The organism is Anaeromyxobacter oryzisoli (assembly GCF_022690765.1).
Classification (GTDB): Bacteria; Myxococcota; Myxococcia; order Myxococcales; family Anaeromyxobacteraceae; genus Anaeromyxobacter; species Anaeromyxobacter oryzisoli.
Genome location: NZ_JALCZA010000003.1, coordinates 1 through 56,829, shown reverse-complemented (window position 1 = coordinate 56,829; position 56,829 = coordinate 1). Strand labels below are relative to the sequence as shown.

Genomic DNA, 56,829 nt, shown 5'->3' with positions numbered 1-56,829 from the left:
GGGCGCGCTCTGGATCATCTTCGGCTGCGTGCTGGGCGGCGCGGTGCACGACGTCATCGTGCTCTTCGCCTCGGTGCGTCACAAGGGCAAGAGCCTCTCGCTCATCGCCGAGTACGAGATCAACAAGCGCGCGGGCGCGGTGGCGTCGTTCGCCATCCTCTTCATCCTCGTCCTCACGCTCGCCGGCCTCTCCATCGCCGTGGTGAACGCGCTCTTCGAGAGCGCCTGGGGCACCTTCACGGTGCTCGCCACCATGCCCATCGCGCTCCTCATGGGCGTCTGGATGTACGTCTTCAGGAAGGGCGACGTGAAGGGGGCGAGCGTCATCGGCGTGGTCCTGCTGGCGCTCTCGCTGTGGGCCGGTCCGCACGTGGCCGCCGACCCGACGATGTCCCGCTGGCTCTCCCTCCCGAAGCACACCATCGCGCTCCTCATCCCCGCCTATGGCTTCGTCGCCTCGGTGCTGCCGGTGTGGCTGCTGCTCTGCCCGCGCGACTACCTCTCCACCTACCTGAAGCTCGGCACGGTCGCGGCGCTCGTGGCCGGCATCTTCTTCGTCCACCCCACCCTGCAGATGCCCGCCTTCACCCCGTGGGTGCACGGCGGCGGGCCGCTCATCCCCGGCTCGGTCTTCCCGTTCGTCTTCATCACCATCGCCTGCGGCGCGCTCTCCGGGTTCCACGCCATCATCGGCACCGGCACGACGCCCAAGATGATCGCGACGGAGGACGACGTGCTGTTCGTGGGCTACGGCGCGATGCTCTTCGAGGGCGTGGTCGCGATCATGGCGCTCGTCGCCGCGTGCGTGCTGGTCCCGGCGGACTACTTCGCGATCAACTCGAGCGCGGTCGCCTACTCGCACCTCGGCATGACCCCGGTCCACCTGCCCGCGCTCGCCGCGGAGGTCGGCGAGAAGCTCCAGGGTCGGCCGGGCGGCGCGGTCTCGCTCGCGGTGGGGATGGCCTACATCTTCTCGTCCATCCCGCTCATGCAGCACCTGGCGAGCTACTGGTACCACTTCGCCATCATGTTCGAGGCGGTGTTCATCCTCACCGCCGTGGACACCGGCACGCGCGTGGGCCGCTACATGCTGCAGGAGATGCTGGGCCGCGTGTGGCCGAAGCTGAACGAGAAGAAGTGGATGCCCGGGATCATCCTGACGAGCCTGATCTTCACCGGCGCCTGGGGCTACCTGGTCTACACCGGCGACATCATGACCATCTGGCCGCTGTTCGGGATGTCCAACCAGCTCCTCGCCACCTGCGCCCTCATCGTCGGGACCACCATGCTGATCCGCCTCGGGAAGGCGCGCTACGCCTGGGTCTCCGCCGTGCCCGGCATCTTCATGATCCCGGTGTGCATGAGCGCCGGCTACCACAACATCAAGGACAACTACCTGCCTCAGGGGAAGTACCTGAACGTCGGCATCTCCGTCCTGCTCATGCTCCTGATGGCCATCGTCTTCGTCGAGGCCTTCTTCAAGTGGTACGAGCTGGCGCGCGTGAAGGACAAGGTGCGCGACGCGCACGGCGACGTCGTGCTCGCCGAGGTCCCGGAGTAGCCCGGTCCCGGCGGCCGGCGGCGCGCGGGGGCGTCGCGTGCCTCACGGCGCTCGACGCGAGCGGGCGGCGCCAGCGGCGCCGTGCCGCGTCCAGGGGACGCGAGACCACATCGGCGCGTCGCGGGCGGCGTGGTAGCAATCGATCATGCCACGATCGCCCGCTCCCCACGCCGCGCCCGCCCGACGCGCCGCCGTCGCCCTCGCGCTCGCCCTCGCCGCCTGCTCCTCCGGATCCTCCGCGCCGGTCACGCCCCCGCCTCCGCCGCCGGTCCCCGCGGTCCCCGGCGTGCCGGCCCTGATCCAGGGCGTCATGATCCAGGGCGTCACGGCCTTCGGCCAGACCCTCCCGTCCGGCGACGGCTACGAGAGCTTCCCCGGCCAGGCGAACACCTGGGACCTCGATCGCGACTACTCCCTCCGCTCCGGCGGGCTGGCCGGGCCCTTCAGCGGCGCGCTCGTCCTCTACGCCGGCGTCCCCACCGTCACGCCGCCCACCTTCGAGTCCCTCGAGATGGACGTGCTCGCCACCCAGGCGCTCCCGGCGTTCCCCTACGACCAGACCTACGCCGAGGCGACCTTCCTGACCCCGCTCTTCGGCGCCGCCGACGGGGTGAGGACGGCGGAGCTCTCGGACGGCGCGACCGCCGGGGTCGCGCCGCTCGAGGGGAGCCGCTCGCTCCTCCTGAACGGGACGTCCTCCTCGCGCGTCACCCAGACCCTCGACGTGTCCGCCGTCACCGCGCCGCTCACGCTCTCCTGGAGCCACGTCTTCTTCGCGATCCCGGGCGCGCTCGTCGGGGCGCCGGCGCCCACGTTCACGGTGAGCTTCCACGGCACGGACGGGCAGCTCCTCGAGACCGTGTACACCGCGACGGCGAACGAGGACCGGGGCCCCGGCACCGGCGGGTCGCCGGGCGCGTCCTTCACGGTGGGTCCATGGCCGGGGCATGACCAGGTGGTCGTCTCGTTCGAGCTCGCCGGGCCGTCCCCGAGCCTGGTCCAGATCGACGGCGTCTCCCTGGCGGGCGGCCCCGCCACCATCCTGAACGGCGACTTCGAGGCCGGGACCCTCGCCGGCGGCGACGCGAGCTGGACGGCCGCGTCCCCCTCCGAGTCCCAGAACGTGGAGGGCGCGCCGCGGACCCTGTGCGTCGGGAGCGCGGGCGACTGCGGCGCCCAGCTCGCCGTGCGGCGGACGTTCTTCGCGCCGCCCAAGGCGCACTGGGCGCGCATCACCGACGTGTTCGAGAACGCCGGCGCCGCGGCCGTGAGCGCCGACGTCGTCTACCTCTCCTTCCTCGCCGCGGGCGCGAGCACGGCGCTCTACCAGCCCCGGGACGGCGCGCTGGTCGGGTACGATCTGTCCGGCGGCGGGACGCGCGACTTCGGGATCGTGTTCGGGAGCGGCTCGGCCTTCTTCCGCACGGCCTCGGCGGCGGCGGTCTCCGCGGGCGCGCCGGACGGCAACGGGACCATGTTCGTCGTGCACCCGCTCACCGTCCCGCCGGGCGGGCGGGTCGCGCTGGTGCACTTCGTCCTCCTCGCCGGCTCCAGCACCGGCCTCGCGGGCGGCGCGTCCAGCCCCGGCGTCGAGGCGGACGCGGCGGCGATCCTCTCCGGCTTCCGGTCCACGCTCGACCCCACCTACCGGAACGGGATGCGGGCGGGGGACGCCGACCTCGTGACGAACCTCTGATCAGGAGAGCCGACCACGTGACGCGCCGGACGGGTGCGGGCGGCGGGCCGCCCACGCGCGGGTGCCCCTCGACGCGTGCGCTCGCCGATCCGCCCTCCACAGGAGCGGGCGCGCGGCCGCGTTCCCCGCCATCTTGGAAGGGGGCGGGCGGTGCTCGCCCCGGAGGACGCGATGGAACGCTGGCTCGGACCTCACGCGGAGCGCATCTACGCGCTCACCCGCCTCGTGTTCGGGTTCCTGTTCGCCTGCCACGGCGCGCAGAAGCTGTTCGGTGCCTTCGGCGGGCCGGCGACGACCTCGAACCCGCTCCTGCTGACCGCCGCCGTCATCGAGTTCACGGCAGGGCTGCTCATCGCCGTCGGCCTGCTCGCGCGCTGGGCGGCCTTCTTCGCGAGCGGCGAGATGGCCGTCGCCTACTTCACGATGCACGCCCCGAAGAGCTTCTGGCCGATCGTCAACCAGGGCGAGCTCGCGATCCTGTTCGCCTTCGCCTTCCTCTACGTCGCCGCGCGCGGGGCCGGGCCGTACAGCGTGGACGGGCGGCGCGCCCGTCCGGCGGGGACCCGGGCTACCCCAGCGTCTTCCTGAACCGGAGCGCCGAGGCGACGAAGATGGCCGACCCGAGGACGGCGAGGGCGGCGAGCGGCCACGCGAGGTCCACGAGCCCGGCGCCGCGGAGGAGGCACCCGCGCATCACCGTGGCGTAGTGCCGGACGGGGTTGAGCTGGGTCACGAGCTGGAGCCAGCGCGGCATCGCCGCGATCGGCGTCATCACGCCGGAGAGGAGCATGGCCGGGAGGATGAACAGGAAGCCGCCGAGGAACGCCTGCTGCTGGGTCCTCGAGGCGCTCGAGATGAAGAGCCCCACGCCGAGGGTGGTGAGCAGGTAGAGCACCGTGCCGAGCGCCAGCACCGGGAGCGGGCCGCGGATCGGGACGTCGAAGACGAAGCTCCCCGCCGCGACGAGGAGCAGCACGTCCACGAAGCCGAAGACCACGTAGGGCGCCATCTTGCCGGCGAGCAGCCACACCGGCCGGATGGGCGTGACCAGCACCTGCTCGAGCGTCCCCATCTCGCGCTCGCGCGCGAGCCCCATGGCGGTGACGATCGTGGTGACGACGAGGAGGAGCATCGCCGCGATGCCGGGGATCATGTACGGCGGGGTGCGGAGCTCCGGGTTGTAGAAGAGCCGGGGCGCGACCTCGAGCTGGGCCGGCGCTCGGGCCCCGCGCGCGGCGAGGCCCTCGCGCGCGAGCCGTTCGCCGACCTCCCCGAAGTAGCGCGCCACCGCGCCGGCCGCGACGGTGGACCGGTTGGGATCCGTGCCGTCGATCACCACCTGGACCTCAGCGGGCCTGCCCGCGGCGAGATCGGCGGCGAGCCGCTCCGGGAGGATCACCGCCGCCGCCGCCGCGCCCTGGTGGACGGCCTGCTCCGCCTCGGCCGGGCCGGGCACGTCCCCGGCCCGGACCAGCGTGCGATCCGCGAGCAGCCTCCGGGCGTGCCCGCGGGACACGTCGGTGCGATCCCGGTCCAGCACCACGGTGCGCACCCGGTCCACGTCGAAGTTCATCGCGAACCCGAACACCATGGTCTGGATCACGGGGGCGGCGATCAGGATGAACATCATCCGGCGATCGCGGACCACCTGCCGGACCTCCTTCCGGAAGACCGCCGCGAGCTGGATCCGGGCGAGGGGGCGCGTCACGCGAGCCTCCGCTGGAAGCGAAGGGTCGAGAGCGCGATCACCGCCGCCGCGAACGCGATCACCGCGACGAGGTCGGGCCAGAGCACGGCGAGGCCGTTGCCCTTGAGCAGGATCTCGCGCAGCGCGTGGACCATGTACCGGGCCGGGATCACGCGCGACAGGAGCTGGAGCGGCACCGGCATGTTCTCGATGGGGAAGACCATCCCGGAGAGGAGCAGCGAGGGGAGGAGCGCGGAGAGCAGGCCGGCCTGCGTCGCGACGAGCTGGTTCTTCGTGATGACCGACACGAGCAGCCCCTGCCCGAGCATCCCCACCACGAAGAAGAACCCGACGAGCAGCACCAGGACCGGGGCCCCGCGCACCGGGACGTCGAACACGCTCGCGCCGAACGCGACGACGAGCAGCAGCTCGAGCAGCCCGAGCACCAGGTACGGGATCAGCTTCCCGAGCACGATCTCGAGCCGGCCCACGGGCGAGGCGAAGAGCTGCTCCATCGAGCCGCGCTCCCACTCCCCCGCCACCGTGAGCGTCGTGAGCAGCACCGCCGTGAGGGCGATGATGAACGCGGCGAGCCCGGGGACCATGAAGATCGCCGACCGGCCGGCGGGGTTGTAGCGCGTCCAGACCTTCACCGTGAGCGGGACCTGCGCCTGGGCGACCGACGCCCCCGCCAGCCGCCGCGTCTCGGCCCGGACCAGGGCGTCCACCTTCGAGAGCACCTGGTTCGCCGAGGTCACGTCCGAGCCGTCCACGAGGAGCTGCAGCGCGACCCGCTCCCGGCGCGCGAGGCGCTCGCCGTATTGCTGCGGGACGACGAGGACCGCGGCGGCGTCGCCCCGGCGGAAGAGCCGGTCCGCCCCCTCCGGCGTCGTGTCGGCGGCGACGGTGAGCTCGCCCGACTCCGTGAGGGTGTGCACGAGCGCCCGGGACGCCTCGGTGCGGTCCTGGTCGGCGACGCCGAGCGGGATCCGGTCCAGGTCGATGCTGATGCCGTACCCGAAGAGGAACAGCATCACGACCGGCATGACGAGCGCGAGGTAGAGCATGCGCGGGTCGCGCAGGACGTGAGTGGTCTCCTTCGACGCCATCGCGCCGACGCGGACGAGGGACCGCCGGAGACGCCGGATCACGACGCCGCCTCCGCTCCCCGCCCATTCGCGCCCACCACCGCGAGGAAGACGTCCTCGAGCGACGGCTCGGCGCCCTCGACCGCGACGTCGGACGCCCCGGCGGACCGGAGCGCCGCCGCGACCGCCTCCTCCGAGACGCCCCCCGGCGCCACCCGCACGTGGAGCGCGGCGCCGAACCGGACCACGTGCTGGACCCCGGGCAGCCCGCGTAGCCGCTCGCCCGCGCGCGCCAGGTCCCGACCGCGCGCCACGAGCAGCCGCTCCGGCACCCAGGTCGCCTTCAACGCCGCCGGCGTGTCGAGGGCCACCAGCCGGCCGTCCACCATGAGGCCGATCCGGCGGCAGTACTCCGCCTCGTCGAGGTAGTGGGTCGTCACGAAGACGGTGGTCCCCTCCCGCGCGAGCTCGCGGATGATCCGCCAGAACGTCCGGCGCGCGACCGGGTCCACGCCGGCGGTCGGCTCGTCGAGGAAGACGATCCTGGGGCGCTGGAGGATCGCGCAGGCGAGGGCGAGCCGCTGCCGGACGCCGCCGGGCAGGTCGCCGGTCGTGACGTCGCCGGCGTCGCGCAGGTCCGCGAGGGCGAGCACCTCGTCGGCGCGCCGCGCGAGGGCCTTGCCCCAGAGCCCGTACGCGCCGCCGAAGAAGACGAGGTTCTCGCGGACGGGCAGGTCGAGGTAGAGCGAGAACTTCTGGGACATGTAGCCGATCGAGGCCTTCACCGCCTCCGGTTCGGTCCTCACGTCGAAGCCGGCCACCCGGCCGGTCCCCGAGGTGGGCGCGAGCAGCCCGGTGAGCATGCGGATGGTGGTGGACTTCCCGGCGCCGTTCGCGCCGAGGTAGCCGAAGATCTCGCCGCGCTCCACCTCGAAGCTCACCCGGTCCACCGCGAGGAACGCCCCGAAGCGGCGCGAGAGCTCGCGCGCCTCGATGGCCGGGCCGTCACCGGCGGTCGGGGCCGGGCGGGGCGCCGTCACGACGCCCTCCGGATGCTGGAGAGGAACAGGTCCTCGAAGTCGGGGGCGGCCGGCGCGAGCGTGGCCCCGAGCGGCGCGAGCGCCGCGGCGACCTCGTCGCGCGCGCCGCGGGCGACCACCACCTTGAGCCGCGCCCCCGCCGGCGAGGCCTCGCGGACCGGGGGCAGCGCGGCGAGCCGGGCGTCGAGGAGGTCGCGATCGCCGCCGTGGACCTCGTACGCCTCGTCCTGGAACTGCGCGATGAGCGCGCTCGGCTCGCCCTGCAGGAGCGCCCGCCCGCGGTGCACGAGGGCGACCCGCGTGCAGCGCTCCGCCTCGTCCATGTAGGGCGTGGACACGAGGACGGTCATGCCGCCGTGCACGAACTCCCCCAGGAGCGCCCAGAGCTCCCGGCGCGACACCGGATCGACGCCGTTGGTGGGCTCGTCGAGGAGCAGCACCTCCGGCTCGTGGAGCAGCGCGCAGGCGAGGGCGAGCTTCTTGTACATGCCGCCGGAGAGCGCGTCGGCGCGGCGGTCCGTGAACCGCTCCAGCCTCGTGATGGCGAGGAGCCGCGCCACGCGCTCGCGGTAGACCGCGCGCGGGAGCACGTACAGGCGGGAGAAGAACCTCAGGTTCTCCTCGACCGTGAGGTCCCGGTAGAGCGAGTACTGCTGCGGCATGAGCCCGAGCCGCTCCCGGAGCTCCCGCGCCCCGGCCCGCACCCCGAGGACCCGCGCCTCGCCGCCGTCGAGCCGGACGAGGCCGGCGAGGGCGCGGATGGCGGTGGTCTTCCCGGCGCCGTCCGGGCCGACGAGGCCGAACAGCTCGCCGCGCGCGACCTCGAAGGAGAGGCCGTCCAGCGCGGTCACCGGGCCGAACCGTCGAGCCAGCCCGCGCGCGGCGACCGCGGCCGGGGCGGCGCCGCCGTCGGGGGTGGGGCCCGCCGCCATCAGCGCCCCGTCCCCGGCAGCGAGACCTGCACGGGCATGCCCGCGCGGAGCTTCCCGTCGCGGTTCGTCACCACGACCTCGATCGGGTAGACGAGCCGGTCGCGATCGGTGCGCGTCTGGATGTTCCGCGGGGTGAACTCCGCCTCGAGGGAGACGGTCCGGACCGTGCCCTCGAACACCTCGCCCGGCCAGGCGTCCGCGACGACCTCCGCCCGCGCGCCCGGCTTCACCGCCCCGATCTCCGCGTTCGGCAGGTAGAAGGTGGCCTTCACCTCCGAGAGATCCACGAGCCGCACCAGCACCGCCCCCGGCGCGACCAGCTCGCCCGCCTCGTGCGGCAGGGTCTGGATCTCGGCGTCGCGCGGCGCGCGGAGCTCGCACTCGCCGACGAGGAGGCGCGCGCGGGCCACCGCCGCCTCGCCCGCGCGCACCTGCGCGAGGGCCGCCCGCGCCTGCGAGGCCGCCGCGCCCGTGTTCACCGCCGCGGCCCGCGCCTGCTCGGCGCTCGCGGTGGCCTGCGCCTTCGCGGCGGCCGTCTGGTGGGTGAGCTGCGCCGCGCTCGCCTGCGTCAGGTCGATGCTCGAGGCGGCGACGTCCGCCGGCAGGTTCGCGAGGCGCTGCGCCTGACGCTCGGCGGCCTCCGCCTGCGCGGCGAGGGCCTGGGCCTGAGCACGGGCCGCCTCCTCGGCGGCGCCGGCGGCGACGCGGGAGCGCTCCGACGCCTTCACCTGCGCCATCGCCGCGGCCGCCTGGGCCTGGGCGGCCGCGAGGCGGGCCTCGGCCTCGGCCAGCGCGGCGGCGGGGTCCGCGCAATCGAGCCGGAGCAGCAGCCCTCCCGCCTTCACCGCCTGCCCCTCTCGCACCGGCTGCTCCACGATGCGGGCGCCGACCCGGGAGGACAGCTCCACGATGGTGCCCTCGATCTCGCCCGAGCCCCCGGCGGGCGCGGCCAAGGCGCGGGCCTGGCTCCGCAGCCGGTAGCCGATCAGCCCGCCGAGCACGAGGACGAAGACGACGAGCACGATGACGATCCGGCGCATGATGGCTCCCCTCCCGGGCTTCCGCGCGATCGCGCCCTGGGAGCGTCGACATCGAGAGCAAACCACGTGCCGCCGGCGGCAGGCTACTTGCCACGTCGGCGTGAGGCCGCCCGCCACGCCTGGGCGAAGGAGCCCGGAGACGGCGGCGCCGCCCGGTGTAAGCCGATCCGACACGTGGAAGAAAGATCGACGCACGCGTCGGCTGGAGAAGCGCGCGGAGGACGGGGCGTCACCCGCCCAGGCAGCGCGCCCGCTCGGCTCCCCGCGCAACACTCCGCCATCCGCTCTCCCGGGAGGACGCATGTCCGTTGCGATCGCGATGTCGCTCGTCATTTGCGCGGCGCCGGGAGCCCCTGCCGAAGCTCTCGCGCCGTCACGGTTCGTGAACCCGTCCCTGCGGCTCGCGCTGGCCGCCCCCGCACCGGCCCCAACGCCAGCCGACCTCGCCCTGCGCCGGGCGTCGTTCCTCGACGAGGAGCCCGCGCCCGACGACGCCGAGGCGAGCGGGCGGGACGAGTCGCGGCAGCGCACGCTCCGCACCTGGGAACGGCGGCTGAAGTGGGGCACCGCGGGTGCGCTCGTGCTCACCAGCACGCTCGGGACCCTCGCGGCCATCAACCAGCCGACGGCCTTCGGGGACGGACGCTGCCAGACCGGTCACCCCGTCTTCGGCGACTACGGCTGCAACCGCGGCCTCTCCACGCTCCACGGGGCGAGCGGGGTGCTGTCGGCGACGCTCTACACCGCCGACGCGGCCCTCGCCCTCGCGATCCGCGGCCCGGTGGGGCACGTCAGCCCCGCCGCCCGGCCGTGGCACCGCGCGCTCACGTACATCCACCTGGGCGGGATCGTGGTGCAGCCGATCCTCGGGCTCATCACCGTGTTCCCCCAGGTGATCGGCGTGAACAACACAGCGCCCGGAGACAGGTTCCCGCGGAACATGCGCACGGCGCACCTCACCATCGGTTACCTGACCGCCGCCGCCTTCCTCGCCACCCTCGCGCTCGAGCTCTGATCGACGAGCGCCGGCGTCGCGCGTCCGTCGTCGATGGGCGCGCAGCGGGGCACGCCGCGAAGGGCGCGCCGCCGCCTGGTTCCGACCGCGGAGGCGGTGCGGCGCCCGGGTGCGTACGCCGCGGCCCTCGCGCGGGCGGCGCGCCGCCGTCACGACCGGACCGGCAGCGCGATCGTCATGGTGGTCCCGGAGCCCGGCGCGCTCCGGGCCACCAGCGTGCCGCCGTGCGCCTCCACGATCCGGCGGGCGAGGGTGAGCCCGAGCCCCACGCCGCCCGTGGCGCGGGTCCGGCTCCGGTCGGCCCGGAAGAACGGCGCGAAGACGCGCTCCAGGTCGGCGGGGGCGATCCCCTCGCCGCGGTCGATCACCTCGATCGCGACCTGCCCGTCCCTTCGCGCCGCGGCGACCCGGATCCCGGCGTCCGGCGGCGAGTACTTCCTGGCGTTCTCGAGCAGGTTGTCCAGGGCGCGTCGGAGCAGCGACGCGTCCCCCTCGACGACCGGCAGCCCCGGCTCGAGCGCCACGTCCACCCGCCGCCCGGGGTGCCGGACGCGGAGCCGCTCCACGGCCTGCTCGACCACGGCGGCGACGTCGAGCGCGGCCCGGTGCAGCGGCAGCGCGCCACCCCCGGCGCCGTCCCCGGAGGCGAGCTCCATCCGCGCCGAGGAGAGGATGTCGCTCACCAGCCCCTCGAGCTCGGCGAGGTCCTCGCCGATCTCGGCGAGGGACTCGCGGGCGACCGCCGCGTCGCCGTCGGCCGCGAGATCGAGGGCCACGTGGATGCGGGCGAGGGGCGTCCGCAGCTCGTGCGCCACGTTCGCGATGAGCTCGGTCTGGGCGTGGAGCAGCCCCTGGAGCCGGTCGGCCATCTCGTCGAACGCGCGCGCGACGGCGCCCAGCTCGTCGCGGCGCGCCAGGCCCGTCCGCGCGCGGAGGTCGCCGGCGCCGAGCGCCTTCGCCGTCCGGGCGAGCCGGTCGAGCGGGCGCGCGATGGAGCCCCCCAGGACGACCGCGGCCACCCCGGTCCCCACCAGCACCAGCGCGAGCGAGATCAGCTCCGGCGGCAGCGGCGGGCCGTGGAACGGCCACGTCGCCTCGACGACGAGGTAGCCGACCGCGCCGGCGCCGGCGCGCACGGGCACGGCGACCGCCCGGGGCGAGCCGGCCGGCTCCCCGCGCTCGACGGTCCCGGCGCGGGCGAGGACCTCGCGCTCCGCCGCGGAGAGCGGCGCCGGCCCGGGCGACGGCGCCGCCGCCACGAGCGCGCCGTCCAACCGGTAGACCGCGGTCCGGACGTGCAGGCCGGACGCGAGCGCGGCGAGCTCCTCCCGAAGGCCGGCCTCGTCCGACCAGCGGGCCGACAGCCGCTCCGCGGCGTAGCCCGCGAGGTCCCGGACCAGCCCGTGCCGCGGGGGCTGGCGCCGCTCCCGCGCGAGCGCCAGCGCGAGGGCCAGCGCCGCCGCCGTGGCGAGCACCGCGACCACCGTCACGACGTAGATGCGGAGCGCGAGCCCGTACGGCCCGCGCCGGGTCGGCTCGGTCACGCGTCCTCCGGGCCCGCGACGAGCATGTACCCCGCGCCGCGGATGGTCTTGAGGAGCCGCGGCTGGCGCGGATCGTCCCCGAGCTTGTGGCGAAGGCGCGAGACGTGGGCGTCGATCGAGCGGTCGAACGCCTCGTCCGCGCTCCCCTTCGTGAGATCGAGGAGCTGCTCGCGCGTGAGCACCCGCCCCGCCCGCTCGGCGAGGACCCGCAGCAGGAGAAACTCGGAGGTGGTGAGCGGGAGCGGGACGCCCGCGCGCGTCGCGGTGTAGTCGCGCGGCGTGAGCTCCAGGTCCCCCACCCGGATCACGTCGCGCGGCGGGCCGAGCTCGCCGCGGCTGCGGCGCACCAGCGCCCGCAGGCGGGCCAGCAGCTCGCGCGAGGAGAACGGCTTCGGGAGGTAGTCGTCGGCGCCGGTCTCGAGGCCGAGCACCCGGTCGGCCTCCTCGCCGAGCGCGGTGAGGATGAGGATCGGCACCGAGAGGCGCGCGCGGATCTCGCGGCACACCTCGAGCCCCGACCGGCGCGGCAGCATCAGGTCGAGGATGACCACGTCGTGCTGCCCCTTGAGGGCCTCGGCGAGCCCCTGCTCGCCGTCGGGGACCCAGGTCACCGCGAGGCCGTGGCCCTCCAGGTACCGCGTGGTCAGCGCGGCGAGCCGCTCGTCGTCCTCGACGAACAGGACGCGGAAACGCTCGGGGGCCTCGGAGGTCACCGGAATCATTCTGACACCTCCGGGCCGCGGGGCGCGGCCCCGAACATATCGGCACACGGCCGGCGCGCGCCCGGACCGCCGCTCGCCCGCGCGCTCGTCTCATCCGCTCGCGCAGCAGCTCGATACGAGGTGGTGTCGCCGTCAGAACGTCACGAGCAGGCCGCCCGCCAGGGCCCACCCGACGGTCGAGAGGTCCCAGCTACGCGCCGACCCGAAGTCGTCCACGATCGCGCGGGTGACGTCGAACGTGAGGGCGGTGTGCTCGATGCCCGACTCGCGCCGGAGCTCCTGCGCGAGGACCGGGTCCACGCCGTCGAGGTAGAGCGCCACGCCCGCGGTCAGCGAGTACCCGTCGGTCGCGCCGAGCTTCGAGGCGTGGCTCGTGCCCGTCGCGATCCAGGCGTAGCGCTCGACCGCGACGCGCGCGTACGGCGCGAGCGGGACGTGCAGCCGCTCGGAGAGCAGATCGAGCCGGTACGTCGCGAACAGCGAGATGGGGATCACGTGGAGCGAGGTCGAGTCCCCGCTCTTCAGCAGCGCGCCGGTGGAGGTGTCCTGGTAGAGGCCGTGCCCGCTCGCCCCGAAGTAGCCGACCCCCAGCCCGAGCCCGGCCGTCCCGAGGGACGTGGCGAGCGTCTTCGCGAGCTCGAGCCGGCCGCCCCACCTCCGCCCGGATCCGAAGGCGAGCCCGAACGGCTGCGCCGCGCCGTCGAACTCCCTGTCGATCGCCGGTCGGTACGACTGGGCGCGCAGCGAGAGCTCGAGCCCCGTCGCCCGGCGCGTGGCGCCATCGGCCGCCTGCGCGAGCGGCGGGTCCTCGCGAGACGACGGGGGCACCGTCACCTCGGGCTCGCCCGCGGCGGGCTCGTCGGCGCGCGCCGCCGCGGCCAGGGCGAGCGCCGCCAGGACCAGCCCGGCGCGTCGGCGCAGCGCGCCCGCATGACTCCTCCTCATCGCAGCGCTTCGAGGAGGACGATGGGAGGCGGGCTCCGGGAGAGGGTCGGCGTGACGGTATCTCACGGCCGGTCCTCCTCCCGGTGCGGCTGCCCGGGCGCGCCGCCCCCCCCCCCGGCGCGCCGGCGCGCCCGGCGCACCACCCACCCCACCCCGAGCAGCGACAGGAGCCCGGCGCCGCCGCCGTGGCTGCATCCGCCCGCGTCCTTCCCACCGCTCTGCTCGTAGAGGTCCCAGAAGGTGAGGACGTCCTGCGGAGTCCCGGTCGTGTGCGTCGAGTCGTCGCTCGGGTTTCCCGCCGAGCTGTAGGCGACGACCCAGACGTCGTAGATCGTCCCGTCCTGGAGCCCCGAGATGTGCGCGCTCGTGCCGGTCGTCTCGGTCGAGGCGTAGGTCGCGCCGTTCGCCGACGCGAAGGCGCGGTACGTCTTGGACGAGGCGGGCGCATCCGTCGTCGCGGTCCCCTCGGCCCAGCTCACCCAGAGCCCCTGCTCGCCGACGGACACGGAGACGTCCACCGGCGAAGGCGGCTTCTCGAGCTGGAGCGTGAGCGAGGCGGAGCCGATCGCGACCTCGTTTCCGGAGCCGTCCAAGAGCCGGACGCACACGTACACCTTGGCGTCCGATCCCTGGCAGGTCTCGCTCGAGCGCCCCGCGGCCGAGAGCACCGCGGCGAGCGTGAGGATGGAGTCGCCGGTCTGCGGGTAGGACGTCTGGCTCGTGGAGAGGTTGTCCACCACCACCGCGGTGGTCGCGTCCGTCTCGGAGCAGCCCGACGCGTCCGACCCGAGGATCTCCACCGAGCTCCCGGAGGAGCTGCCGAGGTCCCAGCTCAGCTCCACCGAGTAGCTGGCGCGGGCCAGGCACTCCTCCTGCGACACCTCGGGCTCGTCGAGGGTGACGGTGGCCCCGCGCGCGAGCGCGGGCAGGCCGAGGACGACGGCCACGGCGAACGGCAGCGAGAGCGGGCGAGGAGGCATGCCGGCACCGTGAACGACCGATGCGCGCGCGCGGTGCGCGCCTCGTTCGCGAATGTTGCGGGCGCCGGGCGCGACCGCGAGCAGCGCCTCCGCCCGGACGCGGAGCGGCGTCGCGCCGTCTTGCGGGTCCGCCGTGCTCCACGGCGGCGACGTCGCCTCCGGGCGTGACCCACCCCGTCACACCGTGACCGCCCCCGCCCACGCGGAGGCCTCCACGCGCGATGTTTCGGGCCAGAGAGGGCCAGCGCATGCTGGCACGAAGGCTGCTTCCACGAGGGATCGCTTTCGAGACGCCCATGGCCAACACTCCATCTTCACGAAGCGTCAGCGCGCGACACTCCTCCTGCTTCCGCACGGTCGCCGCCCTGGCGCTCTGGCTCGCCGCCGTCGCCGCGCGAGCCGAGCAGGCGACGACGCCCTCTCCCCTCCCCCCGGATCCGGTGCTCGACCGGCTCGTCGCGGAGAGCCTCGCGGCGCGGCCCGAGGTCCGGCAGGCCGAGGCCTCCCTGAACGCCGAGCGCGAGCGGGTGCCGCAGGCCGGCGCGTTGCCGGATCCGGTGCTCTCCCTCGGGATCCAGAACGACGGCTTCGGCGGGATCCAGATCGGCAAGATGGAGACGAGCTTCTGGCAGGTGATGCTGAGCCAGGGCCTCCCCTGGCCCGGGAAGCGCGGCCTGCGGAGCGACGTCGCGCGGCTGGGCGCGAGCCAGGCCGAGGCGGCCGTCACCCGGCAGCGGCTCTCGACCGAGGCCGACGTCCGGCGCGCCTACCTCGACCTCGTGCTCGTGCGCGAGCGGCTCGAGCTGCTCGATCGGCTCGAGCAGATCTGGCAGACGTCGATCGGCACCGCGCGCGCCCGCTACGAGTCCGGCGAGGGAGCGCAGTCCGACGTGCTGCGGTCCCAGCTCGAGCTCAACCGGATCCGGCAGCGCCGCTGGACGCTGCGGGCGGAGGAGGCGGCGGCGCTGCAGGCGCTCAACCGGCTCCGCGCCCATCCGCTGGACGAGCCGATCGCGACGACCGTCCGCCTCCGTGACGCCGCCCTCCCGCCCGTCCCCTCGCTCGAGACGGCGACGAGCGACGCCGAGGCGCGCAGCCCGGAGCTCGCCCGCGCGCGGCTGACCGCCGATCAGGCGAACGCGCAGGTGCGCCTCTCCGAGCGCGAGCGGTTCCCCGACCTCTCCGTGAACGTCGGGATCATGCCGCGCGGCGGCCTCGATCCGATGTGGACCGCGGGGGTGTCCATCGGCCTCCCGATCTGGTCGGGGCGGAAGCAGAACCGCGCGGTGGCCGAGAGCGAGGCGCGCTCGACCGCCAGCGCGCGCAGCGCCGAGACGATCGATCAGGTCCTCCGGCTCCGGGTGGCGGAGCGGCGGTCCACCCTGACGGCGCTCGCGGACACGGTGAAGCTCTACCGCGAGGGGCTGCTGGTGCAGTCGCGGGCGACCGCGGAGAGCACGCTCTCGCAGTACCGCGTCGGCCGGGTGAGCTTCGCGTCGGTGCTCGACGCGAACGCCGGCTACATCAACGACGAGGACGGGCACCTCCTCGCCGTCGCCGACGCGCTGCGCGTCGCGATCGCCTCGGCCGAGGTGAGCCTCGAGCCCCCGAGCGCCGGCGGCGCGAGCGGGGGCATGGGCGGCGCGGCCGTCCCCGGCGCCGGCGCGACCGGCGGCGGGATGGGCGGCGGAGGCGGGGCCGCACCGGCGCTCGCCGCGCCCGCGGCGCCCACGGCCGCCCCGTCTTCCTCCTCGTCTGGCATGTGACGCAATGGTGACCGAGATGACCTCCGAGACCTCCACTCCTCCGCAGCCCTCCGGCCGCCGCTTCGGCGTCGGCGCCGTCCTCCTCGTCGCCGTCGCGACCGCCGCGGTGAGCGTCGGCGCCACCCTGCTCCTGCGCCACGCCGGCTCCGGCGCGGCGTCCGGGGCGACCGCGCCGGTCGCGAAGGACGCGAAGGACGCGAAGGGCGAGCAGAAGCCGCAGTACCAGTGCCCGATGCACCCGACCATCGTCCAGGACCACCCCGGCGACTGCCCGATCTGCGGGATGAAGCTCGTCGAGGTGAAGGCGGGCGGGACCGGCGGCGCCAAGGCGGAGCGGAAGATCCTCTTCTACCGCTCGCCGATGGATCCGAAGCAGACGTCGCCCACGCCGCGGAAGGACGAGATGGGGATGGACTACGTCCCGGTCTACTCGGACGAGGCGGGCGGCGGCGAGGCGTCGGTCGAGGGGCTCGCGACGGTGAACATCGACCCGGCCCGGCAGCAGCTCATCGGCCTCAAGACCGCGTCGGTGACGCGCGGGCCGGTCGGCGGCGCCTGGCGCACCGTGGGGCGGGTGGCGATCGACGAGACCCGCGTGAAGAACGTGAACATCAAGATCCCCGCCTACGTCGAGCGCATCTACGTGGACTTCGTCGGCAAGCCGGTGCGACGCGGCGAGCCGCTCTTCTCGGTCTACAGCCCGGAGCTCCTCGCGGCCCAGGACGAGCTCCTGCTCGCGCTCCGCACCCAGAAGACGCTCGGGGAGGCGAAGGGGCTCGGCGACGACGGGCAGGCGCTGGTGACGGCCGCGCGGCGCAGGCTCCAGCTCTGGGACGTGCCCGAGGCGGAGATCCGGCGCCTGGAGCGGACCGGCGAGCCGGTGAAGCGGCTGACCTTCTACTCGCCCATCTCGGGCGTCGTGACGAAGAAGAACGTGGTGGAGGGCGCGAAGCTCGACGCCGGCGCGATCCCGTACGAGCTCGTGGACCTCTCGGAGGTGTGGGTCCTCGCCGACGTGTACGAGAGCGAGCTCAGGCACGTGCGGCTCGGGATGCCGGCCACCCTCGCCCTCGACGCGTTCCCCGGCCGGACGTTCACGGGGAGGGTCTCCTTCGTCGACCCGCTCCTCGATCCGAAGACGCGCACGGTGAAGGTCCGCCTCGCCTTCCCGAACCGGACCGGCGAGCTCCGGCCGGAGATGTTCGCGGAGGTGGTGCTCCAAGGGGCGACGCGCCAGGGGCTCCGGGTGCCGGCGGACGCGGTGATCGACTCGGGCACCCAGGCCGTGGTCTTCGTCTCGCTCGGCGACGGCAAGTTCCAGCCGCGCGAGGTGAAGCTCGGCGACTCGAACGGCCAGGACGTCGAGGTCGTCTCGGGCCTCCGGGACGGCGAGCAGGTGGTCACCCGCGCGAACTTCCTCATCGACTCCGAGTCGCGCCTGCGCGCGTCGCTCGCCGCGATCGGCGCGGGCCCGGGGTCGGGACCGGCGCCTCGGCCCGCGCCCGCCGACTCGAAGGGCGGCGCCCAGTCCCCGGCGCCGGCCCAGGGCGCCGAGCACGCGGGCCACGGGGGGCGGTGAGCCACCATGATCAAGTCCGTCATCCGGTTCTCGGCCCACAACAAGTACCTCGTCATCGCCGCCACGCTCGTCGCCCTCGCCGGCGCGTGGTGGACGATGAGGAACATCCCCCTCGACGCGCTGCCGGACCAGTCCGACACGCAGGTGATCGTCTACTCCAGGTGGGACCGGAGCCCGGACATCATCGAGGACCAGGTCACCTACCCGATCACCACGGCGCTCCTCGGCGCGCCGAAGGTGAAGGCGATCCGCGGGTTCTCGGACTTCGGCTTCAGCTACGTGTACGTCATCTTCGAGGACGGCACGGACATCTACTGGGCCCGCAGCCGCGTCCTCGAGTACCTCTCGAAGATCCAGGCGCAGCTCCCGCAGGGGGTGCAGACCGAGCTCGGCCCCGACGCCACCAGCGTCGGCTGGATCTTCCAGTACGCCCTGGTGGACCGATCCGGCCAGCACGCGTCGGACGAGCTGCGGTCGTACCAGGACTGGTTCCTGCGGTACGCGATCCAGAGCGTGCCGGGCGTCTCGGAGGTCGCCACCGTCGGCGGGCAGGTCCGCCAGTACCAGGTGACGGTGAACCCCAACGCCCTCGCCGCCTACAAGCTGCCCCTCGACGCCGTGGTCCGCGCGGTCCGCAGCGGCAACAACGACGTGGGCGGGCGGCTGGTCGAGCTCGCCGGGCGCGAGTACATGGTCCGCGGCCGCGGCTACGTGAAGAGCGTCGCCGACATCGAGGACCTCGTCCTGCGGGCCGAGGGCGGCACGCCGGTCAAGGTGAAGGACGTGGCGACGGTCGCGCTCGGGCCGGAGATGCGCCGCGGCGTGGCCGACCTCGACGGCCAGGGGGACGTGGTGGGCGGCATCGTCGTGATGCGCCAGGGCGAGAACGCGCTCAACGTCATCGACCGGGTGAAGGCCAAGCTCGAGGAGCTGAAGCCGTCGCTGCCGAAGGGCGTCGAGGTCGTGACGACCTACGACCGGTCCGAGCTCATCGACGCCGCCATCGGGACGGTGAAGGACAAGGTGATCGAGGAGATCGTCATCGTCTCGATCATCATCCTCATCTTCCTCTGGCACATCCCCTCCGCGATCGTCCCCATCGTCACCATCCCGGTCTCGGTCGCCCTGTCCTTCATCCCCATGTACCTCATGGGGCTGAACGCGAACCTCATGTCGCTCTCCGGCATCGCCATCTCCATCGGCGTGCTGGTGGACGGGGCGATCGTCGAGGTGGAGAACGCGTACAACAAGATCTTCCACTGGATCCAGGACGGGAAGAAGGGCGACTTCCACGCGGTGCGGCTCGAGGCCCTCCTCGAGGTCGGCCCCGGCGTCTTCTTCTCGCTGCTCGTCATCGCCGTGGCGTTCATGCCGGTGTTCACCCTGGTGGACCAGGAGGGGCGCCTGTTCCGGCCGCTCGCCTACTCGAAGAACCTCGCCATGGCGATCGCGGCGCTGCTGGCGATCACGCTCGACCCGGCCATGCGCATGCTCTTCGCCCGCATCGAGCCCTTCACCTTCCGGCCGCGGCTCGTCTCGGCGCTCGCCACCCGCGTGCTGGTGGGCCGGTACTACTCGGAGGAGGGGCACCCCATCTCCCGGGTGCTCCACCACCTGTACGAGCGCCCGTGCCGGTTCGTGCTCCGCCACGCGAAGGCCACCATCGCCGTGAGCATCCTGCTCGTCCTCACGACCGTCCCCGCCTTCCTGAAGCTCGGGTCCGAGTTCATGCCGCCGCTGCGCGAGGGGACGATCCTCTACATGCCGAGCGCGGTCGAGCCGGGCATGTCGGTCGCGGAGGCCCAGAAGGCGCTCCAGGTCCAGGACAAGATCCTCAAGACCTTCCCCGAGGTCGAGCGCGTGTTCGGCAAGGCCGGCCGCGCCAACACCTCCACCGATCCCGCCCCCTTCACCATGATGGAGACGACGGTCATCCTGAAGCCGGAGCGCGAGTGGCGGGGCCGCCCGCGCTGGTACTCGTCGTGGGCGCCCGGGTGGCTCGAGGCGGTGCTCCGCACGGCCTGGCGCGACCGGATCAGCCAGGACGAGCTCGAGCACGAGATGAACGAGGCGCTCCAGCTCCCCGGCATCTCGAACGCCTGGACCATGCCGATCAAGGGGCGCAACGACATGCTCTCCACCGGCATCCGCACCCCCATCGGCATCAAGATCGTGGGGGCCGACATCAAGACGATCGAGAAGATCGCCCTCGACACCGAGGCGGCCGTCTCCAAGGTCCCGGGCACCCGGAGCGTCTACGCGGAGCGCGTCGCCGGCGGCTACTTCCTCGACTTCGTGCTGAAGCGCGACCGGCTCGCGCGCTACGGCTTCAGCGTGGACGACGCCAACACGCTGGTGATGACCGCGGTCGGCGGCGACAACCAGTCCACCACGGTGATGGGGCGCGAGCGCTACGGCGTCAACGTCCGCTACGCCCGCGACTACCGCGAGGACCTCCAGTCGCTCCGGCGCGTCCTCATCCCCCTGCCCAACGGCGAGGGGCAGATCCCGATGGAGGAGATCGCCGACGTGGTCCTCGTCCAGGGACCGTCCATGATCCGGGACGAGAACGGGCTCCTCGCCGGCTACGTGTTCGTGGACTTCGACACCTCGAAGATCGACGTCGGCAGCTACGTGAAGGAGGCGAAGAAGGCGGTGGCGGCGGGGGTGTCCACCCCGAGCGGCTACTCGATGACGTGGAGCGGCCAGTACGAGAACATGGTCCGCGTCGAGGAGCGGCTGAAGATCATCGTGCCGCTCACGCTCGTCATCATCTTCTTCCTGCTCTACATGAACACCCGGAGCACCTTCAAGGCGAGCGTCGTCATGCTGGCGGTGCCGTTCTCCGCCATCGGCGCCGTCTGGCTGCTCTGGTTCCTCGACTACAACGTCTCGATCGCGGTCTGGGTCGGCCTCATCGCGCTCATGGGGCTCGACGCCGAGACCGGGGTGTTCATGCTCCTCTTCCTCGACCTCTCGCACGACGAGTACAAGCGCAAGGGGCTGCTCCACACCGAGGGCGACCTCGTCGAGGCGATCATCCACGGCGCCGTGAAGCGGGTGCGGCCGAAGGCCATGACGGTCTGCGCCGCCATGCTCGGCCTCCTGCCGATCATGTGGTCCACCGGGACCGGCGCCGACCTCATGAAGCGCATCGCCGCCCCCATGGTCGGCGGGCTCGTGACCAGCTTCATCATGGAGCTGCTCGTCTACCCGGCCATCTACTTCCTGTGGAGGAAGAGGGAGGTCTCGAAGGGCGAGGCGCCCGCCGCGCTCGCGGCATGAGGAAGGTTCGACGTCGTCGCCGGGGGTCCGCGGGGTGCGGAGGGTCCCCCCGGCGTGGGCCGCGCCTCGCGCACCGTCGCGGGGCGCGGCCCGGTTCTCTCCCCGCCGCCGCGCGCGGGACGCGCGCGCCGGTGGGCGGCAGGGACGGTGCAGGAGAGGAGGACTCGTGGAGCAGGTGCTCTCGCCGGAGGGGAGCCTCGCGCTCGCCGTCGCGGCGCTCGTGGCGGTGCTCGGGTGGCGGTTCACGCTCCCGGAGCGTGGCCGGGATCTCGCCGCGGTCCTCGTCTTCGTCGCCGCCGTCGCGGTGACCTTCGCCGCGGGGCGCGGGCTCGTGCCCGGCGGCGGTCCGGTCGCGGCGGCGCTCCCCGTGCGCGTCGTGGGGGCGGCGCTCCTGGTCGCGGGGCTCCTGCTCGCCGGCAGCTCCTTCAAGGCCCGCCTGCTCGCCGGGCGGGGCCACCTCGCTGAGTCCGGTCCGTATGCCCGGCTCCGGCACCCCCTCTACGCCGGACTCGCGCTGGTCCTGGTCGGCCATCTCCTCCGCCTGCCGTCGCGGGCGGGCGCCCTCGCCGTCACGATCGCGCTCGCCCAGTACCTCTGGCTCGGGGGTGTCGAGGAGCGGGAGGCCCGCGCCGCGTTCGGCGAGGCGTGGGATCGCTACGCGTCCCGGACCCGCGCCCTGCTGCCGCGGCCGCGGCGCGCACGGCCATAGCCGAAGGGTGACCGGCGTCGCCGCGGAGGCGCGCCTCCCCGCGGCGAGGCCGGATCGGCACCGCGGCGGACGTCACCGCGCGCGGATGATGACCTTGAGCGCCCGCTCCTTCGCCGCGTTCCCGAACGTGTCGTAGGCCTTCGCGATCTCGTCGAACGAGAACGTGTGCGTGACGAGCTTCTTCGCGTCGAGCCGCTTCGACGCGACGACCTTGAGGAGCATCGGCGTCGTCACGGTGTCCACGAGGCGGGTGGTGAGGGTGATGTTGCGGTCCCAGAGCTTCTCGAGCTTGAGCACGACGCTCTTGCCGTGGACGCCGATGTTCGCGATGTGGCCGCCGGCCGCCACGATGTCCTGGCAGAGGTCGAACGTGGGCGGGATGCCCACCGCCTCGATGGCGACGTCCACGCCCCGCCCGCCGGTGAGCGCCATCACCTTCTCGGCCGCCTTGCCGTCGCCGCTGTTCACCACCTGCGTCGCGCCGAACCTCCGCGCGACCTCGAGCCGGTTCTGGTCGAGGTCCACCATGACGAGCTCGGCCGGCGAGTAGAACTGGGCCGTGAGGAGCGCCGCGAGGCCGACCGGGCCGCCGCCCACGATCGCCACGGTGTCGCCGGGCTTCACGGTGCCGTTCAGGACCCCGCACTCGAAGCCGGTGGGCAGGATGTCGCTCAGCATCACGAGCGCGTCCTCGTCCACGCCCTGCGGGACGTCGTAGAGGCTGTTGTCCGCGAACGGGATGCGGACGTACTCGGCCTGGGTGCCGTCGACGAGGTTGCCGAGGATCCAGCCGCCGCCGTTCAGGCAGTGCGAGTACATGCCCCGCTTGCAGTTCTCGCACTTCCCGCACGAGCTGACGCAGGAGATGACGACCCGGTCGCCCTTCTCGAAGCCCGAGACCGCCGGGCCGACCTCGTCCACCACGCCGACGCCCTCGTGACCGAGGATGCGACCGTCGGTGACGGCGGGCACGTCGCCCTTCATGATGTGCAGGTCCGTGCCGCAGATCGTCGTCCGCTCCACCTTCACGATCGCGTCCGTCGGCGCCTGGAGCGTCGGCTTCGGCTTCTCCTCCCAGGCCTTCTTCCCGGGTCCGTGGTAGACGAGCGCCTTCATGTCCTCTCCTCCTCGAGCCCAGCTCGGGGCTCGCGCCGTGACGCGTCAGTACACGAACGAGATACGCACCTGCCCCACGTCGTGCACGCGGCGCGCGCCGGGCGGCACGCGTCGCAGGTCGTTGGTGCGCCAGAGCTGGGCGTAGCCGAGCTCGACGCCGCCGAGGCGGACCACCGCGCCGACGTCGAGCTCCGCGATCCACGGCGCGGGGGAGACGAGGGTGGTCACGCCATGCAGGAGCGGCGCCTCGATGAGCGCGTCGTAGGCCACGTAGCGACCGCTCGCGCCGCCGAAGACGTACAGCTCCACCGGGAACCTCGGGCGGACCGATCGGCGCGGCGCCTCCATGAGGCCGCCGCGGAGCTCGAGCCCGAGCCAGGCGGCGTCGTAGGTCGATCCGAGGTCGAGGCGCGCCCGCGGCGAGACCCGCACCGCGAGGCGCGACCCGGTCCACGCGCTCGCCGCGCCGAGCGACGCGCTCGCCCGGACGAGGTCGAGCTGGTAGCGGAGCGAGAGGTCCGCCGTGACGCGGTTCCCGACCTGGTAGAGGGACCAGCCCGCCGGATCGGGCGGGCTGCCCGAGCCGGACAGGTCGCGGAGGAGGCGGTGGAAGCCGGTCTGGATCTCCGCCGCGCCCGAGCGCGGGCCGATGGTGCCCACCGCGACCTCGACCCCGAAGGTGCTCGCCCCGGGACCGTCGGCGTCGGCGCCGAGGTGCAGCGAGAGCGGGGCGCGGTCGAGCTCGACCTCCCAGAGGAGCGCGGCGTACAGCCAGCCAGCGTACGGGCGATCCTGCCGGAGCGCGTCGAGCTCGGTCTCGCGGATGTTCGTCGGGGTGTAGATGTTCTGCCCCACCGCGAAGCCGAGCCGCTCGCGCCCCTCCGGCGCGAGCGGCGTGCGCGACGCCCAGAGGGACGAGATCCGCAGCCCCTGCGTGTAGGAGGAGTCGGTGCGGTGCGGACCGATCCCGAGCCCGTCGTTCTCCTCCTGGATCGTGAAGCGCGAGCCGGACCCGGTGGGCAGCGGGGTCGGCTCGGCCGCGAGGACCTGCAGCTCCGACCCGCGCGCGGGCGCCGCCTCGGCTGGTGGGAGCGAGGCACGCAGGGCGGCGGTCATCACCCCGGCGGCTCCGGGGGCGGGCCGATCCCCCGCTGGCGCCGCCGCGCGGGCGACGGCGTTCACTCCGGAGGCGGCCACGCACGCGCCGTCCACGTTCGACCACCACCTCTGGACCACCCAGCTCGCGCCGCTCGCGCCCGCGACGGTGCCGTCCTGGCCCAGGCAGATGTCGCCGATCTCGCCGCTCACGGGGTCGTACCAGGCGACCGGCGGTCCCAGCGTCGTCGCGAGGCCGCCCTCCGGATCGGTGATCAGCTCCGCCAGCTCGTGCGAGGCGATCGAGGTCGCGGCGGCGAGCCCGCCGCCCGCCCCGCACCCGGCGTCGCAGCCCGACCCGGGTGACAGGTCCGGCAGCACCGCGTAGTACACGTTCCGTCCGTCCCACTCGAACGCGCCGTGGTAGGCGCAGAACGTCGCGCAGCTCGCGCCGCGGCCGAGGGTGATCGTCCGCCCCGCCGGGAAGTGGATCAGGTAGACGGTCGCGACGTACCCCGCCGCGTCCAGCGCGGGGGCCGGGAGCACGCCGGCGGAGAGCTGGTCGGCGAGCTCCGCCACGACGTTCGCGTCGTCCACGATCGGAGCGTCGTTCGCCGGGTCGGGCGCGATCCGGATCGTCTCCGCGAGCGCCCCGCGCACGATCCGCTGGCCCGTCCCGGGCTGACCGTTCGCCGCCACTCGATCCGTGCCGTACTGGGCGAGCCCGTCCAGGTACGGGCTCCCGACGAGGTCCGCGAGGAAGCGCGCCATCGACCGCGGCCCGTCGCCGGCCACGAACGGCGCGAAGGGGCCGTCTCCCCAGAGCACGTTCACGACCTGCACGCTCGAGACGACGCGGCCGCCGAAGTACGTGACGTGCGCCCGGACCGGCGCCAGGGCCGCGGGGCGACCCGGGGGGACGACGTGCATGGGGTGCCCGCCGCGCAGCCCGCGCGAGGGCTCGACCGCCCCCGTACTCTGGACGTCGAGGAGGAGCGCCGCCGCGGCTCCGACGACGGCGGCGGCGCGGTGGAGCGAGGCGCTGGGCGTCACGGCGAGACCTCCTGCGGCGCGCCGGCGGGGCTCTCCTGCGAGCACCGGCGCGCTCCGTCGCAGGGCGCGCGACGGGCCGCGCGCCCGGCCGCCACCATGCTCATCGCGCTCACGGTGCGAACGTGCCCGATGCAGGCGCCGCGCTCGCCTGCGCCACCGGCGCCGGCTCTGCCGGGCCGCCGACCGCGCTTCGAGGCGGGAGCGTGCGGCGACGCCTCGACCCGGAGCCGGGTGCGCGCGCGTCCGCGGCGGACCGCCCCGGATGACACGGCGCATGGCCGCCGCTCCGCTTATGGCGCTACCGCCCGCACGAGGTCGATGCGGGATGCGAGCGGGCACCGCCACAGGGGTCGTTCGATGAGCGGCTCGCCGACGGCCGAGCGGTTCCGCGCGGCGGCGACCGCGTCCGCCGCCGCCCTGCTCCTGTTCGCCGCCGGGCTCCTGGCGTGGCGCTCGGCGCCGGTCCTCGCCCTCCTCCTCGTCGCGCTCCTCTTCGCGATCCCGCTCCGGCGGGTGGTGGCGTGGCTCGAGCACGCTGGGCTGCCCCGCGTGGTCGCCGCCCCAGCCGTGATCCTCGCCGCGGGGGCCGCGGTCACGGCCGTCGGCTTCGCGGTGCTGCGCCCGGCGGCGCTCCAGGGCGCGGAGCTGATCGCGGCGATCCCCTCGCTCCTCGACGACCTCCGCCGCTCCGCCCGCGCCGCCGCGGTGATCCAGTGGCTCGGAGGCGACGCCGCGATCGCCCGCCTGCGGGAGAGCCTCCCCGCCCTCGCCGGCGGCGCGCTCGGCGGCGCGGCCTCTGCGGCGAGCGGCGTCGCGGGGTTCGTCGGGCAGGCGGGGACGGTCATCGCCGCGACGATCATCTTCGTCGCGGTGGGCGAGTCGCCGCTCGACGCGGGCGCGCGGCTCGTCCCGGCGTCCCACCGTGCCCGGTGGCTCGCCGTCGCGGACCGGCTCGAGGAGGACCTCGCGGGCTATCTCACCGGCCTCGCCGCGATCGTCGCCGCCCGCGCCGCGGTGTCCACCGCGGCCCTGGCGCTCCTCGGGGTCCCCTTCCGTCTCCCGCTCGCGCTCCTCGCCGCGGCGACCGTCCTCGTCCCGTACCTCGGCGCGGTGCTCCGGTACGCGGTGCTCGTCGCGGTGTCGCTCGCCGCCGGCGGCTTCGGCGTCGCCGGCGCGATGCTCGTGTTCCTCGCCCTCTACGACCTCGTCGAGAACGCGGCGCTCTCGCCCCTCGTGTTCCGCCGGACGATGGCGCTCTCGCCGCTCGTGCAGTTCCTCGCCGTGGTGTTCTTCGGGTACCACGGCGGCGTGGCGGGCGCGGTGCTCGCCCTCCCCGTCGCCGCGGCGATCAACGCGGCGCTGGTGGAGGCGCGCCGGCCACCGGCGCGCCGGTCGATCACGGGAACAGGGTGAGCCGCACCCCCGCCTGGAAGGTGGTGTGGAGCGCGCCGTCCACCGAGGTCGGGACCTCCAGGACCTGGAGGTGGCGGAACTCACCCAGGGACACCGCGCCGTAAAGGCCGACCCCGAGCGCCGAGCTCGAGCGGAGATCGACGCCGCCCGCGAGCCGCACGTACTCGCGCCCGGTGTACTGGACGGGATCGGGGTGGCCCGAATCGGTCGCCACCGAGGCGATCTCCCAGCCGGTGCCGACGGCGAGCCACTTCGCCGCCGGGCTCACCGGATCCCAGGTGTGCCGGAGCTGGAACCCGAACCGGCCGGTGATCCCGCTGCAGTCGATCCCCTGGGCCGCGCAATAGGTCCGGTACGACTCCGCCGGGTCGCCGACGCCGAGGTCCGCGTAGATCCCGAGCCCGATCGCGGGCGTGAGCCGGACCCCGCCGTCGATCGAGAAGAGGAGCTGCGGCTCGAGGACGTCGCTCATGGAGAAGCCGGTCTCCGCCCTGCCCGCGAAGAAGTTCGCGCCCAGGCCGAAGGAGCCCCAGAACGGGACGAGCGCGGGGGCCTCGGGGCGCGCGTAGGCCGGCTCCGGCGCGGGCGGCGGCGGGTAGGGCTCGGGGCGCGAGGGCGGATACGCCTCGGCGCGGGGCGGCTCGGGCTCATAGGTTGGCGGCTCCGGTGCCGGCCGCGGGGAGACGCGACGACGGGAGACGGAGCCGTCCGCGTACTCGATGCGTGCGAGCTCCTCGCGGTCGTACCGCCGCACCGTGCCGTCGAGCAGACGGATGGTCACGTCGTGGCGGGGCGTCTCCTCGAGGACCGTGCCGCGCACCCGGCCGCCGCCGACGAAGTACAGCGTGTCGAGCGGCGCCGAGGCGCCCGGCTCGCGAGCCGCGGGCGGCGCCTCGTCGCGCGGCGCGGCCGGCGGCCGGGACTGCACCTCCGGCGCCGGCGGGGCGGGCTGCACACCGTCTACGGGTTGGGCGTTCTGTCCGGCCGCGAGGGCAGCCACGAAGAGGACTGCGAGCATGATGCCTCCAGTGCGAGGTGTCGCCTCGGGGCCCCCTGAAGCGAGGACCGTGCCGCGCGGCCGGACCCGCGTCGCGACGCGGGGTTAGCGTTCGCCGCGCGGGGCCCGCCCGGTCCAGGGACGCTCACCTGTGGCACCGGATTCACGGTGGGGCTGCTGTTGACGCGCTCGAGCGCACCCCCCGGCGGACCCGTGCGCCGGGCGGCGTCGGAGGCCCAGGTTTCGGAGCGTGAGTCTTGGGGCGATCCTCTCGCTCGCGATCGCGCTCCTCGCCGGCGCGGGAGGGGCCGACCTCACCGCGCCGGACACGAGTCATCCGGCAGGTCGCGCAGAGCCCCCCCCTCGGTCCGAGCCAACCGCGCCGGACGGGAGACCCGACCGGCTCCACGCGCCCATCTACGCGATCCACCCGGCCGTGGACGTGCCGGTGCTGGCCGCCTCGGCCCTGGTCATCGTCGTCCCCTCGCTCCTCGCGAGCGAGATCATCGACGAGCGCTGCCCATGCGATCCCTCCACGGTGAACCGCTTCGATCGGGGCGCGATCGGCAACCACGACCGCGCCGCCTCCGCCGCGAGCGACCTGACCCTCGGCGTCGCGATGGCCGCGCCGGTCGCGCTCGAGCTCCTCTGGGTCCGCGGGCAGGCGGCGCTCCTCACGGACCTCGTGATCTACGCCGAGGTGCTGCTCGTCAACGGCGCCCTGGTCGAGATCGCGAAGTACACCGTGCAGCGGCCGCTCCCGCGCACCTACGCCGGCGATCCCAACCTCGTCCGCTCCGCGGGCGGTTACCGGTCCTTCTACTCCGGCCACACCGCGGGCACCTTCGCGGCGCTCTCCTTCGCTGCGTTCACGATGGGGCGACGAACCGACCAGCGTGTCTGGCCGTGGTTCGTGGTGGCCGGGGTGGGTGCGAGCGTCGCGGTGGAGCGGGTGGCCGCGGGCTGGCACTTCCCCACCGACGTCATCGCCGGCGCGGTGATGGGAACGCTGGTCGGCGTGGGGGTCCCCTGGCTCCACCTCCGGCACGACCTCGCGGTGGTCCCGGTCCGCGGCGGCGTGGGGATCGCGGGGCGGTTCTGATGTTGTCGCGTGCCCGTGACCGTGTTCCGTCACCGCTCCCCGTGCCCGCCTCGCGTGTCCCGCGTCCCGTGGCCCGTGAATCCGCCGAGACCGAGGATCGGGCCAGGGGCGACGGGCCACGGGAAGCGGGGCGCGGAGCACGGAGAAGCCGGTGACGGTGACGGGTCACGGGTGCGGGTTCGCGTGCGGGTGCGGGTGGCATCCTGAAACGCGGGATGAACCGGTCTAACATCCACCCCATGCCCGTCCTCGTGGCCGTCCGCGATCTCGTCTTCCGCTCCAAGATCCACGCCGCCGCCGAGCGGCTCGGCGTCCCGATCCAGCTCGCGCCGCGCGGGGCCCCGCTCGCCGACGCCGCGCGCGCGTTCGGCGAGGGCACCGTGATCGTGGACCTCGCGGAGCCCGGGATCCTCGAGCAGGTGCGGGCGGCCAAGGCGGCGCCCGGCCTGCGGGTGATCGGGTTCCTCGGACACCTCGAGGCCGATCTGGCCCGCGACGCGGCGGCCGCGGGGGTGGACCAGGTGCTCTCCCGAGGGCAGTTCGTCCAGCGCCTCGACGCGCTGCTCCAGGGCTAGCGCGCGCGCCCGCCGCAGGTCTGCAAGCGCCCCATCGGCAGGCCGGAGGGCGGGCGCCGCGCCCCCCGGGCGGTCACGCCCGGGCTCCTTGCGCGCGCCCACGCGATGGGGGATGGATTTGCGCGTGGATCACGCCTCCGACGGGCAGGCGCCCCGCTTCAGCGCGCCTCAGGAGCGCGATCTCTTCCGGCTCCTGGTCGAGAGCGTGAAGGAGTACGCCATCTTCATGCTCGATCCGACGGGGCACGTCGCGAGCTGGAACGCCGGCGCCGAGCGGATCACGGGGTACCGCGCGAGCGAGATCATCGGCCGGCACTTCTCGGTGTTCTATCCGCGCGAGGACGCGCTCTCGGGGAAGCCCGACATGGAGCTCCGCGAGGCGACCGCGAGCGGCAGCTACCAGGAGGAGGGCTGGCGGATCCGCAAGGACGGCTCGCGCTACGTCGCGAACGTCGTGATCACGGCCGTCCGCGACGCGGACGGCGCGCTCCAGGGGTTCGCCAAGGTGTCGCGCGACCTCACCGACCAGCGCGTCGGCGAGGAGGCCCGGCGGGGCCTGATCCACGCGCGCGAGCAGCTCCGCGCGCGCGACGACTTCCTCGCCATCGCGTCGCACGAGCTGCGGACGCCGCTCACTTCGCTCCAGCTCGTCGTGCAGAGCCTCGCGCGCGGGGTGCACCCCGGGGAGCCGGTGACCGCCGCGCTGGCCCAGCGGCTCGCCGCCCTCGAGAAGCTGGTCGCCCGCCTCTCCCGGCTCGTGAACGGGCTGCTCGACGTGACCGCGATGTCCTCGGGCCACCTCGAGCTCCAGCGCTCGCGGTTCGATCTCGTCACCGCGGTCCGCGACGTCGCGGTGCGGCTGGCGCCGGACGCCGAGCGGCAGGGAGGCTCCCTCGTCGTCGAGGCGCCGGCGCCCGTGGTGGGCCGCTGGGATCGGCGGCGGATGGGCGACGCGCTGTCGGCGGTGCTCTCGAACGCCGTGAAGTACGCGGGCGCGGACCGGATCACCGTCGCCGTGCGCGCCGAGGGCGGGCGCGCGTGCGTGGTGGTCGAGGACCTCGGCCCGGGGATCCCGCCGGAGGACCAGGCGCGGGTCTTCGAGCGGTTCGAGCGCGCGGTCCCGCTCGCGCACTACGGCGGCTTCGGGCTCGGGCTGTGGACCGCCCGGCAGATCGTCACGGCGCACGGGGGCGACATCTCGATCCACAGCAGCCCCGGCCGCGGCTCCCGGTTCGAGCTCCGGTTCCCGCTCGAAGCCTGATGGATGCGCGGGACGGCGGCGTCGGACTGGGCTACGATCACCGGCGCAACGCAACCCGGCACGACCACCTCCACGCGAACGACATGATCGACAAGGCCTCCGCCACCGCGCCCCGCTCCCGGGCGCTCGAGCTCTCCATCGCCGTCCTCGCCACCCTGGGGCTCGCGATCGCCGTCTACCTCGTGCTCGCGCACGCGGGGATCGGAGGGCACCTCTGCCAGGCGATCGCGAGCGAGCGCGTGAGCTGCGACAAGGTCGCGGCGAGCGAGTGGGCGATCCTCGCCGGCGTGCCCCTCGCCGCGTGGGGGGCCCTCTCCTACCTCGCCGTCCTCGCCCTCGGGCTCGTCGCGCTCCGCCCCGGCGCCAGGCCCGGCGCCGCGGGCGGCCTCCTCGTGCTCCTCACCGCGTGGATGAGCCTCGTCGCGATCTTCCTGGCCTACGTCTCCGAGCGGGTGATCGGGGTGCTCTGCCCGTTCTGCGCGCTGTCCTGGGTGGTGTCCTTCGTCCTGCTCGGCGTCTCCGTCCCCTTCGCGCGCCGGGCGGGGGGGATCGGGGCCGCGCTCCGGGCCGACCTCGCCGACGTCGCGAGGCGGCCCGGCCCGTGGGCCACCCTCGCCGCCGCGCTCCTCGTGCTCGCGGCGGGGCTCTTCGTGGGGTACCATCGGCCCGTGGTCGCGGCGGCGACGGGACCGCTCACGGTCCTCGAGTTCAGCGACTACCAGTGCCCGCACTGCGCGCGGATGCACGTCGCGGAGCGGGCGATCCTCGCCCGCAACCCGCAGCTCCGGCTCGAGCGACGTCACTTCCCCCTCGACCAGGCGTGCAACCCGCTCCTCAAGCGCCCGTTCCACGCGCGCTCCTGCGAGCTGGCGCGGGCGGCGCTCTGCGCCGACGCGCAGGGCCGGTTCGCGACGATGGACGACGCGCTGTTCGCGAACCAGCAGGCGCAGCTCCCGCTGGACACGCTCGCGACGCAGGTCGGCCTCGATCTCGACCGCTTCCACGCGTGCCTCGAGTCGCCCGAGACCGCCGCCCGCCTCCGCCAGGACATCGACCAGGGGATCGCCCTCGGCGTCCGCGCGACGCCGAGCTACGCCGAGGACGGGAAGCTCTACGAGGGCGACCTCGCCCAGCTCCTCGCGGAAACCGCCAAGCGGCGGCGCTGACCCTCGGGTGCAGGCTTCGTCACGTCCTCGCACGAAGAGCAGGAGGCGGCACCGGCGCGTCGGGCTCCAGCTCCGAGTGGGCAAGCCCCGCGTGAGAGAGTCCCGCTCTCCGCGCTCGAGGACTTCCTCTCGGGCTCGCGATGAGGGACCGCGCCGCAGACGCTCTCACCCCTTCGCAGCCGCCCCCCTGAGCTCCAGCCCGAGCGCCCTGATGACCTTCATCACGGTGCCGAACTCCGGGTTCCCACCTGGCGACAGGGCCTTGTAGAGCCCTTCGCGAGTGAGGCCCGTCTTCCGCGCGAGCTGGGACATCCCGCGGGCACGGGCGATGTTCCCGAGCGCAGTCGTGATGAATGCGGGATCGTCACGGCCCTCCTCGAGGCAGGCTTCCCAGTACCGGGCGATGTCCGCCTCGGTCTCGAGGTGCGCTGCCGAATCCCACTTCTTGAGCTTGACCTTGCCTGCCATCTTCGGCTCCTACACCTGCTTTGCCAGCCCCTTCGCGCGCACGATGTCCTTCGCCTGCGTCGCCTTCCCGCCGCCCACGAGCAGGATGACGACCTCGATTCCTCGCTGCAGGAAGTACACGCGGTACCCGGGGCCGTAGTCGATCCGCATCTCCGCGACCCCCTCACCAACAGGCCTGCAATCTCCCAGGTTCCCGGATTCGGCACGGTCGATGCGCGCCTGGATGCGCGCGGCGGCCCTCCGGTCCCGGAGACGCGCGAACCACTTGTCGAAGACCGGTGTCGTGAAGATCGCCGGCACTTGTCCACGTTAACCATGGCTTACATGCCTGTCAACCATGGTTGGCGCTGCTGCCGACGCGTAACTACCCGCCGCAGGAAGTGTGGCAAGCGTGATCTCGGCTGGCGAGGACGATCGCGCGAGGTGGACGAAGCTGGTGGCGGACTTCGAGTCAACGGACCTGAGCTTCAGGAGGGGCAGCAACCGCCTCTCCTCTGCTTCGACGGCAACGGGACGCGGCCGAGGACCGTCTCATGCACGATCGTGAGCGGCGCCCCGGCCCTACGAAGACTCATCGCAGCCTCGACCTTGCGCCCGTAGTGCTCAGCGGCCCACCCGCGCCTGCAGGTGCGCAGGGTAGCGGTCGCCGTGGATGGTGATGCGGGCCGCCGCGCCGTCGATGTCATGCAGGTCGTCGGGTGAGAGCTCGACGTCCGCCGCGCAGAGGTTCTCCTCGAGGCGATTCAGCTTCGTCGTCCCCGGGATCGGCACGATCCACGGCTTCTGCGCGAGCAGCCAAGCGAGCGCGATCTGCGCCGGCGTCGCCCGCTTCCGCGCGGCCACCTGCTGGATGACCTCGACGAACGCCTGGTTCGCCCGGATGTTCTCGCGCGTGAAGCGCGGAAAGGTCGTGCCGCGCAGGTCGCCCCTTCCGAACTCGGTGCTCTCCGTGATCTTCCCGGTGAGGAATCCCTTGCCCAGGGGGCTGAAGGGGACGAAGCCGATGCCGAGCTCTTCGCACGTCGGGAGCACCGCCTGCTCGGGCTCGCGCCACCAGAGGGAGTATTCGCTCTGGACCGCCGCGACGGGCTGCACCGCGTGGGCGCGCCGGATCGTCTGGACCCCCGCCTCGGAGAGGCCGAAGTGCCTGACCTTGCCCTCGGCGATCAGCTCCTTGATCGTCCCGGCGACGTCCTCGATCGGCACGTTCGGGTCGACGCGGTGCTGGTAGTACAGGTCGATGGCGTCCACGCGGAGGCGCCGGAGCGAGCCCTCGGTCACCTTGCGGATGTTCTCCGGTCGGCTGTTCAGCACCTGGTGGCCGGCGGGCGCGTCGAGGTCGAAGGCGAACTTCGTGGCGATCACCGCCTGCCCGCGGAACGGCGCGAGCGCCTCCCCGACGATCTCCTCGTTCTCGGCGCCGTAGATCTGTGCGGTGTCGAAGAACGTCACGCCGCGCTCGAAGGCTGCTCGAACGAGCGCGACCGCCTGCTGCCTCTCGGTGGCCGGTCCGTAGCCGTGGCTCAGCCCCATGGCACCGTAGCCGATCGACGAGACCTCGAGTCCGTTCGTCCCCAGCGCGCGTTTCTTCATCTTTCGCCCTGCCTCACTGTTTTCCGGGGCGCTTCCACCCCCGAGAAGACGAGCACCTGGTCCGGGAGCCGGGCGCCGCGGATCTCGAGCGCCGACACGGCTCCATTCAGCTCGGCGAGCTCGGTCGACGTGAATCGCACTTCGGCCGCCGCCCCGATGTTCTCGAGCATGTGCGCCCTCTGCGTCGTCCCCGGGATGGGCACGATCCAGGGCTTCTGCGCCATCTGCCAGGCCAGCGCGATCTGCGCGGGCGTGGCACGCTTCCGTTCGGCCCAGCGCTTCAGGAGTCCGACGAGCGCCAGGTTGTGCGGCACGTTCTCCGGGGAGAAGCGGGACTCGACCCCGCGAATGTCACCCTGCGCGAATCGCGTATTGGCGTCGATCGCTCCCGTGAGGAAGCCCACTCCGAGCGGGCTCCACGACACGAAGCCGATTCCAAGCTCCTCGCAAGTCGGGATGACTTCCTTCTCGGGCCCGCGCCAGAGCATCGAATACTCGTTCTGGACGGCGGTGACCGGCAGCGTGGCGTGAGCCCGGCGCAGCGTGTCGAGCCCCATCTCCGAGAGACCCCAGTGCAGGACCTTGCCCTGCTGCATCAGCTCCTTGACCGCTCCGGCGACGTCCTCGATCGGGACCTCGGGATCGACCCGGTGCTGGTAGACGAGATCGATGCGGTCCGTGCGAAGGCGCTTGAGCATCCCTTCGACGGCGAGCTTGATGTGCTCGGGCTTGCTGTTGAGCCCCGGGCGCCGCTCACCGGTCTCGAGATCGATGTTCCAGCCGAACTTGGACGCGATCACGACCTGATTCCGGAACGGCGCGACACCCTCGCCGAGAATGCGCTCGACCTCGTGAGGGCCGTACGCCTCGGCCGCATCGAAGAGCGTGACGCCCCGGTCGAAGGCGGTCCGGATGATGTTGATCATCTCGGGTCGGCTCGGGATGGTGGTCTGGCACGTGCGGCTCATGTTCTGGACGCCGAGGCCGATGCTGGAGACCTCCAGCGCGCCCAGCCTTCGCCGCCCGTCCGCCGCTGGTGCACGCGGCCTGCTCGGCGCCGCCTGCTGCGCAGCGGGGTGCGCGGCCGTAGCCAGAAACGGCGTCGCAACCAGGGCTCCTCCCGACAGCAGGAAGGAGCGGCGTCCGAGCACGTTCTTGCGTTCCGATGTCATGTGCGATCTCGATGCGGCCACGCATCCCTCACAGCTCCTGCCGTGTCGGGCGGAAGAGGATCTCGTTGATGTCCACGTCCTCGGGCTGCTCGATCGCGAACGCGACAGCGCGGGCGAACGAGGACGCCGGGATCGCGTAGTTCATGCCTCGGGGATCGGCCTGCCGTAGTTCTCGAGGGTGATGCTGTCGGGCTCCGGTCCGCCGCGGACTTCGGTGTCGAGCGCGTCGATCGCGGCCAGCTGCTCCCGCGTGAGTTCGAAGTCGAAGACCTCGAAGTTCTCGGCGATGCGGGCGGGCTTGACCGACTTCGGGATCGCCGAGCGGCCCTCTTGCAGATGCCAGCGCAGCATCACCTGGGCAGCCGACTTGCAGCACTGGCGCCCGATCTCGAGCAGCGTCGGGTCCGCGAACGTGGTCTTCTTGCGGCCGCCGTAAGCGATGACACCGCCGATCGGCGACCAGGCCTGGGTCGCGATCCCGTGCTGCGCGTGCATGCGCTGCAGCGCGGTCTGCTGGAAATACGGATGTACCTCGATCTGGTTCACGGCGGGCACGACGGACGCTGCGCCCAGCAGGCGCGCGAGGTGCTCGGGCATGAAGTTGCTCACGCCGATCGCGCGCACCCTGCGGTCCGCGAGCAGCTTCTCGAGGGCCCGGTACGCTTCGAGGGTGCGGTCGAACGCCGACGACAGCGGCTGATGCAGGAGCAGCAGGTCGAGGTGGTCGACGCCGAGCTTACGGGCGCTCTTGTCGAACGCGTGCAGCGTGGCGTCATAGCCGTAGTCGCTGATCCAGACCTTCGTCTCGATGAACACCTCGTCACGGGGGATGCCGGAACGACGGATGCCTTCACCGACCTCGCGCTCGTTGAAGTACGCGGCGGCGGTGTCGATCAGCCGGTAGCCGGTCGCGATGGCGGCCTCGACGGCCGCCGCGGTCTCTGCCGGCGGGCTCTGGAACACGCCGAGCCCGAGCGCCGGCATCTGCACGCCGTTGTCGAGGGTGATGGAGGGGCTCTTCGCGGTCATGATAGGCGTTTCCCTTCGGCTGATATTTGGTCGCTGACGGGCTCGGCTCGAGGCTCCGCACCGGCCCAAGATGAGTAGCGGACGCGTGAGCCGCGAGGTAGGCGTCCAGAACCGAAAGAGCCTTCAAGCTACGCTTGAAGATCGGTTCCTGCTCACGAGCGGCGCCTCACCCGGCGGCGAAGCGGGGCATCGTCGGCCCACTCGGGACCCTATCGATGAAGACGACACTCCTCCCGCAGCTCCAGACCTTCCTCGTGGCCGCCCGCCGGAAGAGCTTCAGCGCGGCGGCGCGCGAGCTCGGCGTGTCACCTGCGGCGGTGAGCCAGTCCGTACGTCAGCTCGAGGAGCAGCTGCGCGTCGTGCTCTTCACCCGGACCACGCGCAGCGTCGCTCTCACGGACGCGGGACGGCGGCTGCTCGAGGGGGCAGGGCCGGGCCTCGGCCAGGCGCTCGCCTCGCTGCAGGAGGTGTCGGCGCAGCCCGGGGAGGCGGTGGGTCGGCTGAAGCTGACGGTGCCGGAGGCCGCGGTGCCCTTCGTCGTCACGCCCGTGCTGCCGGCGTTCCGCGCCCGCCACCCGCGCGTCGAGGTGGAGGTCTTCGCCGAGAACCGGCTCGTGGACATCGTCGCGGAGGGTTACGACGCGGGCGTGCGCCTGCACGAGGCCATCGAGCGCGACATGGTGCAGGTGCGCCTCACCGAGGCCTTCCGCCTCGTCGTGGTCGGGGCCCCGTCGTACCTCGAGCGACACGGCACGCCGCGGCGTCCCGAGGACCTGCTGCGCCACGAGTGCTTCACCATACGCGCCCCTTCGAGCGGGGCGCTATACGCATGGGAGTTGGAGCGTGGGCGGAGGAACTGGCGGGTGCCGGTGCGAGGCGGCGTCGTCACGAACGACCGCAAGCTGACGCTGGCGCTGGTGGAGCAGGGCCTGGGCCTCGCGTACACCATCGAGCCGGCGGTGAAGGAGGAGCTGCGCACCGGGCGCCTCGTGCGCGTGCTCGAGGAGTACGCGCCGACCGTCCCCGGGTTCTTCCTCTACTTCCCGAGCCGGGCGCAGCGCTCGGGACCCTTGCGCCTCTTCATCGAGGTCGCCAAGGAGTTCGTGACGAAGGCGCCGTGAAAGCCGGTGGCCTCGCCGGTTCCGGCGCCTGCTGCACTTTCGACGGCTGCTTCAAAGCCCATTCGCGGCTGCGGCGACCGTCTGGTCCGCGAGACCTCAACCCGCCTTCACTTCGCCGCGCGCACCGCCAGCTTCTTCGCCGTGTCGACGAAGAGCCGGAGCGGCCCGGAGCGCTGCGCGCGGCTCGGGAAGTACAGGAAGAAGCCTGCGATCGTGGCGGCGTAGGGCTCGAGCACTCGCTGCAGGCGGCCCGTGCTCAATGGCTCGAGCACCATCGGCTCGAACGCGTACGCGAGCCCCATGCCTTTTTCAGCGAGCGACACGGCGAGCACGCCGTCGTCGGTGACGACTCCCCCGCGCACCGGCACTCGCCACGTCCTGCGGCCCCGCTCGAGCTCCCAGGCGTAGAGCGCGCCGGTCGTCTGCGAGCGGAACGTGAGGCACTCGTGGCGCAGGAGGTCCTCGGGACGTTGGGGCGTCCCGCGGCGCGCGAGGTAGTCGGGCGCGCCCACCACCACGAAGCGGAAGGAATCCGTGAGACGGACCTGCACCATGTCGCGTTCGATCACGTCGCTGCTCCGCACTCCAGCGTCGAAGCCTTCCGCGACGATGTCGACCAGGCGGTCCGAGACCGCGACGTCGACCTCGATGCGAGGGTGACGCGCTCGAAACGTGGGCAGCACCGGGTCGATGACGAACGGCAGCGCCAATCGCGGTACCGACAGCCGCAGGCGGCCGACCACCTCTCCAGGCTTGGCGGACACCTCACCGAGAGCGCCGAAGATCTGTCCGAACGCCGGGCCCACGCTCTCCACGAGGCGCCGGCCTGCATCGGTCACCGAGACGCTACGCGTCGTGCGGGTCAGGAGCGGAACCCGGAGCTGCTCCTCGAGCTGCTGCACCGAGTGGCTCACCGCGGACCTCGTGACGCCGAGCTCGCGCGCCGCGCGGCTGAAGCTCCGCAGGCGCGCGACCGCGAGGAATGCCTGGAGCTGCGAGAACTGAGCAGCGTTCATTTCTTGACCCTCCGTCGATGCACTCGCCCACGCGAGGCAGCGCGCGTGACGCTCACCGACGACCGCGCGAAGCCGCTGTCGCCCCGGACGGGGTCCCGCGTGCTGGGCCCATTGTCAAACCCTGCTCACCAGCCCGTCACTTCCGGCGCCTCTAGTGCCCTCGGCGTCCGCACGATACCTCCACCGTGTTTCGAATGGACCGTCCGGTTCAGGACGGGAATGACGAAGGGGTACCTCCATGTCCGATTCACGTCACGACCGAGACGATGGGCCGACGATGCCGGGCCGGCGCGCCGTTCTCAAGGCGGGGGCGGCGCTGGCGGCAGCACCGCTGGTGGGAGGCGTCGCGAGCCGCGCAGACGCCGCAGCGAAGCGCGTCGCGAGCCGTCCGCTCACGACCCGAGCGTACGGCAACACGAGCGCGAAGGGTCCTCTCGGGCCGCTTCGGATCAGCCGCCGTGCCGTCGGGCCGAACGACGTGCTGCTCGACGTGCTGTACTGCGGGATCTGCCACTCCGACATCCATCAGGCCCGGAACGAGTGGCCCACCATCCCCACCGTCTATCCCTGCGTCCCCGGCCACGAGATCATCGGCAAGGTCGCGGCGGTCGGCAGCGCGGTGACCAGGTTCAAGGTCGGAGACATCGGCGGCGTGGGCTGCATGGTGGACTCGTGCGGCACGTGCGACAACTGCCTCGCCGATCGCGAGCAGAACTGCCTGAACGGCACGAGCTTCACCTACAACTCGCGCGACCGCGCGACCGGCGAGAACACGCTGGGCGGCTACTCGGAGAAGATGGTCGTCTCCGAGCGGTTCGTGATCCGCATCCCCCCGGGCGCGGACCTGGCCGCCACGGCGCCGCTGCTCTGCGCCGGCATCACGACCTTTTCGCCGATGCAGCACTGGAAGCTCTCGTCCCGGCAGCGGGTCGGCGTGGTCGGCCTCGGCGGGCTCGGCCACATGGCGGTGAAGCTCGCCGCCGCCCGCAAGGCGGCGGTCACCGTGTTCACGACCTCGCCCGGCAAGATCGTCGACGCGAAGCGGCTGGGGGCGCAGGAGGCGGTGCTCTGGAGCGACGCGGCCAGCATGAAGCGGCTCGCGAATCGCTTCGACCTGCTGATCTCGACGGTCCCGCAGGCTTACCCGATGCAGCCGTTCATGGACCTGCTCGCCCTCGACGGGACCCTGGTCAACGTGGGCGCGCTCAATCAGCTCGAGGGCGGGCTGATCGGGATGTCGATGGCGTTCGGGCGCAAGAGCCTCGCCGGTTCGATGATCGGCGGCATCGCCGAGACCCAGGAAGTCGTCGACTACTGCGCGGCGCGAGGCATCAAGGCCGACGTCGAGCTGATCCGCCCCGAGCAGATCGACCAGGCGTACGACCGCGTGGTGGCCAAGGACGTGCGCTACCGGTTCGTCATCGACCTGACCGCCGGAAAGAAGGCGTGACGCGGGTGGCGCAGGTCTCCTATCACCTGAACCGGGCGATGGATGCCGGCCTCACGAGGGCGCAGGCCTCGGAGGTGCTCACCTACCTCGCCTTCTACGCGGGGTGGCCGAGCGTCGACACGTACGTTCGGTCCGGCGACCACGTCCACGCCGGAGGCCTGCCGCTCGCCGGGCTCACCTCGAGGGGCTCGCGAGCCTGGTCGAGGAAGGAAAGCTGCGCGTGCACGTCGGCGAGGCGCTGCCGCTGGACGACGCGAACCGCGCGCACGAGCTCCTGGCCCGCGAGGGCGCGACCGGGAAGATCGTGCTGACACCGTGATCGCGGCGCCGGCGAGCCGTCGAGTCGCTCCGCCGGCGGGAAGGATACGAACCGTCAACGAAGGGAGGCGAGATCATGAGAGGAGCCGTCATCCATGGCGCGCGCGACGTCCGCTTCGAGGAGCGCGCAGAACCGAAGCTTGAGAAGCCGACGGACGCGATCATCCGCGTGTCGGCGACGTGCGTGTGCGGGTCCGACCTGTGGCCGTACCGCGGCATCCAGCCGGTGATGCAGCCGACGCCGTTCGGGCACGAGTACTGCGGGATCGTCGAGGAGGTCGGCAGCGCCGTCCGATCGGTCGAGCCGGGCCAGTTCGTGATCGGCTCGTTCTTCGCGTCGGACAACACCTGCCCGATCTGCCGTGCCGGGTACCAGACGTCCTGCGTCCATCGCGAGCTCGTCGGCGGCGCGCAGGCTGGGCGCCTGCGCGTCCCGCTCGCGGACGGGACGCTCGTCGCGACGCCGGAGCTCCCCCCGGACGATCTCATCCCGAGCCTGCTGACGCTGTCGGACGTCATGGGCACCGGGTGGTTCGCCGCGGACGCCGCGAACGTGAAGCCGGGCGTGACGGCCGCGGTCGTCGGCGACGGCGCGGTCGGCCTCCTCGCGGTCCTCTCCGCCAAACAGATGGGCGCGGCACGCATCATCGCGATGAGCCGTCACCCTTCACGGCAGGAGCTCGCCCGCGAGTTCGGCGCGACCGACATCGTGACGGAGCGAGGTGAAGCGGGCGTCGCCCGCATCAAGGAGCTGACCGACGGACTCGGCGCCGAGTCCGTGCTGGAGTGCGTCGGCACGCAGGAGGCGATGATGCAAGCGATCCGGTCCACCCGCCCGGGCGGTTACGTGAGCTACGTCGGCGTTCCGCACGGCGTCGCGCTCGACGGTGAGGGCCTGTTCTTCTCGCACGTACACCTGCACGGTGGTCCGGCGCCGGTGCGACGCTACCTGCCAGAGCTGATCGACCTCGTCTGGAACCGCAAGATCGACCCCGGCAAGGTCTTCGACCTCACGCTGCCGCTCGCGCAGGTCGCGGACGGCTACCGCGCGATGGACGAGCGGCGCGCCATCAAGGCGCTGCTGCGCCCGTGACGGCAATTGCATCGGGAGCGAGCCACGTCGTCCGCCAAGCGCTCACGGTGACGGAGGGTTGACGGTGCCATGAAACGTACGCCGCCCCTGACCGCCCTCGTCACAGGTGCGAACCGCGGGATCGGGTTCGAGGTGGGCAGGCAGCTCGGCCGGCACGGACTCGACGTGATCCTGACCGGGCGCGACGCGGGCAGTGTCGCTTCGGCCGTCCGGGAGCTCCGGAACGACGGGCTCCAGGTCATCGGCGAGGAGCTCGACGTCGCATCCGAGGCATCCGTCGTCGCCTGCGCCGCTCGTCTCGAACAGCAGGGCCAGCGCGTCGACGTCCTCGTGAACAACGCGGGCGTGTACCCGGCGGGCGATCTGCTGACGTCTCCTGCCCGGACGATCACCGAGGCGATGGCGGTGAACTTCTTCGGCGCGCTCTGGACCGCCCGCGCCTGGATGCCCGAGATGAACCGCCGCGGATACGGCCGCGTCGTCAACGTGACGTCCGGATACGGCTCGTTCGCGGAGGGGCTCGGAGGTCCCGCGGCGTATGCGATCTCGAAGGCAGCATTGAACGCTCTGACCGTCCGGCTTTCGCAGGAGGCGCGCGGTGACGTGAAGGTGAACGCCGTCTGTCCGGGCTGGGTCCGGACACGGATGGGCGGGAGCGGCGCGCCGAGGACCGTCGAGGAAGGTGCCGACACGGTCGTCTGGCTCGCGACGCTGCCGGCGGATGGACCGTCGGGCGGCCTGTTCCGGAACCGGCGACCCATTCCATGGTGAGCGGACCTCGCCGCGCAGCAACACCCCAGGCTGTTGGCGAGGGACGGAGCACGTTCTCAGGCAGAAGAATGCTCGCCTACGTTGAGCGTCAGCTAGCGATCTGCATTCCTGAGTGCTCCGAGTAGTCCCGACACGCGCTCCCGACAGTTCCCGCAGCCTCCCCCACCTGCGCCAGCTCCCAGGACGCACGTTGATACTTGATACTTTTTTTACTAAGTCTAGACCATGTCGTATCAGCGCCCAACCGCCACCCCGCCCGTCCTCAAGGCCCTGTTCCCGACGACGGCTCGCCGTGCAGTCGTCGAGTTGCTGTTCTCCGGCGCCCCGGGTGAGGCGTCCATGAGCGAGCTCGCACGCCGGGCGGGTCTCACCCCCCGCGCGGTCGCCGTCGAGGTCCAGAAGCTGGAGGAAGCCGGGCTGGTCGAGGTCCAGGCATTCGGCTCAGCGCACGTCGTGCGCCGGAATCAGAAGAACCCGGCGAGCCGGGCGCTGTCCGAGCTTGTGCGTGCTGCGAGGGACGCCGCCTCGGGTAGCTCGGACCGAAACGTCCGCAGGTCTCTTGCTGCCTTCGGCGCTCCCTTGGCCGGCGAGGAGCCTCGGGCAGCGTTCTCCCTCGCAGAGACACTGGTCCGCGCTCTGAAGATGGCTCGCCATGATGCAACGGTCCTTCGAGTGCTTCCGGTCGTTCTTGCGAAGCGCGCGAGCGAGCTCGACTGGACGGACCTCATGGAGCGAGCTCACCGAATGAACGTGAGGAGCGAGCTGGGGATGCTGCTCGATCTCACAGCGGAGGTCGCGCATCTCCCGAACCTCCGGGCACGCACGAAGGGACTGCGGGACGCTCGGCGGAAGCGCCCGCGGTACTTCCCGTCCGTCGAGGGCACCTTCGAGAAACAGCTCGCGGCGACGCGCACCCCCGAGGCCGCGAGCCGCTGGCTGTTCATGATGAACATGACGGAGGAGTCCTTCCGCGAGATGGTGAGCAAGCATGTCGCCTCTGCGCCGCTTCCCACCCGCTGAAGTCGAGGAGTTCTTCCTAGCGCTCGACCGGCAACTGCGCAGGCACGTGACAGTGACGGTGATTGGCGGAGCCGCCATCGGGAGGTATGACCGCAGGCACACGACCACGGACATCGACCTCACGCCGGTCATGGACGCGGAGTTCTGGACGGCGGTGGACCATGCCCGGAGGTCCCATCCCATTCCGGTCCAGACGGTGCCCTTCTTCGCGCCCCCGTACGACTACGAAGCACGGTGCACGACGCTGGAGATCAAAGGACTCGAGCGCCTGACGATCCTCGTCCCAGAGGTCCACGATCTCGCGATCATGAAGGCCGCGCGCGCCCTGACGCCCCGCCCGCGATGTTGCGCAGCTCCAACGCGAGGCCGCCCTTGCGAGAGCGCGCGTTGGTTCATCGGGGCGCACCCTAGAAATCACGCTACCGCGGAAGTCGCAGCACCGCCCGGAACTCCGTCGTCAGCTCGTCCCCAGCATCCGGCGAAGCTTCTCCGGGTGTTCCTTGACGAGCTTGTTGTGCGCGTCTGCCCGATTGGGGCCCGGCATCTCTGGGTTGTTCGCGGCCTCCCTCCTCGAGCCTCACATGATAGAAGCCCACCCCAAGGATTCGCCTCTGGAGCCGCCGTGGCGGTTCGCGCCGGACGGAAGGGGTGATAGGCTTCGCCCCGTGGCATCGCCCTCACGCTGGAAACGCGAAAGACGGGCACCGCGCCGCCGTCGTTCTTGGTCGTAGTTTGGTCGCGAGAATAGACGAAGCCCCCGAATCCTTGCGAATCGGGGAGACAGGATTTGACTTCGGGTAGGGCCCAAGCCGTAACCACGCGACGGCGCACGCCTTTCTGGCTCAAGTACCCGACTTCAGGCGGATTTCGCGTGACGGTCCAGTTCTTACGAGTTCGCTCGAGTTCTTCCGAGTGCGCCTCCGGCGTGGGGTCACGCTTGCATACGGCCTGCACGCCGCCCGATGATACTGCACAGGCGAGTTCTCTAGCCTTGCGCTCTATCCGAGTGGGCCAGTCGCGCGGCGAGCTCTTCGAACCGTTGCTTGAATTGCACGATGTGCTCGGTCCTCTGTTCGATCCCGCGAGTATCCATTTGCACGAAACGCTCCTGAGCCACCCGACGATAACCGTCACCAGCCACCATGTCATCTAGCCGGGTCACGTACTCCACAAGCGCACGGCCTCGGGGCGTTAGGGGCGAGATGAAGTTGCCAACCAGGTCATGCACACGACTCGCCCTAAGCCACTGATCGAAGTCCACTGCGGCTAGGCTATGTGCGACTAGAAACGCAACGTACCTGTCGATGAACGCAAACGTGTCAGCCCCGATGCTAAATCTCCCGTCACGACCCGGAAGCGCCGCACCGACGTCCGCAAGTTCGTGAAACAGGTCCATCCCGAAGTAGAGGCTCCCAGCGGCATCCGTCAGGCCCTGGAAGAATAGGTCGAAGGTGCTGATTTCGAAGCCGGTATCGGGACACTTCGAACCGAGCATCCGTCTCACGAGTTCGGCCTCGCCCATGGCGGGTTCGGGCAGCGGGCCCTCACTCTCAAGCGCCTCGATGAGCCCCGCGGCGTCGAAACGCTGGGCTTTCGGCACCCTGATGATGTTGCGCCCATCGCGCAGAGCGCTTCGCGCGTTCTCCCAGATCGTCATACCCCGCGTGGGGTCATGCAGCACGAGGATGACGGGCATCGGAAACGATGCCCAATAATTGGCGTGCTCCGGCTTCGGCGTGAAGGGGACGCACTCGTCGTCTTCCCCTTCAAAGTAGGAAGCTCCACTCTTGACCTGCACAGCGATCATCCGACCAGTGGCACGACGTTCCGCGTTGAGGTGTTCTATCTGGCCATCGATGCCGATGTCGCGGGTTGGCGTTTCGCGCCACACGCACCGTGCGGCACAGGCAGCAAGATCCACCTGGATGATCCCTGCGCGTTCAGTGAAAGCAGTCTCAGGTACAGCCGGAGTGGTCATGGTCGCCGAGCGGGTTGAGAGAGGACAAGCACAAATCGCGCACACGTTACCAGAAGCGCGCGCATGCCCATGCGTAACATGTCCGGGCCCACGCGATGCTCTCCCGTTGAGAACGCACGAGCCGCGTCTGGCTACGACCTCGGCAACGTAACACCCGCCGGAGGCAACTCCACGAGTCCGAGCAACAGCCATTCGACCGCCGCGCCTTGCGCTCGCCTCGCCGCACTGTGAACTCGCGTGCCGTTGCGCTTCGCGTAGCGCTCGAGCTGGGTGATGAACGCCGGCATCAGGCCAGGGTGCGCGCCGATCAAGCGTCCTGCCCACAGAAGCGTTGCGAGGTAGGTCCCGAGCTCACCCGGGAATAGGTCATGGGCGGCCACGCCCGGAAGCTTAGTCGCGATCTCGCCTCGCGCTGCGGCAACCCCGTCGGCGAGCCAGGCATGTCCGAACACGAGATCCCGCATGACCTCAGCGTCTAGGATGACGAAGAGCCTGGGGTTCCAGAAGTGCAGAAACTTCGATACAGCCATGACCGAGGGGCCGTCTCGGTTCATCTTTACTCGCGACGCGTGCACGAGAGTGTTCCAGAGCACCGTGAGGCGCGATTTCCTGCACGTCGCGAGTTCTGCGAGCTCCCAGCGACGGATCGCGGGGTCGAGCCCACCGAGAACGGCGGCTACCGCCGAAGGCGAGGGCGGATTCGAGCTCGGTCGAAATACCTGCCAGCGATTGCGAAGCTCCCAGTAGATCTTCTCGAAGTCCTCAACGCGCCCGCTCCGTTCAGCGCTCGCAGCGAAGCGCCACATGTCGACGTGGTACCCCATATTCCACGCCCGCTCGCCGTCGTACCGGACAGCGCGGGCCCGGAATGCCCTAGCCATCGTTGGGGGCGCGATCTTCAGAGTTCCCGGTGGGCTCTTCGTATCGGGCATCTAATCACCGTTCGTGCAGCGAGCCGCGGTTCAGTCGCCGCGCCGAATCCTACTTTGGCTTGGCTCTCAGATTGAGATTCACCGCGCCACACGCACACCGAAGTGAGTCAGGGCTGGCGCGCGGCGTTGCATACAGCCATGACCCACACTGACCGCACGCGAAGCACGCGAGTAATTGCTTGAACGCGTTGGCAACCGGCTCGAAGTCCTTCGTTCCAAAATTTGCCCATTCGTTGTAGTGGACGGCCTTGTTGACCGCCCATTGCTCTACACTCGTCGCGCCGGCGCAGCCTGACAGCTCCGCCTTTCGGCTAGACGCAGCATCCTTCGCCGCCGTGTTCCCCCAGGACTGAGCCGCTTCCGCAGCTTTGCCGAGCAGCGCCTTCATACGAACGAGGACGCTTGGGAGCAGATCGCCCAACTCGTAGTTGCCATCCGCGCGGAACTGCGGGGCTGCACCGAGCTGATCCGCGAGGTGACGGGCAGCGTACTCGAGATGGTGCCGCAGTGCAGCCGCAGCGGCATCGACCTTGTCATTAGCGAGGGCAGCACTGATTTCTTCCCATATCTCGGAATCCGACTCGACCAACGGCCCCGTGTCGATAGTCCACCCATGAAACGCGAGGGACGTCTTCTTAGTCACAAGCCCCGCAGACTTCATCTGCTCGGCCCAAAGCCGGTCATGGGTTGTGACAATGAATTGCGTGTTCGGGAAGCGGGTCTTCAGTAGACGGCACAAGCGATAGCGGTGCCCAGCATCAACCGACATCACGACGTCATCGAGCAGGGCAAGGGTGAACCGATTCCCGAAGAGCCGCTTCATGAGCGCCAAGTACAGGCATACCCCCATTCCGTCCTGATGCCCCTCGCTGTGGTAGGCACCAGGCGGGAACAGCCCACGCTCATAGAAGTTTACGTCGAGGTCGAGCTTTCCAGCAGTCGGCGTCAGCTTAGCTGTGAACTTCGCCTCGTCGTCATCGTTAATCTCTCGGTAGTATTCGCTGAAATCGCCCTGAACGCCTTCGTAGAGCGTGTTCAGTGCATCCTCGAGCACGAGGCAGTACGCTTCGTACGCCGTTTTCGCGGCTCGCGACGCGTACTCCGCGGCAGCGCTCGCCCTCATCGCCTCTCGGTAGTCGCCGATGCGCAGCTGGGCCGTCGTCAGGAACGTTTGCGCGTCGAGCGTCGCGCTCTGGTCCGGCTTCGCTTCCAATTTGGCCGCGAACGCACTCAACGCCTCACACAACCCATTCGGAACTCTCAACCACTCGCCTGCGAACCGCTCCCGGACTGCTTCGAGCCCCTCCACGGTGGCGAGCCTGTCCTTGAGCGCGGAGAGATCCTTGATCCACACCGCAATCAATGATGCGAGCGGCGCCTCGCCGTCCGCTTGTGCGAGTGTCTTCACCGGCTCTAAGAGCCCTACGACTCGAACGACACTCGCTGCTATAGCTGCCCCGCTGGCAAGTAGGCGCTGCTGGACGCCCCGTGCCTCCTCCGACTTCGCGAGTTTGTTCCGAATGTACTTCTGGAGAGCCTGCTCATCGTCCCAGCGCTTGTCACACAACGGGCACTCGGGACCGCTCACGAGCGCCAAGCCCTTCTCGACGAAGGACCGCCTCTGCAAGACTGCGATGAGCTCGGATGCTGACCTTATCGCAGTAAACTCGGCGACGATGGCTCCCGCCGCAGCCTTTTCGAGAGCCGTGAAGCCTGGCGCGGCATCCGCGAGCGCCTTAAGATCCCGGAGTGCCGAGCTTCTGTTCGTGGTCGGCAGCTTAGTCTCGTTCGAAAGACCCGCGTCGAGGCGAGTATCCGGCGAGAGCTCCATTATGGGGGAGAGGCCGAGAATCGCCCTACGCGCGTTCACGACGCGCAGCAGCTCTTCCGCTCGCAAGGTTGCGATCTGAAGGTGTCGTTGCAGTGCTTCCCGATCGGACTGCGCCTTTGCGACTGCCGTCCGGTGCGCGGTTTGAAGCTTGTTCTGGGCAGTGTTTAGCGCGCTGCGAGTCTGGCCGATCTCGTCGAGTTTCAAGATCGCCTGAATCTCTTCCGACCGTTTGGTAGGCTCGACGAGAATGAAGCGCAGAATCTCGCGACGGGACAGCGCCAGCTCGGGATGCTCAGCAAGCTCGGCGAACACCGCTTTCACGTCGTCGTCCGGAGGCTCGATAACCGGCTTGCTTGGTGCAGAGATTGTGCGTGTTATCGTAGCGACTTTTTTTGCAGCAGGCAGAAGGACCTGCAACCGAACGAATGCGGCATCGGGGAACTTAGCCTTATCTACATGAGGCCCATGTTCAGCGACGGAGAGCCCTTTCGTCCCGCGGCCGGTCAAGCGCCCGATCTGGCCCGTCAGCGCGAACTCAATCGCATCGATCACACCACTCTTCCCCGAGCCATTTGGGCCCGAGATTGCGAACGTCTCTCCTCGTAAGTCGAGGTCGAGCTTCCGAATGCCTCTCACTTCCTCGATGTGAGCAGTCAGGAGCTTGATCATCTGAGGTCGCCGCCAGCAGGAGTCGAGAAGATCTTGATGAAGTCATCAGCCTTGAGCTTCCTCCCGCTGCTCAACACGCGTCGTAGTTCCTCGATGAGCGTCGGGTCGAACTCCTTCGTCTGCGCGAGCCTCGTGAGAAACGCATCCGCGATCTGCTGTTGAAGAGTCGCCATCGTTGACCTTCGAGGACAAGAGGAGAATCCCGACTGAGGCCGAACGTAACCGCGCGGGCCGGCGGGAGTTGTGACCGGCTGCGTCAGTTGATACTACCGTGCGCTACTGACGGTCCGTTGCCGAAAGATCATCGCGCTCGAGCAGAGCGACCTGGACTTCCGCGAACGCGAGGTCGACATGAGCGACCGACTCAAGGCTACCCTGCTCGCGAACCGGCATCTTCTGCGGCGACCGAGTCCTCTGGCGCGACGACGGCCGCGAGATGGCGACGCAGGTGCTACTGGCGAAGTGGATGAAAAGCGCTCAGCGCCGGGCAGGACTCAAGGTCATGAACGGCGGCATCCCCATCCTGCGCCACCCGTTCTGCTCGATGCTGGCGATGCGCGGCGCGTCGATGAAGTCCATCCAGGATCTCGCCGGCCACCAGAGCCTGACGACCACTCAGCGGTACATGCACCTGAGCCCGGCCGAGAAGAACGCGGCCATAAGGCTCCTGAACCGGCGGCCGAATTGGAGACGGGGTTGGAGACGGCAGGTGATGCCGCCCACAACCCTAGTCAGAACAGCTAGTTACTGAGTTTGAACCTGCGACGCCTTGGTCCCGAAACAAGGGAATTCAGGGCGTCTCCTTCGGGCCCTTCGCAGCGCGGAGGCGGGGCTGGGGACGATCCGATGAACGCTCAGGCTTCCAGGCACGCCCACGACGCGAGCGGGTGCCGTCAGCGGGAGACGAGCTCGGCGTGGGTGTCGAGGACCATCTCGAGCGCGCCGTAGCCCGCGCGGCCGGTGAGCGCGACCTCGGTCTTGCCGCGCATCGCGCCGGACAGGGCGCCCGCGGCCGCGCCGACGGTCGAGAACCGGATCGGCAGGACGATGGTGGTCGTGCCCTCCGGCGGCACCGCCTCGAGGGACTGCTTCGAGGCCTCGGCCACCGACACGCCGTTCAGGGACACGTCATACGCGAGCTGGCCGGTGGGGAGCGGGAAGGGGTTGGGGTTGGTCACGTCCACGCGCACCTCGACCACCGTCTGGAAGAGGTTCGACTCGCGGACCACCGCGCCGCGCAGCGCGACGGCGGGCAGCCTGGGCAGGACCACGCTCCCGTCGAGCGCGTAGGGGAGGTCCAGCTGGCCGCCCGGGACCCGGACGCGCGCCGTCCCGCGGGCCGTCAAGGGCAGCGACCGCTGCGTGGCGAGCACGCCGAGGAAGCCCGGGACGTCCGTCCAGCGGAGCCGGACCGGGACCATCACCGGGACCGCCCCGCTCGCCGGCAGCACGAGGTCGCTCGAGACCTGGCCGGCGCCGACGCGCGCCCCGAGCACCTCGAAGGCGTAGGTGAAGCGCGCCACCTGGAGCGAGCGCGGGTTCGGGTTCTCGATCCGGCCGGTGAGCGCGAACGTGACGCCGTACGCGTCGATCGCCTGCGGGAGGAGCGCCTCCGCGCGGAGGACCGGCGGGTCGATCGCGATGGCCGGCGGCGGGGGGGGCGGGACCGTGCGGGCCCCGCCGCACGCGGCGGCGGTGGCGACGAGGCCGGCGAGGGCGGCGGTGCGGAGCGGGCGCATGTGAACCTCCGGTGAACGGGCGCGAGCAGCGGCGCCGAGAGGACGAGCGATCCCATCTTTTGTATTCCGGTGTCCCGCGCCGCGGGAAGGGCCGTGGTCGGCGGAGGTACGTCGGGGACGCACCGCCAACCCGTGCTCGGCACCGTGTTCCGTCACCGCTCCCCGTGCCCCCTGGCCCGTGTTCCGTCGGACCGTCGGACCGCGGGGACGGGATCCGGCTCACGGGGGCGGGTTCGCGTGCGGGTTCGGGTTCGATGACGTCCCGCGTGCTCGTCACCGTGTTCCCCGTGCCCGCCTCCCGCCTCCCGTGTCCCCTGGACCGTGTTCCGTCGGATCGTCGGGCCACGGGACGGGACCCGGCTGACGGGGGCGGGTTCGCATGCGGGTTCGGGTTCGGTTCTCCCGACCCCGCGCTCGCACCGGCCAGGCACTTTCACCCTCGCGGCCCCGGTCTCCAGCTTCGGCCCGGATGGCCTTCGCGCTCGACCCGGCGCTCGTATGCGCCTGCGCGCTCTCGGCCGGGGCGTGGGCGATGCTCGCCGCGTGGCGCGCCCCGGCAGGCGCCCCGCGCGCGGCGCTCCGGGCCCTCCTGGGCGGCGCCGCCGCGTTCGGGATCGCCCTCGGCGCGTACGAGGTCCTGGTCCGCGCGGGGCTCGAGGTGTCCTGGAGCGCGCTCCTCGCCGGCGGCCGTCGCGCGGCGGTGCTCGCCGTCGTGATCGGCCTCGTCGAGGAGAGCGCGAAGCTCGCGGGGATCGCCCTCGCGGTGGTCCGAACGGACCGCCCTGGCGGCATCCTCGGCGCCACGGTCGGCGTCGCGGCGGGTTTCGCCGCCCTCGAGTCCATCGCGACGCTGCCCGGCCTCGCCGCCCCGGCCCCGTTCGCGCGTGCGCTGCTCGCGCCCGCCGCGCACGCGATCCTCGCCGCGCCGCTCGGCATGGGGATCGCCGCCGCCGCGGGGCGCGGGCGCCGCCGGGCGGTGCTCGCGGTCGCGACCGGGCTCGCGGCAGCGGCCGCGCTCCACGGGGCCGCGGATCTGTCCCTCGCGACGCCCGGCCTCGGCCGCGCCGGCTACGCGCTCGCCCTCCTCGCCCCCGTGATCGCGCTCCAGTTCCTCCGAGGGCGGCGGCCGCTCGCGGCGCCGCGGTGATCCCCGCGCGGGCCTCGCGCCAAACCGCCCATCATGATTCGAGAACGGACATCGGGGAGGGGCCCCACCGCAGGTGGGGAGGGGCAGCGCCCCTCCCCGCGGGACAGCGCGCGCCAGCGCGCGTGGGCCCCGCGGAGCCAGGGGTGGGGCCCCGGCGACCCTTCGACGAGCTCAGGGTGGACGGGGCGGGGGCGCAGTCCCCGTGCAACCTGGCGCTAAACGAGGGCGCGAGGCGCGACACCGAAGGTGTTCGCGAATCGCGAACCCTCGTTTAGCGAAGCGCCGCGACGAGGATCGCCAGGGTCACCGCCGAGGAGCCCACCAGCGCCCACCCCAGCTCGCGCAGCCGCTTCGGCGAGAAGCGCGCCAGGCAGATCACGATGGAGAGCGCCACGGTGGGGAGCGTCGCGAGCGCGACGGCGACGGGGAGCCCGGCCCAGGAGAGCGCCGCCGCGCCGACGGCGAGCAGCGCCGCGAGGACCGCGTTGCGGCGCCCGGGGTCCTCCGCTCCCTTCGAGCGGACCCGCACCAGGATCACCCGCACTCCGAGGATCGCGGCGGCGAAGGCGAGGATCCAGGCGAGGAGGGCGGCGAGGGCGGCCTCCGCCGCGGCGCCGCCCGCGAGCGCGACGGCCCACGCCGCCGAGGCGAGGGCGGCCGCCACCACGACCTCGCCCAGGGTCGTCTTCTCGCGCCGCGCGTGGACGAGCCAGGCCACCGCGGCGGCGAGCCCCGCCGGGAGCAACAGGGCGAGCCGCGCGGCGGGCGGCGCGAGGAGCACGCCGCCGAGCCCCGTGACCGCGGCGAGCACGGCCAGCGCGACGAGCCACCGGAGCGCGCGAGCGCCGTCCTCCTGCCGCACCCGCCACCCGCGCTGCCCGAGCACCACGAGGAGCGGCTCGTGCGCGACGAAGGCGAGGACGATCGCCGCCGTCAAAAGGAGCGAGCCCGCCGCCGGCCGGCCGATCGCCAGCGCGGTGAGCAGCGGCATGGCCAGCTGGCCCCAGGCACCGTGCTCGTGCGGCAGGAGGGAGCGACCGCGGGGCTTCGCCGTCTCGAGCTGGGCGGACGTCGTCGTCATGCTCGCCCTTCCTTAGCAAGGACGCGGCCAGCGGCAAACGCGCGGGTTTTCGCGGGAGCCGCCCGGCTGGGCGGGCCCCCGGCACCGAAGGCTCGGTGCACCCTCACCAAATCTCGTCGCGCGCGCGGCGCGGGCGTCCGGCGGGCGATTGACCTGGTCCCCTCGCGTCCTGTAGGTCCCACCCACTCATGCAGGCCATCCTCGCATCGTTCCTCCTCGTCGCCGCCAGCGAGATGGGCGACAAGACGCAGCTCCTCGCCTTCTCGCTCGCCGCCCGCTTCCGCCGGCCCTGGCCGATCCTCGGCGGGATCCTCGTCGCGACGCTCGCGAACCACGCCCTCGCCTCGTCGGCCGGCGCCTTCGTCTCCGCCCGCGTCCCGCCGCACCTCCTCGCCGCCATCCTCGGCGCGACCTTCGTCCTGTTCGGCCTGTGGACCCTGCGGCCCGACACGCTCGACGAGGAGGACGGCCCGGGACGGTACGGGCCGTTCCTCACCACGACCGTCCTCTTCTTCCTCGCGGAGATGGGAGACAAGACGCAGCTCGCGACGGTCGCGCTCGGTGCGCGCTACGGCTCGATCCTGCTCGTCACGACGGGCACCACCCTCGGCATGCTGATCACCGACGGCCTCGCGGTGGTCCTGGGCGAGCGGCTCTCGCAGCGCGTCGGCGCGAAGGGGATCCGCTACGCGGCCGCCGCGCTGTTCTTCGCCTTCGGCGCCGCCTCGCTGTGGGCGGCGGCCACGGGCGCCGGCAGCGCGTAGCGGCCGCACGATCGGCGGCGCGTGGCGCTGGCGCGCGGGGCGACTCCGCTCCACAATGGGAGCGCCTCCCCGGAGCCCCAGCCCCAGGGGACAGTTCCCCAGCACCTCGAGCCCGCCATGCCACAGCGCCTCTCCCTCGCGATCGCCGCCGCGGCGCTCGCCCTCGCCGCCGCCCCGGCCCACGCCGGCGAGCCGTGGGACGGACCGGCGCTCGGCGCGGATCCCGGCGCGCTCCTCGCCGCCGCCAGCGCGCTCACGCCGCCGAAGAACGCCGGCCTCGACCTCCTCCTCGAGGAGGGCGCGTACCGCCTCGACGCCCGCGGCGCGACCACCGTCACCCACCGCGTCGTGTACCGCGTCCTCACCCTCGACGCCGCCCGCGCCTGGGCGCGGGTGGAGCGGAGCTGGGCCCCGTGGCACCAGGCCCGGCCCGACGTGCGCGCCCGGATCGTCACCGCCAAGGGCGAGGTCCACGTCCTCGATCCGGCGACCCTCACCGAGCGCGGCGCGGGCGACGACGGCGACGAGACCTTCACGGATCGTCGCGTCCTCGCCGGACCGCTGCCGGGCGTGCGCGTCGGCTCGGTCGTCGAGCTCGTCACGGTGATCCGGGACGAGGCGCCCGTGTTCGACGGCGGCACCTCGACGCGCTTCTACCTCGCCCAGCCCTCGCCGGTGCGGCACGTCCGGGTCACGGTGCAGGCGCCCGCCGCCCTCCCGCTCCGCTGGGTGGCGCGCGGCGAGGGCGTGAAGCCCGTCGAGCAGGTGCGCGACGGCGTGCGGACGATCTCGGTGGATCGCCGCGACGTCCCGGCGACGCCGCCCGTCGAGCCGAACGCGCCGCGCGACGTGCCGCTCGCGCCCAACCTCGCCTTCGGGTGGGGGCGCTCCTGGCAGGACGTCGCCGAGCGCTACGGCGCGATCTGGGAGCGGCAGCTCCGGGGCGCGGACCTCTCCGCCGAGCTCCGCGCGGCGCTCGGCGGCGGCAAGCCGGCGCGCGCCGAGGCGATCCGCCGGATCCTCGCCTGGGTCCACGCGAACGTCCGCTACACGGGGCTGGAGCTCGGGCAGGCGGCGATCGTGCCGACGCCGCCCGGTGAGACGCTGAAGCGCCGCTACGGCGACTGCAAGGATCTCTCGCTCCTCGTCGTGGGGCTCCTGCGCGCGGCCGGGATCGAGGCGCGCCTCGCGCTCGTGCGATCCGACTGGCGGGACCTCGACCGGGCGCTGCCCGGCATCTCGCAGTTCGATCACGCCATCGTGCGGGTCGAGGGGGCGCCGCCCGTCTGGATCGACGCGACCGCGCCGTACTCCCCGCCCGGTGCGCTGCCGCCGCAGGTCGAGGGGCGCCTCGCCCTCGTCACGGGGAAGGGCGTGAAGGACCTCGTGCGCACGCCGGAGAGCGGCCCGGCCGACAACTTCTCTCGCACGGTGCGGGAGGTCCGGCTCCCGGAGATCGGGAAGGGGCGCGTGGTCGAGACCCGCGAGCTCCGGGGCGCGTTCGCGGCCGCGGAGCGGGCGGCGCGCGACCGGATCCCGGCGGATCGCGGCGAGGAGCTGCACGAGAAGTACGCGAAGGACGTCTTCGGCGCCGACGAGCTCGTCTCGGCGACCGTCGAGGGGCAGGACGATCCGGGGCGGCCGCTGCGGACGCGCGTGGAGGCGACGGGCGCCGCGGTCGCGGAGACCGAGGACGACGAGGCCGACGTGCCGGTCGCGCCCGACCAGGTCTTCGACGGCCTGCCACCGGCGCTCCTCGGCGCGCACGCCCCGGGCGACGACGGCGATCACGGCAAGGCGAAGGAGCCGCCCGCGCGCAAGGCCGACCTGCTCCTCGGGATACCGTATCGTTCGGAGGTCGTATACCGCCTCGTCCCGCCGGACGGGTTTCGCGCGCGGCCGCTGCCGGCCGGCTCGGAGGAGCGCTTCGGGCCGGCGCGCTTCACCCAGGCGTACGCCCTCGAGAAGGACGGCACGGTCACGGTCACCTTCCGCCTCGACACGGGCGGGCGGCGCCTCTCGCCCGCCGACGCCGACGCGCTGGGCAAACGGGCGCGGGCGATCATCGCCGGGCGGAACCCGCGGGTGCGCTTCGAGCGGACCGGGGCCGCCCTCCTCGCCGCGGGGAAGGTGCCGGAGGCGCTCGCGGAGGTGCGGCGCCTCGCGGCGCTGCATCCCCAGGAGGCGCTGCACCACCTCCACCTCGCCCTCGCGCTCCTCCACCTCGGCTACCGCGACGCGGCGGTCGCCGAGGCCCGGACGGCAGTGACCCTCGAGCCGAAGCGCGCCTGGGCGCTGCGGGTGCTCGGCTACGCCCTCGAGCACGACGCGATCGGGCGGTACCACGGCCCCGGCTTCGATCACGCGGGCGCCCTCGCCGCGTACCGGCAGGCGAAGGCGCTCGACCCGGACCACGCGGGAGGCCGGGCGGTCCTCGCCGAGCTCCTCGCCCACGCGCCGGACGGCACGCGCTTCGGCCGCGGCGCGCGGCTCGACGAGGCCATCGCCGAGTACCAGGCGATCCGCGTGGACCTCGACGACCGGAGCGCCGGCGAGGGGCACCTCGGGGTGCTCCTCGCGGCCGGCCGCTTCGCCGACGCCGAGGCCCTCGCCCGCGAGCTGCCGCGCTCCGCGGAGCGCGACGCCGCCCTCCGCGCCGCCGGCGGCGCGCAGCGCGGCGCCGCCGCCGCCGCGCCCCCCGCCCGCGCGCGGCCGGGCGCGGCGGCCCGCGACGCCGCCCTCCTCGCCGCCGTCGGCGCGCAGCGCGGCGCCGACGCCGCGGACGAGGAGTCGCGCGCGCTCGGGGAGGGGCGCCGGGAGGCGCTCCGCGAGGCGGCCCGGCTGCTCGCCGGCGCGCGCACGTACGCCGCCGCCCCGGGGCTCGTCGCCGCGGCGGCCCAGGGCGCCCCGAACGCCGCCGAGCTCCGCCAGCAGGCGGAGGCCTTCGAGGGGATCCGCCGCTGGGAGGCGCTGCGGGATCGGGGCGACGACGTCGAGCGGCTGGTGCGCCGGGCCTTCGTCGCCGCCGTCGCGCCCGGGGAGCCGGCGAAGAACCTCGATCCGCTCCTCGCACGCGGCGGGCTCCCCGCCGACCTGGTGAAGCTGCTCGAGGACGGCGCCCAGGCGTCGGTCGAGGCGGTGCGCCGCGCGGTCGGGGCCGGGATCCCGGCGGACGTCTTCCTCGACCTCACCCTCTCGAAGGTCGAGCTGCTGCGGGACGGCGATCCGAAGGTCGGGCTCCGGCTCCGGCTCCGGTTCCCCGGCTCCGCCGCCGAGCACCCGCCGGCGATCTTCGCGGTCCGCGATGGGAAGGACCTCCGGATCGTCGCTACCGACTCCGCCTGGCCGATCCTCGGGGAGGAGGCGCTCCGGCGTGCGGCAAAGGGCGACCTGGAGGGCGCACGCCGCTGGCTCGACTGGGCGGGCGAGACGCTCCCCGGCGCCGTCGGCGATCCGGCGTCGCCGGCCGGGCTGCACGCGGCGCTCTGGAAGCCCGGCGCGGCGGCGTCCGCCCCGGCCGTCCGGCGCGCCGCGGCGGCGCTCCTCGCCTGGTCCGACCCGACGGCGCGGACCGCGTCCCTCCTGGTCGCCGCCCGCGCCGCGACCACGGTCCCGGAGGAGCGGCGTGCCCTCGGCTTCGCCCTCCTGCGGGCCTACACCGGGGCGAAGCGCTGGGGCGACGTGCTCGAGACGGCGAACGACCTCCTCGCGGCCGATCCCGCCTCGCGCGACGCGTTCGGCGCGAAGGTCATGGCCCTCGACAACCTCGGCCGGCGCGCGGAGCTCGACGCGGCCGCCGCGGCGATGCTCGCGCGCCTCCCCGGAGATCCGGAGGTGATCGGCGTGGTGGGGAGCGCCTACACCCACCTCGGCGACCCGGAGGCCGCCGCCCGGACCTGGCGACTCGCCATCGACGCGGGGCGCGCGACCCCGATCATCTACAACAACGCCGCCTGGCTCGAGCTGTACCGGCCCGCGCCGGCGAAGGAGATGCTCGAGTGGGCCCGGCGCGCCACCTCGGGCGAGCGCGACCACGCCGACCTGAACACCCTCGCGGCGGTGCTCGCGACCCTCGGCCGGGCCGGCGAGGCCCGCCAGGTCTTCCTCGAGTCCCTCGACGCGGAGGGGCGCGCCGCGCCCGGCCCGTCCGACTGGTACGTGTTCGGCCGGATCGCGGAGGCCTGGGGCCTCCCGGACGCCGCGCGCGACGCGTACGGCCGGGTGACGGCGGAGCCGGACGATCCCACCGCGCCCGAGGTGCTGGCGCGCC

The 56,829-nt window shown here is 72.3% G+C and carries 48 protein-coding genes (1 of these 48 only partly in view); 24 read left to right on the top strand and 24 right to left on the bottom strand.

The window, feature by feature from the left end; genetic code table 11:
• The 3 genes from MNZ27_RS01575 to MNZ27_RS01565 all read left to right on the top strand — a co-directional run.
• A protein-coding gene (locus MNZ27_RS01575) for a carbon starvation CstA family protein (protein WP_242392266.1) crosses the window boundary here: on the top strand, positions 1-1,561 show its 3' portion. Its footprint begins 251 nt before the window's first position; only the last 1,561 of its 1,812 coding nucleotides appear in the window; its start codon lies off the left edge, out of view; its stop codon occupies positions 1,559-1,561.
• Positions 1,562-1,706: 145 nt separating this feature from the next.
• Positions 1,707-3,257 (top strand): hypothetical protein, encoded by a 1,551-nt coding sequence (locus MNZ27_RS01570; protein WP_242392265.1) that lies wholly within the window; start codon positions 1,707-1,709, stop codon positions 3,255-3,257.
• A 171-nt stretch (positions 3,258-3,428) separates the two neighbouring features.
• The gene (locus MNZ27_RS01565; RefSeq protein WP_242392264.1) at positions 3,429-3,845 is read left to right on the top strand and encodes a DoxX family protein; all 417 of its coding nucleotides are present in this window, start codon (positions 3,429-3,431) and stop codon (positions 3,843-3,845) included.
• Here the strand turns inward: MNZ27_RS01565 and MNZ27_RS01560 are convergent.
• The 5 genes from MNZ27_RS01560 to MNZ27_RS01540 are packed head-to-tail and all read right to left on the bottom strand — an operon-like array spanning position 3,826 to position 9,044.
• A complete protein-coding gene (locus MNZ27_RS01560) occupies positions 3,826-4,965 on the bottom strand; it encodes an ABC transporter permease (protein ID WP_242392263.1) in 1,140 nt (379 codons plus the stop codon). The genes MNZ27_RS01565 and MNZ27_RS01560 overlap by 20 nt on opposite strands.
• Complete coding sequence (locus MNZ27_RS01555) at positions 4,962-6,095, bottom strand: ABC transporter permease (protein ID WP_242392262.1); 1,134 nt, start codon at positions 6,093-6,095, stop codon at positions 4,962-4,964. Before MNZ27_RS01555 ends, MNZ27_RS01560 begins: the two co-directional genes overlap by 4 nt.
• Positions 6,092-7,072, bottom strand: a complete 981-nt coding sequence (locus tag MNZ27_RS01550) for an ABC transporter ATP-binding protein (protein WP_242392261.1) — start codon at positions 7,070-7,072, stop codon at positions 6,092-6,094. The genes MNZ27_RS01555 and MNZ27_RS01550 overlap by 4 nt, the downstream gene beginning before the upstream one ends.
• Positions 7,069-8,004 carry an ABC transporter ATP-binding protein gene (locus tag MNZ27_RS01545; protein ID WP_242392260.1) on the bottom strand — a complete coding sequence of 312 codons (936 nt, stop codon included), beginning with the start codon at positions 8,002-8,004 and terminating at the stop codon, positions 7,069-7,071. Before MNZ27_RS01545 ends, MNZ27_RS01550 begins: the two co-directional genes overlap by 4 nt.
• On the bottom strand, positions 8,004-9,044 hold the full coding sequence (locus tag MNZ27_RS01540; protein ID WP_242392259.1) for an HlyD family secretion protein: 1,041 nt from the start codon (positions 9,042-9,044) through the stop codon (positions 8,004-8,006). Before MNZ27_RS01540 ends, MNZ27_RS01545 begins: the two co-directional genes overlap by 1 nt.
• A 301-nt stretch (positions 9,045-9,345) precedes the next feature.
• Here MNZ27_RS01540 and MNZ27_RS01535 point away from each other — a divergent pair, with 301 nt between their 5' ends.
• Positions 9,346-10,059 carry a hypothetical protein gene (locus MNZ27_RS01535; RefSeq protein ID WP_242392258.1) on the top strand — a complete coding sequence of 238 codons (714 nt, stop codon included), beginning with the start codon at positions 9,346-9,348 and terminating at the stop codon, positions 10,057-10,059.
• 149 nt (positions 10,060-10,208) lie between these two features.
• Here MNZ27_RS01535 and MNZ27_RS01530 read toward each other — a convergent pair whose 3' ends face one another.
• The 4 genes from MNZ27_RS01530 to MNZ27_RS01515 all read right to left on the bottom strand — a co-directional run bounded on the left by MNZ27_RS01530 (position 10,209) and on the right by MNZ27_RS01515 (position 14,250).
• A complete protein-coding gene (locus MNZ27_RS01530; protein ID WP_242392257.1) occupies positions 10,209-11,603 on the bottom strand; it encodes a HAMP domain-containing sensor histidine kinase in 1,395 nt (464 codons plus the stop codon).
• Positions 11,600-12,325 (bottom strand): response regulator transcription factor, encoded by a 726-nt coding sequence (locus tag MNZ27_RS01525; RefSeq protein ID WP_242392256.1) that lies wholly within the window; start codon positions 12,323-12,325, stop codon positions 11,600-11,602. Before MNZ27_RS01525 ends, MNZ27_RS01530 begins: the two co-directional genes overlap by 4 nt.
• Positions 12,326-12,457: 132 nt before the next feature.
• Complete coding sequence (locus MNZ27_RS01520) at positions 12,458-13,270, bottom strand: MXAN_2562 family outer membrane beta-barrel protein (protein ID WP_242392255.1); 813 nt, start codon at positions 13,268-13,270, stop codon at positions 12,458-12,460.
• Between the two features lie 62 nt (positions 13,271-13,332).
• Positions 13,333-14,250, bottom strand: a complete 918-nt coding sequence (locus MNZ27_RS01515; protein ID WP_242392254.1) for a fibronectin type III domain-containing protein — start codon at positions 14,248-14,250, stop codon at positions 13,333-13,335.
• A 296-nt stretch (positions 14,251-14,546) separates the two neighbouring features.
• On the opposite strand from MNZ27_RS01515, the gene MNZ27_RS01510 reads away from it, so the two are divergent.
• The 4 genes from MNZ27_RS01510 (at position 14,547) to MNZ27_RS23855 (ending at position 21,589) form a co-directional block, all read left to right on the top strand.
• On the top strand, positions 14,547-16,016 hold the full coding sequence (locus tag MNZ27_RS01510; protein ID WP_242392253.1) for a TolC family protein: 1,470 nt from the start codon (positions 14,547-14,549) through the stop codon (positions 16,014-16,016).
• Positions 16,017-16,032: 16 nt separating this feature from the next.
• The gene (locus tag MNZ27_RS01505) at positions 16,033-17,595 is read left to right on the top strand and encodes an efflux RND transporter periplasmic adaptor subunit (protein ID WP_242392252.1); all 1,563 of its coding nucleotides are present in this window, start codon (positions 16,033-16,035) and stop codon (positions 17,593-17,595) included.
• Between the two features lie 6 nt (positions 17,596-17,601).
• Entirely contained in the window at positions 17,602-20,880 is a 3,279-nt protein-coding gene (locus tag MNZ27_RS01500; RefSeq protein WP_242392251.1) for an efflux RND transporter permease subunit, read from the top strand.
• Positions 20,881-21,046: 166 nt separating this feature from the next.
• A complete protein-coding gene (locus MNZ27_RS23855; RefSeq protein ID WP_242392250.1) occupies positions 21,047-21,589 on the top strand; it encodes a methyltransferase family protein in 543 nt (180 codons plus the stop codon).
• Positions 21,590-21,661: 72 nt separating this feature from the next.
• Here the strand turns inward: MNZ27_RS23855 and MNZ27_RS01490 are convergent, their stop codons facing one another.
• Positions 21,662-22,705 carry a zinc-dependent alcohol dehydrogenase family protein gene (locus MNZ27_RS01490; protein ID WP_242392249.1) on the bottom strand — a complete coding sequence of 348 codons (1,044 nt, stop codon included), beginning with the start codon at positions 22,703-22,705 and terminating at the stop codon, positions 21,662-21,664.
• Positions 22,706-22,750: 45 nt separating this feature from the next.
• Positions 22,751-24,853 carry a lipid A deacylase LpxR family protein gene (locus MNZ27_RS23850; protein ID WP_242392248.1) on the bottom strand — a complete coding sequence of 701 codons (2,103 nt, stop codon included), beginning with the start codon at positions 24,851-24,853 and terminating at the stop codon, positions 22,751-22,753.
• Positions 24,854-25,210: 357 nt separating this feature from the next.
• Between MNZ27_RS23850 and MNZ27_RS01480 the strand changes: the two genes are divergently transcribed.
• The gene (locus MNZ27_RS01480) at positions 25,211-26,266 is read left to right on the top strand and encodes an AI-2E family transporter (RefSeq protein ID WP_242392247.1); all 1,056 of its coding nucleotides are present in this window, start codon (positions 25,211-25,213) and stop codon (positions 26,264-26,266) included.
• Here the strand turns inward: MNZ27_RS01480 and MNZ27_RS01475 are convergent.
• On the bottom strand, positions 26,250-27,284 hold the full coding sequence (locus tag MNZ27_RS01475) for a hypothetical protein (protein ID WP_242392246.1): 1,035 nt from the start codon (positions 27,282-27,284) through the stop codon (positions 26,250-26,252). The two genes, MNZ27_RS01480 and MNZ27_RS01475, sit on opposite strands and share 17 nt — an antisense overlap.
• Before the next feature lie 229 nt (positions 27,285-27,513).
• Here MNZ27_RS01475 and MNZ27_RS23845 point away from each other — a divergent pair, with 229 nt between their 5' ends.
• The 4 genes from MNZ27_RS23845 to MNZ27_RS01455 all read left to right on the top strand — a co-directional run bounded on the left by MNZ27_RS23845 (position 27,514) and on the right by MNZ27_RS01455 (position 31,367).
• On the top strand, positions 27,514-28,365 hold the full coding sequence (locus MNZ27_RS23845; protein WP_242392245.1) for a phosphatase PAP2 family protein: 852 nt from the start codon (positions 27,514-27,516) through the stop codon (positions 28,363-28,365).
• 239 nt (positions 28,366-28,604) lie between these two features.
• Positions 28,605-28,940, top strand: coding sequence for a hypothetical protein (locus MNZ27_RS01465; RefSeq protein WP_242392244.1), 336 nt, complete (start codon positions 28,605-28,607; stop codon positions 28,938-28,940).
• 124 nt (positions 28,941-29,064) lie between these two features.
• Positions 29,065-30,201 carry a PAS domain-containing sensor histidine kinase gene (locus tag MNZ27_RS01460; protein ID WP_242392243.1) on the top strand — a complete coding sequence of 379 codons (1,137 nt, stop codon included), beginning with the start codon at positions 29,065-29,067 and terminating at the stop codon, positions 30,199-30,201.
• The gene (locus MNZ27_RS01455; protein WP_242392242.1) at positions 30,201-31,367 is read left to right on the top strand and encodes a vitamin K epoxide reductase family protein; all 1,167 of its coding nucleotides are present in this window, start codon (positions 30,201-30,203) and stop codon (positions 31,365-31,367) included. The genes MNZ27_RS01460 and MNZ27_RS01455 overlap by 1 nt, the downstream gene beginning before the upstream one ends.
• A 165-nt stretch (positions 31,368-31,532) precedes the next feature.
• Here MNZ27_RS01455 and MNZ27_RS01450 read toward each other — a convergent pair whose 3' ends face one another.
• From MNZ27_RS01450 to MNZ27_RS01425, 5 genes are all read right to left on the bottom strand, one after another.
• Positions 31,533-31,835: an addiction module antidote protein gene (locus MNZ27_RS01450; RefSeq protein ID WP_242392241.1), complete on the bottom strand. Its 303-nt coding sequence runs from the start codon at positions 31,833-31,835 to the stop codon at positions 31,533-31,535.
• A 9-nt stretch (positions 31,836-31,844) separates the two neighbouring features.
• Positions 31,845-32,135 carry a type II toxin-antitoxin system RelE/ParE family toxin gene (locus MNZ27_RS01445; protein WP_242392240.1) on the bottom strand — a complete coding sequence of 97 codons (291 nt, stop codon included), beginning with the start codon at positions 32,133-32,135 and terminating at the stop codon, positions 31,845-31,847.
• A 303-nt stretch (positions 32,136-32,438) separates the two neighbouring features.
• On the bottom strand, positions 32,439-33,428 hold the full coding sequence (locus MNZ27_RS01440) for an aldo/keto reductase (RefSeq protein WP_242392239.1): 990 nt from the start codon (positions 33,426-33,428) through the stop codon (positions 32,439-32,441).
• A complete protein-coding gene (locus MNZ27_RS01435; RefSeq protein ID WP_242392238.1) occupies positions 33,425-34,600 on the bottom strand; it encodes an aldo/keto reductase in 1,176 nt (391 codons plus the stop codon). The genes MNZ27_RS01440 and MNZ27_RS01435 overlap by 4 nt, the downstream gene beginning before the upstream one ends.
• A 141-nt stretch (positions 34,601-34,741) precedes the next feature.
• Positions 34,742-35,629, bottom strand: a complete 888-nt coding sequence (locus MNZ27_RS01425; RefSeq protein WP_242392237.1) for an aldo/keto reductase — start codon at positions 35,627-35,629, stop codon at positions 34,742-34,744.
• A 215-nt stretch (positions 35,630-35,844) separates the two neighbouring features.
• Here MNZ27_RS01425 and MNZ27_RS01420 point away from each other — a divergent pair, with 215 nt between their 5' ends.
• Entirely contained in the window at positions 35,845-36,750 is a 906-nt protein-coding gene (locus tag MNZ27_RS01420) for a LysR family transcriptional regulator (protein ID WP_242392236.1), read from the top strand.
• A 107-nt stretch (positions 36,751-36,857) separates the two neighbouring features.
• On the opposite strand, the gene MNZ27_RS01415 is transcribed toward MNZ27_RS01420, so the two are convergent.
• Positions 36,858-37,766, bottom strand: a complete 909-nt coding sequence (locus tag MNZ27_RS01415; RefSeq protein ID WP_242392235.1) for a LysR family transcriptional regulator — start codon at positions 37,764-37,766, stop codon at positions 36,858-36,860.
• A 448-nt stretch (positions 37,767-38,214) separates the two neighbouring features.
• Here MNZ27_RS01415 and MNZ27_RS01410 point away from each other — a divergent pair, with 448 nt between their 5' ends.
• The 6 genes from MNZ27_RS01410 (at position 38,215) to MNZ27_RS24200 (ending at position 43,070) form a co-directional block, all read left to right on the top strand.
• Positions 38,215-39,216 (top strand): NAD(P)-dependent alcohol dehydrogenase, encoded by a 1,002-nt coding sequence (locus MNZ27_RS01410; protein WP_242392346.1) that lies wholly within the window; start codon positions 38,215-38,217, stop codon positions 39,214-39,216.
• A gap of 103 nt (positions 39,217-39,319) precedes the next feature.
• Positions 39,320-39,535: a zinc-binding dehydrogenase gene (locus MNZ27_RS01405; protein ID WP_242392234.1), complete on the top strand. Its 216-nt coding sequence runs from the start codon at positions 39,320-39,322 to the stop codon at positions 39,533-39,535.
• A gap of 75 nt (positions 39,536-39,610) precedes the next feature.
• Positions 39,611-40,627, top strand: a complete 1,017-nt coding sequence (locus tag MNZ27_RS01400; RefSeq protein WP_242392233.1) for a zinc-dependent alcohol dehydrogenase family protein — start codon at positions 39,611-39,613, stop codon at positions 40,625-40,627.
• A gap of 69 nt (positions 40,628-40,696) precedes the next feature.
• On the top strand, positions 40,697-41,398 hold the full coding sequence (locus MNZ27_RS01395) for an SDR family oxidoreductase (RefSeq protein WP_242392232.1): 702 nt from the start codon (positions 40,697-40,699) through the stop codon (positions 41,396-41,398).
• Positions 41,399-41,623: 225 nt separating this feature from the next.
• The gene (locus MNZ27_RS01390; protein ID WP_242392231.1) at positions 41,624-42,418 is read left to right on the top strand and encodes a helix-turn-helix domain-containing protein; all 795 of its coding nucleotides are present in this window, start codon (positions 41,624-41,626) and stop codon (positions 42,416-42,418) included.
• A complete protein-coding gene (locus tag MNZ27_RS24200) occupies positions 42,387-43,070 on the top strand; it encodes a DUF6036 family nucleotidyltransferase (protein WP_408629673.1) in 684 nt (227 codons plus the stop codon). Before MNZ27_RS01390 ends, MNZ27_RS24200 begins: the two co-directional genes overlap by 32 nt.
• 333 nt (positions 43,071-43,403) lie before the next feature.
• Here MNZ27_RS24200 and MNZ27_RS01385 read toward each other — a convergent pair whose 3' ends face one another.
• From MNZ27_RS01385 to MNZ27_RS01370, 4 genes are all read right to left on the bottom strand, one after another.
• The gene (locus MNZ27_RS01385; protein WP_242392230.1) at positions 43,404-44,396 is read right to left on the bottom strand and encodes a DUF4365 domain-containing protein; all 993 of its coding nucleotides are present in this window, start codon (positions 44,394-44,396) and stop codon (positions 43,404-43,406) included.
• Between the two features lie 131 nt (positions 44,397-44,527).
• Positions 44,528-45,328: a hypothetical protein gene (locus MNZ27_RS01380; protein WP_242392229.1), complete on the bottom strand. Its 801-nt coding sequence runs from the start codon at positions 45,326-45,328 to the stop codon at positions 44,528-44,530.
• Between the two features lie 49 nt (positions 45,329-45,377).
• Positions 45,378-47,828: an ATP-binding protein gene (locus MNZ27_RS01375; RefSeq protein ID WP_242392228.1), complete on the bottom strand. Its 2,451-nt coding sequence runs from the start codon at positions 47,826-47,828 to the stop codon at positions 45,378-45,380.
• Positions 47,825-48,001: a hypothetical protein gene (locus MNZ27_RS01370; RefSeq protein ID WP_242392227.1), complete on the bottom strand. Its 177-nt coding sequence runs from the start codon at positions 47,999-48,001 to the stop codon at positions 47,825-47,827. Before MNZ27_RS01370 ends, MNZ27_RS01375 begins: the two co-directional genes overlap by 4 nt.
• Positions 48,002-48,219: 218 nt before the next feature.
• On the opposite strand from MNZ27_RS01370, the gene MNZ27_RS01365 reads away from it, so the two are divergent.
• The gene (locus tag MNZ27_RS01365) at positions 48,220-48,579 is read left to right on the top strand and encodes a tyrosine-type recombinase/integrase (RefSeq protein ID WP_308197894.1); all 360 of its coding nucleotides are present in this window, start codon (positions 48,220-48,222) and stop codon (positions 48,577-48,579) included.
• Positions 48,580-48,721: 142 nt separating this feature from the next.
• On the opposite strand, the gene MNZ27_RS01360 is transcribed toward MNZ27_RS01365, so the two are convergent.
• Positions 48,722-49,567: an LEA type 2 family protein gene (locus MNZ27_RS01360; protein ID WP_242392225.1), complete on the bottom strand. Its 846-nt coding sequence runs from the start codon at positions 49,565-49,567 to the stop codon at positions 48,722-48,724.
• A 469-nt stretch (positions 49,568-50,036) separates the two neighbouring features.
• On the opposite strand from MNZ27_RS01360, the gene MNZ27_RS01355 reads away from it, so the two are divergent.
• Positions 50,037-50,714: a PrsW family glutamic-type intramembrane protease gene (locus tag MNZ27_RS01355; protein ID WP_242392224.1), complete on the top strand. Its 678-nt coding sequence runs from the start codon at positions 50,037-50,039 to the stop codon at positions 50,712-50,714.
• A gap of 271 nt (positions 50,715-50,985) precedes the next feature.
• Here MNZ27_RS01355 and MNZ27_RS01350 read toward each other — a convergent pair whose 3' ends face one another.
• Positions 50,986-51,795: a YwiC-like family protein gene (locus MNZ27_RS01350; protein ID WP_242392223.1), complete on the bottom strand. Its 810-nt coding sequence runs from the start codon at positions 51,793-51,795 to the stop codon at positions 50,986-50,988.
• Between the two features lie 188 nt (positions 51,796-51,983).
• Here MNZ27_RS01350 and MNZ27_RS01345 point away from each other — a divergent pair, with 188 nt between their 5' ends.
• Positions 51,984-52,559, top strand: coding sequence for a TMEM165/GDT1 family protein (locus tag MNZ27_RS01345; protein WP_242392222.1), 576 nt, complete (start codon positions 51,984-51,986; stop codon positions 52,557-52,559).
• 117 nt (positions 52,560-52,676) lie between these two features.
• The coding region (locus MNZ27_RS01340; RefSeq protein ID WP_242392221.1) for a DUF3857 domain-containing protein at positions 52,677-56,829 on the top strand (4,153 nt) is incomplete at its 3' end.

Excerpts from the sequence above, each read along its gene's own strand:
- MNZ27_RS01465 (WP_242392244.1), top strand. The coding sequence starts at position 28,605 with ATGCCCGTCCTCGTGGCCGTCCGCGATCTCGTCTTCCGCTCCAAGATC.
- MNZ27_RS01570 (WP_242392265.1), top strand. The coding sequence starts at position 1,707 with ATGCCACGATCGCCCGCTCCCCACGCCGCGCCCGCCCGACGCGCCGCC.
- MNZ27_RS01435 (WP_242392238.1), bottom strand. The coding sequence starts at position 34,600 with ATGACATCGGAACGCAAGAACGTGCTCGGACGCCGCTCCTTCCTGCTG.
- MNZ27_RS01395 (WP_242392232.1), top strand. The coding sequence starts at position 40,697 with ATGAAACGTACGCCGCCCCTGACCGCCCTCGTCACAGGTGCGAACCGC.
- MNZ27_RS01400 (WP_242392233.1), top strand. The coding sequence starts at position 39,611 with ATGAGAGGAGCCGTCATCCATGGCGCGCGCGACGTCCGCTTCGAGGAG.
- MNZ27_RS01535 (WP_242392258.1), top strand. The coding sequence starts at position 9,346 with ATGTCCGTTGCGATCGCGATGTCGCTCGTCATTTGCGCGGCGCCGGGA.
- MNZ27_RS01370 (WP_242392227.1), bottom strand. The coding sequence starts at position 48,001 with ATGGCGACTCTTCAACAGCAGATCGCGGATGCGTTTCTCACGAGGCTC.
- MNZ27_RS01345 (WP_242392222.1), top strand. The coding sequence starts at position 51,984 with ATGCAGGCCATCCTCGCATCGTTCCTCCTCGTCGCCGCCAGCGAGATG.
- MNZ27_RS01415 (WP_242392235.1), bottom strand. The coding sequence starts at position 37,766 with ATGAACGCTGCTCAGTTCTCGCAGCTCCAGGCATTCCTCGCGGTCGCG.
- MNZ27_RS01385 (WP_242392230.1), bottom strand. The coding sequence starts at position 44,396 with ATGACCACTCCGGCTGTACCTGAGACTGCTTTCACTGAACGCGCAGGG.
- MNZ27_RS01380 (WP_242392229.1), bottom strand. The coding sequence starts at position 45,328 with ATGCCCGATACGAAGAGCCCACCGGGAACTCTGAAGATCGCGCCCCCA.
- MNZ27_RS01455 (WP_242392242.1), top strand. The coding sequence starts at position 30,201 with ATGGATGCGCGGGACGGCGGCGTCGGACTGGGCTACGATCACCGGCGC.
- MNZ27_RS01525 (WP_242392256.1), bottom strand. The coding sequence starts at position 12,325 with ATGATTCCGGTGACCTCCGAGGCCCCCGAGCGTTTCCGCGTCCTGTTC.
- MNZ27_RS01540 (WP_242392259.1), bottom strand. The coding sequence starts at position 9,044 with ATGCGCCGGATCGTCATCGTGCTCGTCGTCTTCGTCCTCGTGCTCGGC.
- MNZ27_RS01425 (WP_242392237.1), bottom strand. The coding sequence starts at position 35,629 with ATGACCGCGAAGAGCCCCTCCATCACCCTCGACAACGGCGTGCAGATG.
- MNZ27_RS01480 (WP_242392247.1), top strand. The coding sequence starts at position 25,211 with ATGAGCGGCTCGCCGACGGCCGAGCGGTTCCGCGCGGCGGCGACCGCG.
- MNZ27_RS01520 (WP_242392255.1), bottom strand. The coding sequence starts at position 13,270 with ATGAGGAGGAGTCATGCGGGCGCGCTGCGCCGACGCGCCGGGCTGGTC.
- MNZ27_RS24200 (WP_408629673.1), top strand. The coding sequence starts at position 42,387 with ATGTCGCCTCTGCGCCGCTTCCCACCCGCTGAAGTCGAGGAGTTCTTC.
- MNZ27_RS01355 (WP_242392224.1), top strand. The coding sequence starts at position 50,037 with ATGGCCTTCGCGCTCGACCCGGCGCTCGTATGCGCCTGCGCGCTCTCG.
- MNZ27_RS01545 (WP_242392260.1), bottom strand. The coding sequence starts at position 8,004 with ATGGCGGCGGGCCCCACCCCCGACGGCGGCGCCGCCCCGGCCGCGGTC.
- MNZ27_RS01505 (WP_242392252.1), top strand. The coding sequence starts at position 16,033 with ATGACCTCCGAGACCTCCACTCCTCCGCAGCCCTCCGGCCGCCGCTTC.
- MNZ27_RS01450 (WP_242392241.1), bottom strand. The coding sequence starts at position 31,835 with ATGGCAGGCAAGGTCAAGCTCAAGAAGTGGGATTCGGCAGCGCACCTC.
- MNZ27_RS01510 (WP_242392253.1), top strand. The coding sequence starts at position 14,547 with ATGGCCAACACTCCATCTTCACGAAGCGTCAGCGCGCGACACTCCTCC.
- MNZ27_RS01360 (WP_242392225.1), bottom strand. The coding sequence starts at position 49,567 with ATGCGCCCGCTCCGCACCGCCGCCCTCGCCGGCCTCGTCGCCACCGCC.
- MNZ27_RS01500 (WP_242392251.1), top strand. The coding sequence starts at position 17,602 with ATGATCAAGTCCGTCATCCGGTTCTCGGCCCACAACAAGTACCTCGTC.
- MNZ27_RS01440 (WP_242392239.1), bottom strand. The coding sequence starts at position 33,428 with ATGAAGAAACGCGCGCTGGGGACGAACGGACTCGAGGTCTCGTCGATC.
- MNZ27_RS01515 (WP_242392254.1), bottom strand. The coding sequence starts at position 14,250 with ATGCCTCCTCGCCCGCTCTCGCTGCCGTTCGCCGTGGCCGTCGTCCTC.
- MNZ27_RS01565 (WP_242392264.1), top strand. The coding sequence starts at position 3,429 with ATGGAACGCTGGCTCGGACCTCACGCGGAGCGCATCTACGCGCTCACC.
- MNZ27_RS01350 (WP_242392223.1), bottom strand. The coding sequence starts at position 51,795 with ATGACGACGACGTCCGCCCAGCTCGAGACGGCGAAGCCCCGCGGTCGC.
- MNZ27_RS01475 (WP_242392246.1), bottom strand. The coding sequence starts at position 27,284 with ATGCTCGCAGTCCTCTTCGTGGCTGCCCTCGCGGCCGGACAGAACGCC.
- MNZ27_RS01420 (WP_242392236.1), top strand. The coding sequence starts at position 35,845 with ATGAAGACGACACTCCTCCCGCAGCTCCAGACCTTCCTCGTGGCCGCC.
- MNZ27_RS01390 (WP_242392231.1), top strand. The coding sequence starts at position 41,624 with ATGTCGTATCAGCGCCCAACCGCCACCCCGCCCGTCCTCAAGGCCCTG.
- MNZ27_RS01375 (WP_242392228.1), bottom strand. The coding sequence starts at position 47,828 with ATGATCAAGCTCCTGACTGCTCACATCGAGGAAGTGAGAGGCATTCGG.
- MNZ27_RS01490 (WP_242392249.1), bottom strand. The coding sequence starts at position 22,705 with ATGAAGGCGCTCGTCTACCACGGACCCGGGAAGAAGGCCTGGGAGGAG.